The sequence below is a fragment of the Neobacillus sp. S1115 genome (assembly GCF_055385565.1).
In genome coordinates this window covers 5,946,045-6,003,715 of record NZ_AP038275.1, presented here as the reverse complement: position 1 = coordinate 6,003,715, position 57,671 = coordinate 5,946,045, and the positions used below count along the sequence as shown (strand labels likewise).

The window sequence follows — 57,671 nt, the reverse complement described above, 5'->3', positions numbered from 1 at the left end:
CCCCTGGACAAAGTTCAACCGCGGCATCCGGAACTTCGGGGGCAGCGGTCCAGTCCCAAGCTGCTGCACCCGGGCCAGCCCCAACAGCTGAATCGATTGCTGCATCATTACCATTTTAAGAGATGGAAAAAAGGAGGGGCTCTACCTTGGGTGCTCATGAAGAAGAATACGTCCATAACCTCGAGCAGTTACTCGAAACGTTAATCAAAATGGTTGGAAAGGCCAATCAAAAGGTCGACAGCCTGCAGCTACGGGTCAGCCAGTTGGAATGGCTGATCAAGGAACAGCAGCAGGAAAAAAGGGAGCGCAGCCCGATTCGGATTTACTCGTAGGTGGGCTCATATTGCGACCCTGGATTGGCGGAGATTTTGGTAAAAGTAAATGCAGGCAGCGGCGCCGCTGCCTGTTTTCAAGGAAAGTCTGTCGGTCACGATTCTCAACCAATTTCCCCGAACTGCCTCCGTTGAAAAAGAGAATCAAACATCTCTCCTGAACCAGCCTCATTTTTGGGAATTCCGGCAGTTTTTTGCCGGGATTTTTTTTGTATGAAGGGATTGGTATAAAAACCCACGATTTGACCATACTAATAGCAAAACCCCCTGTTTTTTAAAAAGAAGCCGCTGACCTCGTGTCAGCGGCTTCTTCGATTTTGTTAAAACCTCACGCTAAATCTTATCCCTATGCCGCTTAATAGCCCTAACGAGGCTCGCGATCATATCCGCATAAAACGCCCGGCGCTTAGGTGCCATTAAGTGGAGCTCCACCAGGGCCCTCTTTAACTCAGGCTCTTTTTGAAGCAATTCATAAATAATCGCCAAATCGGGATTCTCCAGGGTTTCCTTGGTAAGAAAGCCTGGCTCCACCTGTGGGAAATCGCCCTGATTCAACTCCCCGAGCAAATAATCCTCGTCTATTTTAAAAATTTCCGCAAACTACAGCAATGTTTGATAAGTGGGTACGCTGCGGCCGTTCTCAAATCGGCTGATTGTCGAGCGATGCAAATTCATCATGCTGGCCAGCGTGTCCTGGGACCAGTTTTGCCGATCACGAAGCTTCTTCAATTTTTCCGCTAGAGACATCCTTTTCACCGCCATCATAAAAACAAGTCCTAACTTTACCTTAACGGAAAAAATGGCCCATAGTCCAAATGTGCGTATCCTTCACATCGAGTGTCGTGAGAAGGGTGCACGTTGATTAAAAAATATGATCTCCCCAATTTTATTGAAAAGGAATATTAAAATTATTGTCGAATAATATGAAATGGTGTAGATAAATGTCAAAACAGGAGGTCTTTCATGGAAAAAACTTTTTTAGTAATAGTGGGTGAACAAATTAGCAGCGAGGAATGGCGATTAAAAAGAAAACCTAGTTTTATTGACATATTTATACTTTCATTGCAGTTATCTCACACAACTATGAACCCCTCATACCAATATATCCCCCTTGAAAACGGTGGGAAAATGCCCATTAATTTCTGTGATCAAGACTTCCAAATAATATACAACGAAAATAAAATACAGATTCTAGTAGGTGAAAAAGATCTCCCGGAGGAGGTAATCTATGAGATTCTGAGTCACTTTGTTCTGGTTGAAGGAAGCAAAGTGACAGCCCTTCGACATTTCCCTTTTGAAAAAACAAGTCTATTAATAAGGAAAAAACGGCGTACCGTGTCAGCGGAAAAGAAACTTAAAGATACTAGTGATTGTTTTAAACTAGAAGGAGGAATACTTCGGAAATTGTAGTTTATAGCGGGAACAACCCAAAAAGGTCATTGAAAAGTACCTGAGCCAGGCAGGACGCCTGGCTTTTTTGGATGGATACCCTCTGAAAATCAAATTGGAAAGTAAATCAGGTTTTTCGGTAAGTATTTGGCCAGAAGGCGGAAGAAAAATGATGAAAGTGGAAAGTATTTATCCCCATTTGGAAAGTAAACTCATTAAATCGGAAAGTATATCCAAATAAATGGAAATAATCCCAAAAAGGTCATTGGAAAAATACACGAGCCAGGCTGGACGCCTGGCTTTTTTGGATGGATACCCTCTGAAAATCAAATTGGAAAGTAAATCAGGTTTTTCGGTAAGTATTTGGCCAGAAGGCGGAAGAAAAATGATGAAAGTGGAAAGTATTTATCTCCATTTGAAAAGTAAACTCACCAAATCGGAAAGTATATCCAAATAAATGGAAATAATCCCAAAAAGGTCATTGGAAAAATACACGAGCCAGGCTGGACGCCTGGCTTTTTTGGATGGATTTCCTCTGAAAATCAAGTTGGAAAGTAAATCAGGTTTTTCGGTAAGTATTTGGCCAGAAGGCGGAAGAAAAATGATAAAAGTGGAAAGTAATTACCCCCATTTGGAAAGTAAACTCACCAAATCGGAAAGTATATCCAAATAAATGGTAATAATCCCAAGAAGGTAATTGAAAAAATACCTGAGCCTGGCTTTTTAGGTAGTTGGGGTCCGCTTGAGAAGGGGGTTGGCGAGTAAATCCTCATTTTTGACGAGTAAACTCACGAAATCGACGAGTAAATTTTAATAAAAGGTAAATTTCAGCCCCAATACTGGGCTCTCACCTCAATGGAAGTGTCCACCCCACACAGACAAATGTCCACGAACGGTGCCTGACACCTTTACCCACCATTTTCCAAAATGGCCCCGTTTTTTTGATTTATGACACCTTTTTGCCATAAAACAGCCATTTTTATCCAGTTTAAGTCGATTTGTGATATTCTTTTAATATTTTTGTAACATAACTGGTAAGTTTGTCTGTTATAAATAGATTAATAGGAGGGGAGTATATGCAATCCACGATCAAGCGTATTTTACTAGTAGTACTTACAATTGCTACATACGCATCAGGCACCATGGTTACATATGCACAAACAAGCAGTGAAGCACTTCGCAATGCTCAACAGCAGCTCCAGGAAAAACAGCAAATTGTTAATCAGCAGAAACAAGAACAGCAAGCTGTTAATCAAGAAATACAAGGAATTCAGAAAGAACTAGATTCAATATATGCATATATTACAAAGAACCAAGAAGAAATGGCCCAAACTCAGGCCAAAATCGACGAAGTGAACCAGCTGATTGAACAAAAGAAAGAAGAGATTGTTGCGCTTGAGGACAAGATCCTCGGCCGTAGCGAAATCATGAAAAAGCGGGCCGTGGCCATGCAGCAAAGCGACAATTTCAATATCATCATGAACGTATTCTTAGAATCTGAAAGCATTTCCGATCTCATTAAGCGTGCAAGCGCTGTCTCGACATTAATGGATGCTGACAAGGACATTTTGAATGCCCAAAAGGCAGACCTTCAGAAAATTGAAGACGACAAAAAGGAAATCGATAAGCAGGAACAGGTTTTACTGGAGCAGCAAAACGTTCTTGCCGCAAAGCAAGCTGAACTTGATCAAAACCTGCAAAAGCGTCAGGAAGTCCTAACGGCCATGCAGGATAAATATAATCAAATTACGCAACAATTGGCTCTAGCCGAGCAGGACAAAGCGAAAATCCAGTCACAAATGGCCGGTATTCAAGCGGCAATTGCCCAGCAGCAGGCAAGCGCACGCCCAGCTTCCGCACCAGCGCAGGATACCTCTAGCGCTAGTCTTAGCGGAAAGGAAATGTACGTAACCGCAACCGCGTACAGCCATGAAGATTCAGGCTCGATAACGGCAATGGGTTATAACATCGAGGCCAATCCAAATATGAAATTGATTGCAGTCGATCCGTCTGTTATCCCGCTTGGTTCGCGTGTATGGGTCGAAGGCTACGGCGAAGCGATTGCCGGAGACACTGGCGGCGCCATCAAAGGCCACCGCATCGACATCCTCAAGCCAAACAGTGCAGAAGCAAGAGCATGGGGAAGAAGAACCGTTAAGCTGATTATTTTAAATTAATTTTTGAAAAATAAAGTTCATGTGAAGCGGAGACCCGGTACTGGAGCGTGCCGGGTCTTTTTATATAGGCTCGAATAATTTGGTTGGTCACACAATGAAAAATGACTTCGAATCAAGCAGGAACCATTTCATATATTCAATATCGGTTCTTGCAGGAAATTTGTCCAAGTTTGTCGAACTATACTTAATGTGGAATTTTGACTTTCATAACCATAGATGAAGTGATCGTTTTTGTGTTTAGTATCGCTGGGCGATATGACTTGCGTATATATCGTTACGCGATACGGATAACCCCCTTGACGATACAGCTAAAGGCTTCGCGCATTAACAAAAAGAAAAATTATTGGAGATCTATTTTGGCGATATGCATTTAAACTTGAAGGAGGCTAAAAAGGGCGTTGTGGCGGTTGAGAAACTCAATCAAAAACAAGCGTCATCCTTAATAGAGTTCCTCCAGAAAGGAGCTTTGTATCGCTGGGCGATATAGCTTGAAATAAATCGAAAATACTTTCATAATGTAATAGAATAGGAGGTCCGATATGAGACGTGATATACAACCGAATGAGCGAGCTTTCTCTTCCAAAGAAGTGGCGGAAGAAGTGGGGATTGCAACACCTACTGTCCGAAAGTATGGCCAAATCTTAGAACGAAATGGATATGAGTTTTTAAAAGATGGCGATCGGCGTATCTTTGTTCAATCCGACCTCGAAGCACTTATATCGTTGCGCGATACAGACAAGCCTCTAGACGATACAGCTAAAGAACTTGTATATCAACAAAAAGAAAGACTAGAAAGATTCAATGAAACAGAGATAGCGGTATCCGATACATATGAAAATTTACCTGAAGACCCCAATCAATTAAAAGAGGTATTAAGGTTTTTAGTCAATGAGCTCGCAGCCACACGTGAAATGAATGTCCAACTGACAAACGATATGTCACAGCTTAGAACCGCGGTTTCTCGGTTACAACAAGATCATCACAGCATAAGTTCTAATATTGCAAATTCGGCGCAAAAAACTCAGGTTAAAATTGAAAAATTATCTGAACAACAAATGACCCAATATGAAACATTACTTCAACAAGAAAAACAAATGAACGAATTCTTACAAGCAGAAATACAAAATATGCGTGACGAACAGAAAAAAGAATGGTATTCACAAAATGATTTTAATAAACGCTTAGAGGAAGCGATACAAAAACCTAAAGGGATATGGGAGACGCTTTTTTTGTTATTCCGAAAATAAGAGGACTATTTAAGTTTTTTTGTTTCGTATCGCTATGCGATATAGGTACAATTAACTTCTTTTTCAATCTGAAATCGGAGCGTTATATCGATACCCGATACAGACAAGCCCCTAGACGATATTACAATCAAATCAAAACGAATATTCCTTTGTTTCAAATAGTTGGATTCATTATTCTTCAAATTTCAACAAATTCCCGGGAAATACCTAAAATTTTGCTAATGATTACGCCAAATAACGCTCAGAAAAATCTGAGCGTTTTTACTTGTCATTCATATTGCTAATTTACTGTTAAAACATATGTTAATTAGTTTGTTATTTACATTGTTTTTAGCGTCTTTCTCCTCATCATTCGAACCCGTTAACTTAACTTAGATCGACATTTTTTCTGCGGAATCAACCGTATGTTTCAACAAAGTCGCAATGGTGATAGGTCCGATGCCGCCAGGAACAGGAGTGATGGCACTTGCTGCTTCGTAACATGTGTCATAATCAATATCCCCGACATTGCCTTTATTGTAACCTGCATCTAATACAACGGAACCCTGCTTTAACCAGCTGCCCTGAATAAATTTAGGCCGTCCCACCGCTGCCACAACAATATCTGCCTGCTTTAAGATTTCAGGTAAATTGGCTGTTTTTGAATGGCATGTCGTAATGGTCGCATTGGCATTAAGAAGTAACGCGGAAACAGGTTTCCCTAAGATCGGGCTTCTGCCCACTACGACAGCATGTTTACCCTCAATTGGAATCTGGTAATAGTCTAACATTTTCATAATGGCCGCTGGTGTGCAGGAAGGATATTCGCCAAACCCTAGTGCTGTCTGTCCGTAGCCTGCACTTGTGACACCATCCACATCTTTTCGAATATCAATGGCTTCAAAGGCAGCACGTTCATCAATATGCGATGGAACCGGATGCTGCAAAAGAATGCCATGAACCGCTGGATCGTTATTTAACTCTTTAATTTTTTCAATCAGCTCTAAAGTCCCTGTTTCTGCGGATAATTGCACGCGAATAGACTCCATGCCAAGTCTTTTGCAGGCATTTCCTTTCATTCTTACATAGGTCTCTGAAGCGGGATTATCGCCAACTAAAATCGTTGCGAGGCATGGCGTGATGCCTTTATTTTTTAAAACTTCAATTCGTGCTTTCAAGCCTTCCTTAATTTCTGTCGCAACGACATTTCCATCCAAAATGATTTTTTCCATAACAAGCCCTCCTGAAAAAATGTAATAAAAAAGAGATAAGGATATAATCCTTATCTCTGCCCAGACGACCCGACACTATATAAAACACAGCTTCCTTGTGGTCGTTTCCACATTTGTCGTCAGTAACTGTGTCCGTTTCAATGTTATAAGTAAAAGATAACATATAAGCACAAAATGTCAATGGAATAAATCCTTAATTGATATTGTACTATTGTTTTAGTAATCTGTTTAAGGAAATTAGAAATGGGAGAGAAACTCATTTGGAAATAAAGAAAAAGAAGTATACAAAATGGTCTTTTAAAATTATTTTGATATTAATAGGTTTGCTGTTTATAAAAGTTTCAGAAGCAGTTGTATTGCAACGAATCATTCATTGGATTTGGAAGATACCGTTGGATGGAATGGAAGAAATCATTGACATCATTGTTACGGTTTTAATTTTTATGCCTTTCCTCTTTATTGTGATGAAGCAACGGATTACGTTAGAGAGAGCGGAAGAAAAGTACAAAGAGCTGGCCTATTATGACCCCGTGACAGGGCTCTCGAATCGTCGTTACTTTGATATGCAATTAAGCCATTCTCTTATGCGAAAAAGCAATACTGGGGCTGTCTTGTTACTTGATATTGATGGGTTTAAACAGGTAAATGATACGTATGGGCATGATGTTGGCGATCTTTTATTGAAGGAAATAGGAATTCGACTTATGGGATGTATAGGTAAAGAAAATACGGTCTCACGTTTTGCGGGAGATGAATTTATCATTTACCTTCCAAACACAGATAAACCTTTAGTATTAGAGTATGTGGAAAGAATCATCAGTGAAATTAACAAGCCTGTCACCATCAATGAAAATCCAATTTGTACTTCGACCAGTGTCGGGATTGCCTTTTTCCCAGAACACGGAATAGAGGCAAAGACGTTAATAAAAAATGCGGATATCGCCATGTATAAAGCTAAATTACGCGGGAAAAACACGTTTGTTATATTTGAGCTGCCGCCCGAATTGATCTTAAAAGACGGGAAGGGATAGACTAGGCGGCTTAGGAAGGAAGAACAGTCATTATAATGTATAAGGGCTGTTTTTCTTTTCAGACTTTGAGTATGTTTAGTTCTCCTTAGATTTTGCTATGCTTCTAACTTCATCAACAGTAAGTCCAGTACGTTTAGCGAAAGGAGATCGGGCATTGGGCCGATAAAGATAAAGAAATTTATCCATTAGGGACAATTGCACAGACTCATTAAAAAAAATCCAGTAGAATATCAAGGACTATAATTTTAAGGAGTTGAAGAGTAGTGTCTTTACCCGGCATACCGAATATAACGCCTACCATTTCGCTTAGTGTGGGGCAAACTGTTCCATTGTTACTGGCTTCTGTTGCTCTTGAGGAGTTGGCTCTTGCTCACCTTTTGAATGCAGAAGCTGAAAAACTTCAACTTGTTCTTGGTACATTAACCCCAACAAGAACTACATTTTCCCCTGCAACCGTTTCATTGACTAATCTTCTTGATACTGATACAAGTGTTCAAAGGACCCTTCGTGACGTCATCAAGAAAGAAATGCTGTTGGAGTTCAAGTTTGAAAATATCCTAGATTTAATCCCAACTATCACCACAACTCCAACGGGGGTTGGTACCCTGACAATGACGAAAGCGGCAGCGCCAAATCCTGTGCAGGTAGGGCAACTGCTTACCTACACAATTGTGGTGTCAAATACGGGAACCGGACCCCTAACCAATTTACTGATATCCGAGCCGATACCAGCAAGTACCAACCTTGTGTCAACGAATGCCCCAGTAGGATTTACCACTACTGAAACACCAGCCGGAAACCCAACATTGGTAACCTTCACAACACCTTCACTTGCTCCTTCAAGTTCTGCCACTATAACGGTTGTAGTAAGGGTGCTAGGTTCTGCAGGACCTTCTGTTACAAATATCGCCACTGCGATTGCAGATGGAGTAGCTCCTGTAAGTGCAACAACTACTGTAACAGTGCAGAGGGGGGGATAACTCCTGTAACTAGATCGACAACTACAACGGTAGGTTGACCACTTGCATTAACACAAGAAGGGGAGATTGTTTTTGGTGTCCCTGCTGACGCAAAAGGTTTGTCCTTAAAGTACGTGGAGGATTTACAGGAAAAGAAATGACACTTAAAGTGGAATAGGAGCACATGATTTTATGGAATCCTGACAAAAACAGACCAAGGATGGGATCACAATGATTCCATCCTTTCATTCTGTATTCATCATTTAACTACTCCTACTATTTATTCAATCATTTTCAATTATGACATTTTTTATAATTAGAATTAGTTTCTTTATAATGGTTTATAAAAAAACAGCGGCCTCTAAAGCCGCTGTCCTCCCCATGCGTCCAAATGTCCACGCGCGGTCCCTGACACCATTATCCAAGATGCACCAAATCCCTAAGCTCATCCGTAGAAAGCTCCGTAATCCAGTTCTCACTCTGAATAATCTGGTCATTTAAAAATTGCTTCTTCTCCAGCATGGCGTCGATTTTTTCTTCGAGTGTGCCGGTGCAGATGAGTTTGTGCACGTGCACGAAGCGTGATTGGCCAATCCGGTAGGCCCGGTCGGTCGCTTGGTTTTCAACGGCAGGGTTCCACCAGCGGTCGTAGTGGATGACGTGGTTTGCCGCCGTCAAGTTCAACCCGGTACCGCCAGCCTTTAACGACAGCAGGAACACTGGGAACTCCCCGTTCTGGAAACGCTCAATCATTGTATCACGCTGCGTCTTCGGCACACTTCCGTTCAAAAATGGTACCTCGATGCCAAATTTCTTCTTCAGGGCACTCCGTATCATTTCGCCCATTTCGATATATTGGGTGAAAATCAGACAGCTTTCGCCCTGGTCCAAAACCGAATCGACCAGCTCGACAAGCTTTTCCAACTTGTTCGATCGCTCGAGAAGTTCCCGGCTCGCTGACTTTTCCTTCAAGTAGAGGGCAGGGTGGTTACACAGCTGCTTCAAGCGGCCCAGCATTTGCAACACTAACCCTTTACGTTCAAAGCCAGTCAATTTTTCAATCTGTTCAAATGTATCGTGAATGAGCTGCTCATAAAGCGATGCTTGCTCAGCCGTAAGTGGGCAGTATTCCTTTTGCTCCAACTTGTCAGGCAGGTTCAGCGCTACTTCCTCATCCTTTTTCGTCCGCCGCAGCAGGAACGGCCGAATCAACGACTGCAGCTGCTGGATTTTATCTTTCTTTTCATCCTTTTCAATCGGGATGATATACCGTTTCTGGAACTGGCCTAAGCTGCCAAGATAGCCATGATTGGTAAAATCAAAGATCGACCACAGTTCGGATAGGCGGTTTTCCATCGGCGTCCCGGTCAGGGCCACATGATGGCGTCCGCGCAATCTTCGTACCGCTTTGGATTGCTTTGTTTGGGCATTCTTAATGTTCTGCGCTTCATCGATGGCAATCGTGCTCCATTGAACGGACTCGAATTCCTCGGAATCTAGATGACTCAGGCCGTAGGAGGTGAGGACCACATCCACATCCTGAGCTTTTTCTGAAAAGTTAGCCTCTTTAAGTCGGTTCGAGCCGTAGTGGAGGTACACGTTCATCTCCGGAGCAAACCGCTCAATTTCCTTTTGCCAGTTGCCGAGCACGGAGGTAGGGCAGATGATTAAGGCTGCGTTCGTCGGTAACTTGGCAGGGGCGGCATCCTCTTTTTTCTTGCGGCGCGGTTTTGCAACCGCAGGTGTAATAGGGGTTTCCGTTTCAGCAGCCGTGGTTAGACTTTCCACGGTAGAAACAGTGTCAACGTCGGCATCGGTTTCAGGCGCCGTAGCCTGGCTATCCAGCGTATCAGCCACAACTGGCGCCTCCACAACCTCTCCCGGAACCACCTTCACAACCTCCCCAGCGTCATCCTTTACCTTCAACAAATAAGCAATCAACTGAATTGTCTTCCCGAGCCCCATATCATCAGCTAACACAGCACCAAACCCGTACTGCCGCAAAAACCATAGCCAGCTCATCCCAAGCTGCTGATACGGTCTCAATTCTCCGTTCAATCCCTCAGGCACATCCACAAGCGGAATTTCATTTGCCTCCGACAACTGCTTCACCATCTGCTTCCACTGCCGGTTCAGCTCAATTTGAATCTTTGCGAACACCTTGGGATTCTCTAGTTCCTCTTCGCTGCCATCACCTGAATTAACTAGCTCCTGCTCAATCAAATCCCGAACCTGCAGTCCCTCTTTTTCGGCACGTTTCATCAAATCCTGAATTTGTCGAATGAACTGCGGGTCGAGCTTCACCCAACGGCCACGAATATAGACGAGCCTCCGCTTTTCCTCGACAAGCTGATGGAACTCATCCTCGGACAAATCGACACCATTCATTGAAAAGCGCCAGTTGAAATCGAGCATCGCATCCAGACCGACAAACGACGGCCGGTGGCTCGACGTTCCCTTAAGTGACGCCTTCACGCGCAAATTGGCATTTTTCATCGCCTGCCACCAGGAAGGGAGGAGGATTTCGACATCCAGCGCCAACAGCGTTTCGCTCGCGTCCGTCAAAAACATCCACGCTTCTTCCTCGGTGAGCTCTGTTTTCAACGCAGCAGGGCTGCTCCCGTCATCCGCATCCGTCGAAGCCCCATCGCCAAGCCATGGAAACAGCCGTACCCAGCGGGCCTGCTCACGGTCAACCTTATCCAGAAACGGGCGCCACTTCGCCGGAATCCGCTTCACATCTTCGACATCGACAATCTCATCGACATTTTTCTTCCCGCGCAAAAACACATCCAGGCTCCAGTCGCCTTCGCCGTCTTCAGGCTCATCCAGCCGCAAGCCAATCGTAAACGGAGCCTCGCTCTCCTTGATTCCGACCCACTCGAGCCAGCTTTCCTCATCAAAGTAACGCGCCAGCTCCAAGCCTGACAAATTCTGTTTCTTCAATAAATCAAGCTTCGGCCCAAACAGCTCCTTCGCCGCATTATTCCTAGTCAAAAAAGAATCCAGCGCACTGTTATACAAATCTGAAATATAGCTGAGAGCGGTAGGTGAGGCAGGGGGACGGTTCTCATGCCTCACTTCATCTGCCTCTGATGATGCGCGAGAATCGTCCCCATGCACCATTTCATCCGTCTGCGATGATGCAGAAGAACCGTCCCCGTGCACCATTTGTTCCCAAAACTCGGGATGGAATTCATCCATCACGCGCTCGGGCAGCTTCCAGCGGAATTCGCCGTCCGGGCCCCATACGGAAAAGTCCGGGTGCCAGTCTTTTTCAACAATGCCCTCGTACATGGAGTCGGCGGCCGCCAAGCAAATTTCGGACTCTTCATTCCAGTCCCACTCGATAAAGCGGTTGAACGATTCCTTGGCAAAGAGCGACACGAGCTGCCAACCGTTCACAACCACGCCTTCGACACCATCCACGGTCATCTCATCCAGGACTGTCCCGAAAAAACTCTCCTCGTGGCTGCTGAAGACAAGATTCTTCCACCTGAAAGGACTCATGGACCTGCCGTGCTCATCTTGGGCCGTCAGCAGAAACCGGTCATCACCTAATTTAGTTGTCAGCAATTTCAAAAACCTGGTTTTAAGCATGGAAAACGTGCTCCTTTATAGGAGGGCCGCTTAAAGTTAGACCCTCGAATACCTTTTTCTTTAAAAAAGGTAATTTAAAAATAAATGTATGTAGTAAATCTATAATTGCCTGCAAAAAAGTTTTATAAGTTACCTGTTTTCAGCAAAAAAGTCTTCAGTCCTTTAAAAAATTCAGCCTATTAGCGGATTTTGGCACTCTATTAGCGAATTGACGGGTTCTATTAGCGAATATCAGCATTCTATTAGCGAATTTTCATGTTTTATTAGCGAATCGAAAAATTACTCGACTCTGAACCCAAAAATCGTAACAAAATATAGTTGGAGCCATTCGGCCCCAATACTATATCAACTTACTCCGCTGACACTCCTCATGAAAAGCCCGCAGCCTCTTCGTACGCTCCAGCAGCCCTTCGATAAAGTACTCCCAGTCATCAACGCGCTTCAACTTCTTGTACAGTGTCCGCAGTTTCTTCAAGTGCCTTACTGCCGCCCGGTAACTCGAACGGTTTTTCTGGTCAATCTCCCGCTGCGCCGTTTGATGCAGCATTCCCAGCAGTACCTCGGGCCGTTCCTTCTCAACGACCTTAACCCGATCCTTCGGCAATTCATAATAATCGAACCCGACAAACGCCTGAAGCTCACCCCAGCGGTCATAATCGCCGCGCTCGAACAACAAATACTCATAATCCGCAAAGCTGTAGGGGAGTGATACCAATAAAGCCCGCTCATACAAATCTAATCGGCCATTCTCCGAACAATACGGCGCAATTGCCCGCATCACACTTCGTACAAATACTGAACAGCTTTGATATGACACAAGCCCATCCAAATACTCCTTCAGCTTTCCCAAAAACATCTCAATCACAGGCTCCACGCGGCGCCACAATTTCGGACCCGTAAAATATTCAATCCAAAACACCATATACGGCACAAACCGGACATCCGTTACACCGCCGGCCAGCTTCAACGCCAAATCATCATTTCCGAGCAAGAAATACAGATGAATCATCGTCACCTGAAAAGGGAGCGGGTTCTCTGACTCCTCAAGCGCCTTCAACCTAGAACCAATCCGGAGCGCTTCCTCCTGCCGCCACTCCTTCTTCCTGAACAGCTCAGTCCACAACTGGCGGTGCATATATACCCGTTCAATTTCATACCCCGCAACACACGTCAGGACCTCAAACGACTCATCCCGCAGCCGCTCAATAAACTCATCGAACGCAAATGGCATCGTCTGTACGACCAACCGTTCCACCAAATCCGCCGTATCCTCGAGCAAATTTTCAAAACAATGCCCATAAGCCTTCCTTACGACATGTTCCTCAAAACCAAGCTCTTCGCTCAACACCAGCAGCTTCCGAAACGATACGATCGACGCGACCAGCTCATACAGCAGGCGCCATTCCTTCTCCACCGGCGCACTCGCCCCGACCCGCTTCATATGAATCCCGAACAGCTCTGAGACCACATACGGGTTCGAATGCTTTTTAGAGGCAACCAACGCATCAAAACTCGACTCAAACGACTGCACCCAGCGGTCATAGTCCGGCTTCATAAGCCCAGCCGCCTTCACCAAATCCTTCGCGGCCTGCAGACCCCAGCTCGCCACCGACTTCGTCTCCCGCACCGGCTCACGCCACTCCGCAAGCCAATCCGAAACACTCGCTTCCTTTGCATACGCTGCAAAAAACACGGCCAACTGATGCCGGCAAAGCTCTTCACCAGGGCACGAGCAATCACTCATCCCCAAAAACTCCGGGTCCAACCGCACCTTCGCCGGCGACACATCCTGCACCACCGCCGTATACTCCCCGTTCTCAAAGCGAAGCTGCGTCACCAGACCCTGCCGGTACAGCATCATCCCCTTCTGAACCAGCCGTGCATCATCCGCCGCATTCGCATTCAGTATATCCTTCAATTCATCCGCAAGCCCCTGTAACACCTCGTTCACAGGCATCGCTCCCTTTACCCAAAAAATCCATATTCCTCTATTATACCCAAAAATCCGCAACACGAGGAGCAAATGCTCAAGCCTCTACGAAAAACGGTATCATTTCACCAAAAAGCCCTAAAAATTGGTGTCAGGCACCGCCCGTGAACAATCCGAGCTCACAGCTCAAATTCTGCTTTCATTGTCCGATGACTGACAAATTCTTTACACCTTAGGTACTACTGCCTAAGTAGTAGAAAGTTGTATGTCAAAATTCCCAAAATTTGTGAATTTAGAAGGAGATTTCCACTTCTGCGCTGAAATTATATAAATATACTTCTTTTGGGAGGAAGACTGAATGAGAACTACCCACCAATATAGATCTCCTTATGCCGCGATGTTGTGGTCGACGGTACTGCCGGGGTTCGGACAATTTTACAACCGCGATTATATAATGGGATTTACGTTGCTGATATTGGAATTCGTCATCAATGTGAAAGCGAAATTAAATCTTGCCCTCATCTTCTCATTTGATGGGAACCTGCCGGGGGCCAAGCCGCCGATCGATTACAGCTGGGGATTGTTTTATCCGTCACTTTATGGCTTCGCCATTTGGCACGCCTACAATACGGCCAAGACGAATAATCAGAAACTGGAAGGAAATGTGGAGAACAGGACTTATCTGTCGGGCTTTTTTCTCGGAATCGTCCTCGGGATGGATTTTGGCCTGTTCTGGCATGACGGTCCCATATTGAAAAATTTGCCGCTTTTCGACGCCCCCGTGTTCAACGGAATCTTCTTCGGCCTGGTGATGGGATTAATCGGGCAGCTTATGGAAAACAATGTTTATCGAAAAAATAAAAGGAAGAAGATGAGAGCAACTTAATATGGAATATTACCAGAGCCAGGCTGCCCGCCTGGCTTTTTAGCTGTTTGGTTATAGCGGAAAAATAGGGTAGGCGAGTAAAATGCAAATTTCGAGGATTAAATCCCGAAATTAGGCGAGTAAAAAACAAAATCAGGCGAGTATATTCAGAATATAGAACAATAAACCCGACAAAGTGACGAGTAAATGTAAAAAGAGTATTTTAATAGGGGGGAAGACATATATAATGATTCAACACAAAAAGCCAGTCCATTCAATTTGAGATGGACTGGCCTTTTTCATTTTCTGTTAGCCTATATATTGGTGCTTTTTCGTTGAAGTCTTAGAACCATGAATCCTGCTGCAACTAAAGCTAGTCCAATAACCATGTAGGTATACATAGATGTAGCCGTATTTGGCAGTGCATGGCCAGTGGTAGCTGCAGCTGTTGCTGTAGCTGCCTTTACAGGTGTGGTAGTTGTTGTCGTATTTGTATTCCCTTGTGGTGCTGGATTCTGAGTATCCGTGCCACCAGGGTTTGGTGTTGGATCCACGACAACTGGTTTTTCGATGTTCTTAATTTCAATGGTTCCTACTGCTTCTCTGTCACATTCATCTTTTACATAAACAGTATAAACACCATTTTCTGTTACTTGGAAGGCAGCGTCTTTAATGTCGGTGCCTGCAGCTTGGAAGTCCTGAGCGGCCTTTGTACCTGGAAGCCATTTCAGAGCTTGTACGGTGTCAGCGTTGGTTTGAACCTTAATGGTTACTGGGTCCTTAGTCGCTTCAACCGTTGATGGAGTCAATTGAATCGTAAGCACTTTTTCAGGGAAAAGCGGTGCTAAGATCTTGTCTGCCAAATTTGCAAGCGCCTGATGGCCTGCAGCAGTTGGGTGAACCCCAATTCCTAATTGAGGAACTTCATTAGTTAAAACATATTGAGCTTGTTTTCCGTTAAAAGCTTTAAATGCATCCGCCAAATAGACTCCTTTATCAGGATTGGCAACAGGTTCGATTAAGCTTTTGTTAACCAAAGAAATTAACTGATCTCCAAGTTGATGGAAGATAGCAAGTTGTTGGTTATCCGGAACTGGATTATAAAGATTGTAAAGAACGATCGGAGCAGAGCTGTTTAGTGCTCTAATTTTTCCGACAATCTTAACTAGATTATCACCTAACTGAGGTACACCGGCAGCTGCTTCTGCCACAAGGGCTGCAAGTTGTTCCTCTGTCATGGATCCAAGAATTTCTGGATTTTCTAGTAGGTTCTGAATACCGGTAGTCTGCAAAAGATCATTGCCGCCTATGTACAATGTAATGGCATCTGCATTTTTAACAGCATCTGAAGTTTTCGCATTGCCAAAGTTTGCTAGCAATTGTGTTGATGTTTGGCCAGAGACTCCGAGATTAGTAACGTTGTTTTCTTTCGCGCCTAATTTTCCAATTAAACTAGGAAAAGGCTTTTGGCCTGCTGCAAGACCAGTCCCTGCAGTGATAGAATCCCCTAATGCGACGATACTGCACTGACATTTGTTTTCGTCATTGTTTGCAAAAGCAAATGCCGAAAAGAAGGTGTTCAGCGCGAGCATAAGGATGAAAAGAATAGAAATGCGTCTCAACTTCACTTTCATACCCCCAATATTTTTTATAACGAACAATTTAATTATAATTGTCATTTTTTCTCAATCCCACAAATACAATTCTTCAAATATCGGAAAAATGTTCGCTATTTCGTTATTATTTTGCAGAATTTAACATATTTTGCTAAAATTAGCTAATATTTTTTTCCTATTAAACTTTTGAATGATTGAGCCAATAGAACTAATGCTAGCGATCATGAGAAAAGCGAGGGGGGATGAGGCAATGGCAAAACGTTTGAATAAATGGCAGATGAAAGAGTGTGAGGTACCAAAAAAGATGGAGAAAATACGTTTAAACGAACCACTATAATGGCAGCAAGCTAAATGGTTGTGCCCGTAACTCTTTAATTTTTTAAATAAACCTTACAATCGAAAAATAAAAAACCAGCCCACAAAAGAGGCTGGCTGAAAAAAATTTAATAGAATCGTTTAAATGCTTCAAAGTGCGAAGCGTAGTACGCGTTGCTTAAATTGGAAATCTTCACGCCGCCGTCGTTAGCGTCGATGAATTGGTTATTGCCCATGTAAATGCCCACATGGGAGATTCCTGGCTTATAGGTGTTAGAGAAAAACACCAGGTCGCCCGCCTTAGGCTGGTCGACATAATACGAACGGTCGTAGTAGCCGGCAGCGGAAGTGCGGCTGATTTTCTTTCCAGCCTGATTGGCCACGTAATAAACGAAGCCGCTGCAGTCGAAGCCGGACGGGCTGCTGCCGCCCCAAACATACGGCACACCGATTAAGCTCTTGGCAACAGAAATCATCTGCGTACTAACATCACCAGTTGGCGCCGGAACCGGCGTCTGCCCTAGCACCTTAATTGTCTGGCCGGCATAAATCATATCATAAGTTAAATTGTTTAGCGCCTTCAGGTTATCGACAGTGGTATTATACCTAGTGGCAATGGAACCGAGTGTATCGCCGCTTTTGATCACATAATCGGAAACGTCCGCTGCTGCTGGAGGCGGAGTTACCGGTGCCGGTGCTGCAGGGGCAGGAGCTTGAGCGGTACCATTTTGCCCAGGCACCTTCAGAGTTTGTCCAGCATAAATTCGATCCGAACTAAGACCATTTAATGATTTCAATTGCTGCACGGTGGTGCCGAACTTTAGTGCAATCTTGCTCAGGCTGTCGCCTGAGACAATTGTATAATCCTGAGTCCCGTTCACAGACGGGGAAGGGGCTGGAGCGGGAGCTGAGGTAGCAGGCGGTAGAACCACCACAGGCGCTGGCGCAGCTGCAACAGCATTCGGGTTCGATACCTTCAATACCTGTCCTGGAAAAATCAACGTGCCGCTAAGGCTGTTCCACTGTTGAAGCTCGCCGACTGTCACGCTGAAGCGGTTGGCAATCTTGATCAGGGCGTCACCCTTCATAACCGTATAGGTATCCCCTGGCTGAGCAGATGGAGAAGGAGCAGGAGCTGCACTAGCCCCAGGACCGGGAATCTGTAACGTTTGTCCCGCATAAATGAGATCCGAGCTTAACCCGTTTAACGACTTAATATCATTAATAGTTGTTTTATATGTATTGGCGATTTTTGATAAAGTGTCGCCTTTTTGTACCTTATATGTATCCGCATGGGCCGCGCCCGCATAGGCGATAGAGAGAAGGGCGGTTGTCGACAGAGCCCGAACGACGGTTTTACTCACGAATCAGTCACCTCTTTTATTCTATTTTTCTATGTATTTTACCATAGATTGCTAATTTATTGTTCGAAAGTCGAAAAATTTGTGAGAAATTAACAAAAGAACACGACTGTTACAGAAAATTCTACAAAATTCATAAATTTGTTACAAAATTCAACTGGAAATCTATTTACATTCCACTACTTTTCTATTATTATGAAAAACAATGAGATGATGGAGGGACAGGTCGGAGTGGAGAAGAATGTAGAGAACGTCAGCATGAAGGCTGACTTTTCAGAGATTGTCAAAAAAACATATGACAAGGCCATGCAAGAAAAAGAAATTTCCCTGAATCAATTAATCGAGGATTTAAAAGAAGACCTTAGACATTTGGTAGCACTTTAATAATATATGGAAGACTGCTGGGCTAAAAAGCTGGCAGTTTTTTTGTGCCCTTTTTTCAGGGAGGGCCAGCCTGGTTCTGGTTAGCACCGCCTTTTTGAGGCAGAAGAACCGTCCCTGTGCATCAAAAAAAGCGAACCTCTCGGTCCGCGCTTCCCATAGTCACTATTGCTAATTATGATGCACGAGAACCGTCCCCATGCATCACTTACTGATCAAATACGCAGCCAATGCTTCGCTCCATAGTTGTGCGCCTTTGTCGCTTGGCCCGGTCTGGTCCGGCGATAAGTACTCTTTAATCGCTTCGGTATTTGCATCTGGCCATGCTGTCCAGTGGTCCAGATAGGCAATTCCGTTCTTCTTTGCATAGTCCTTCAACTGCGCTACTTGAACTGGGTAATTCTTTGCTTTATATAGCGGAACGGACGGCTGCAGGATAAAGGCGACGCCAGGTTTCTCTGCCTTCACAGCCTCCATCACGGCCGTTAAATCCGCTAATGATTTATCTATCCCGACAGCACCGTTATTCTGCAAAATAAACGGTTCATAAATAACCAAATCAGCTCCGAGTCTAGCAACGTCTTTCTCTTTATTCTCCTTCAAAAATTGGCTAGAGTTTGAGCCATATGTATACAAATCTACCTCGACATGTTTCGTGCCGAACGCATCCTCAAGCTGCTTCTTCACAAGCGGATAAGTCCCGTCACCTTCAGAGCCAATCGCCCCCGACCCAACAAACAAGATCTTAAACTTAGCCCCATCAGCAAGCGTCTTCTTAAACCGCTCCACAGCGCCGGAAGGCCAATTTTTCGTAAGCGAGAGCACATCCTCCTGCCCCTTAGCAGCAGCCGAACCAGCAGCCCCGCCACGCGACTTCTTATAGTCCTTCTGAAGCGTCGTATAATAATCGGTCTTCATATTCGCGGATGTGTCCTTAATTTGCTGTTTCCAGTGCGACTGCCCAAAATATAAAACTATAATAAAAATAATTCCTAATAATACTACCATCACTTTTTGCATCTCTACATATAACCCCCAATCCACGTTGCTCCCCTATTATAACAGAAAAAATCTGAAAATAATTCCAATTTCCTCCTTAATCAAACAAAAATCTCCAAAAACTTGTGACTAAAGACAGCGAAAAAAGAAATTGCTTCCAAATCCACATATCCTCTTCTAATTTCTTACAAAAAGGTGTTTAATAGAGTGAGTGAGTTTTATTTGACAATTTTCGCATAAACATGACAAATTATGCTATAATACTCTATTGTAACTAGTTATTCAGGAGGACGAAATGGAAGAGACTATTAGTTTAAAAGAGCTGCTCGAAACGTTGAAAAAGCGTTTAGCGTTAATTGTATCCATCACCCTCATTGCTGCAATCATCAGCGGTGTGGTCAGTTTCTTTTTCTTAACCCCGATTTACCAAGCTTCAACGCAAATCCTTGTTAACCAAACGAAAAATGACCAAACGGCGTACAGCCCAAGCGAAGTACAAACAAACCTGCAATTAATCAACACCTACAATGTCATCATCAAAAGCCCGGCTATTTTAGATATCGTGGCGGACGATCTCAAATTAGGCTTGAACGCGACCCAATTAAATCAAAAAATCACTGTCGGCAGTGAAAAGGATTCTCAGGTTGTCAACGTATCCGTACAGGATTCAAACCCGGACACGGCAGCCTTGATTGCCAACAAAACCGCTGAAGTGTTCCAATCGGAAATCGTCAAGATCATGAATGTCGACAACGTCAGCATCCTGGCAAAAGCACAAACTGTTGAAAATCCATCACCGATAAAGCCAAAACCATTATTAAATGTGGCAATCGCCTTAGTGGTCGGCTTAATGGCAGGTGTCGGTCTGGCCTTCCTATTAGAATATTTCGATAACACCATCAAAAACGAACAAGATGTCGAAAAAGAGCTAGGCCTGCCGATCCTTGGCGTCATTGCCCAAATCGATGATCAAAAAATCGAAGAGTTAAAACAGCGCAGAGCCGCGAAAAAAACAGGAGTAAGAGGTGAGACTTATGGCTCTTAGACGAAAAAAGAAACAGATAACGAAGGACCCAAGCCGTAAGTTAATTACATCGATTGCACCAAAATCGCCGATTTCTGAGCAATATCGGACAGTCCGTACCAATATTCAATTTTCATCGGTCGATAAAGAAATTCGAGTGATCATGGTAACCTCTTCCGGTCCCGCCGAAGGAAAGTCGACAACAGCAGCCAATCTGGCGGTGACCTTCGCCCAGCTTGGTAAAAAAGTACTTTTAGTCGATGCAGACCTGCGTAAGCCAACCGTTCATCATACATTCGGCGTCACCAATCTTTTTGGCTTTACAACTGTCCTAACAAAACAAAGAACGCTTGAAAACACGATCAACGAGACGGAAGAGCCGGATCTTTATGTGTTAACAAGCGGACCGATTCCACCAAACCCTGCGGAACTCTTAAGCTCCAAATCGATGGAGCAGTTTATCGAAGAGGCTAAAAGCGTATTCGATTATGTGATTTTCGACACACCGCCATTACTAGCGGTAGCAGACCCGCAAATTCTGGCGAATCAATGCGACGGCTCGATTTTGGTTGTCTATAGTGAAAAAACAGAAATCGACCTGGCGAAGAAAGCAAAAGAATTGTTACAAACCGCCCAAAGTAAGCTGTTAGGTGTGGTATTAAATCACAAAGAAGTTCAGAAGAGCGACTACTACTATTATTATGGGGCATATGGCACAAAAAATTAACATCATTCGACACAATTCGTCAGACTTCATCCCTATATATGTGGTAATATAGTGGAAAGTGTTATAAATGAGGAAATTATCAGAAAAGAGTGTTAGCGATGATTGACCTACATTGTCACATTTTGCCTGGAATTGATGATGGGGCGAGGAATTTGTCAGAAAGTATCGAGATGGCAAGAACGGCAGTCAAGCAAGGGATTCGAACTATCGTGGCGACACCTCATCATCTAAATAATCAGTACGAAAACCCAAAACAAATCATTTTGGAAAAAACAGCTGAGTTAAACCGCCAATTACAACAAGAAAATATAGATATAAAGATACTCCCAGGTCAGGAGGTCCGCCTTCACGGCGAACTGCTCGATGGTCATAAAAAGGGCGAAATCCAGCCGATTCACAACACGAATTATGTGTTGGTGGAATTCCCCTCCAATCACGTCCCGCGTTATGCCAACCAGTTGTTTTATGATATGCAGCTGGAAGGGCTGATACCGATTATTGTCCATCCAGAACGAAACCAGCAAATCATCGAACAGCCGGACATCCTGTATCGAATGGTTGAAAAAGGGGCGTTAACCCAAGTAACGGCCGCCAGCATCTGCGGTGATTTTGGGAAAAAAATCAAACGCATCACGATGCAATTAATCGAAGCAAACTTAACGCACTTTATCGCTTCCGATGCCCACAATGTGAAGAATCGCACGTTCAGGATACGTGAAGCCTACGACATCATTCAAAGAACGTACGGAAATGAAATGGTTTACCTTTTTCAAGAAAATGCAGCCAATGTCGTGAACGGGTATCATGTGTACAAAGAAGTACCCGAGAAGATTAAAAAGAAGAAGCTTTTTGGTATCTTTTAACCGATTAAGCCGATAAGAAAAGGCTGGAAAATTAAACATTCATTTCAGGGCATGATGCATGCCTTGAACGGTGAGGCTTCCCTGTCCGTTATCAAAGGGAGCACTCGGTCATGCTGTGGGGCTTCTCTTCGGCAAAGAGTAGGTCCTTAGACGCATGTCGTCAGGAGCGTGATGTGAGGGCGGGTTAGATGCCCGGTTTAAAAAATAAACAAAAAAACAATAAATATCTAATGAAAGGATAGGTGTAAAGGCACCTGCATTTCCATTAGGTATTTATTTTTTTGTCCAAACGATATTCAAATATACATAGAAAAAAAGGGGGAAAATATCGGTGACATATGGGAAGAGACTGACCACACTGGCGCTATTGGATTCGGCAATCATCCTGACAGCAATCTACATAAGCTACTGGACGCTTAATCCGATGATTCAAATTCTCGAGAGCCCGATTGTGCTCGTGACCGCGCTGACATTATTAATTTGCCATCATCTATTTGCTTTTTATTACAAGCTTTATAACAAAGCGTGGCAATACGCGAGTGTGGGCGAATTAATCGCGATTGTAAAAGCCGTGACATTGACGATTGCGGCAGCGGCCGTTATGCAACAGGTCGTGTTTGACAATATTTATGTCCGGGCTTTGATGATCACCTGGATGATCCATGTCCTGTTTATCGGCGGTTCACGCTTTTCATGGAGAATGTTCCGCGATAACATCATGAACAAACAGAAAGATATCAAAAAAATGCTCATCATCGGGGCTGGTTCAGGCGGAACGATGGTTGCGCGTCAGCTGCTTCATAATCATGACATTGATTTAAAGCCGGTGGCGTTTATCGATGATGATCCAAGAAAGTATAAATTGGATATCCTAGGCATTCCGGTGGTTGGGAATTCCAGCGATATCGTAAAGACCGTTGAAAAATACAAAATTGATAACATTATCATCGCGATTCCTTCTTTAAGCAAAAAGGAAATCAATCGCATTTTTGATGAATGTGCTAAAACAAAGGCCAAAACACAGATCATTCCAAAGTTGGAAGACCTAATGACCGGTAAACTATCCGTAAATGAATTCCGCGATGTCCAGGTGGAGGATTTACTAGGCAGGGAACCGGTAGAGTTAGATATTAATAGTATTTCAGAATATGTGTCGGGAAAAACAGTTCTGGTAACTGGAGCAGGTGGTTCGATTGGTTCAGAAATCTGCCGGCAGATTTGCAAATTCAATCCTCAAAAAATTGTCCTAGTAGGGCATGGCGAGAACAGCATCTATTTGATTGATATGGAGCTGCGCCGTCAATACGAAGGACAAATTGAGATTGTTCCTGTAATCGGTGATATTCAGGATCGGAACCGGATCTTTGAAGTGATGGAAGAACACAAACCGTTTGTCGTTTACCATGCGGCTGCACACAAACATGTTCCATTAATGGAATACAATCCGAGAGAAGCGGTAAAGAATAATATCTTCGGGACAAGGAATGTGGCAGAAGCTGCGGATACATTTGGTGTTCATGCATTTGTGTTGATTTCTTCAGATAAGGCGGTTAATCCTCCAAATGTTATGGGGGCAACAAAACGGTTTGCGGAGCTGATTATTCAAAGTCTGGCGCAGCAAAGCTCGACAAAATTTGTTGCCGTTCGGTTTGGAAACGTACTTGGCAGCCGCGGCAGTGTCATTCCGTTATTTAAAAAGCAGATTCAAGCAGGCGGACCGGTTACTGTTACACACCAAGACATGACACGATACTTTATGACGATCCCTGAAGCTTCACGACTTGTTATTCAGGCAGGCACCCTTGCTCGTGGGGGAGAAGTATTTGTCCTAGATATGGGTGAGCCCGTAAAGATTGTCGATCTAGCTAAAAACCTTATTAAATTATCAGGATTTTCAATAGAAGAAATCGGGATTCGATTTACAGGTCTTCGTCCTGGAGAGAAAATGTACGAAGAGCTCCTCAATGCCAATGAAATTCATCAAAAGCAGGTTTTCCCTAAGATTCATATCGGCAAGGCTAATGTTATTAATGCCGACGTTTTAAATCGTTTAATAAACGAATTATTAAAAATGTCTGAGCTAGAAATGCACGATACGTTAATAGCTGTTGCTAACAATAAGTATGATACTTCTTCGTTAATAGCTGTTGCCTATTAATCGTTTCTTGATAGAGTTTTCGATCGTTTCGATAAATTTCTGACCGTAAAAATAGTTGAAGGTGACATAAAAATGAAAAAAGTACGTAAAGCGATTATTCCAGCAGCAGGCTTAGGAACGCGGTTCCTGCCTGCTACAAAAGCAATGCCAAAAGAAATGCTGCCCATTGTTGATAAACCCACGATTCAATATATCGCTGAGGAAGCGGTAGCTTCTGGTATCGAAGATATTATTATTGTTACTGGTAAAACAAAGCGGGCGATTGAAGACCATTTCGATTACGCTCCTGAACTTGAACAAAACTTAATTGAAAAAGGAAAAACCGACTTACTCGACAAAGTCCGTTACTCCACAAATTTAGCTAATATACATTATATACGGCAGAAAGAGCCAAAAGGTTTAGGGCATGCGGTATAGTATGCAAGAAATTTTATTGGGGATGAACCGCTTGTGTTTTTGCTTGGTGATGATATCGTGCAAAGTGAAACACCTTGCTTGAGACAGCTAATTAATATATGAAGAAACTCAGTCATCTGTTATTGGGATTCAGATAGTTCCGGATAATGAGACACATCGATATGAGATTGTTGAGCCTTCAGTTCAAGAAGGAAGAAAATATCAGGTTCATAATTTTGTTGAGAAACCCGCACCGGGAACGGTGCCTTCTAATTTAGCGATTATGGGTCGGTATATTCTTACTCCGGAAATCTTTATGTTGTTGGAGCGGCAGGAGACTGGTGCTGGTGGAGAAATTCAGTTGACGGATGCAATTCAGAAGTTGATTCAGATACAGCATGTGTTTGCTTAGATTTTGAGGGTAATCGGTATGATGTTGGGAAGAAGATTGGGTTTGTGAAGACGACTATTGAGTTTGCTTTACAGGATTGTAATTTAAGATTAGAACTGCTTCCTTATCTTGAAGAGCATATGGATGAGATGAAAGTGAAATAAAAGAGGAATAAGGCCTGTGTGCATTTGAATGAACATGGGCTAATATTCTGAAACTTTTAGTGGGTTAGTAGTTAGTTGAAAAACCTGATACTCGCTTAAGTACTAATTTACTAAAAAACAAAGGGGAGTTCTTCAATGTATTTAATTATTAAAAGATTGATAGATATCATTCTTTCTTTAATAGGATTAATTATTTTATCACCCATTTTTTTGATTTTGATAATAGCAATAAAAGTTGATTCCAAAGGTCCGGTGCTGTTTAAACAAAAACGTGTTGGGATTAATAAAACCCATTTTAATATATTAAAGTTCCGAACAATGCGAATCGATACTCCGAAGGACACGCCGACTCATTTACTAAACAATCCAGAACAATACATTACGAAGATGGGTAAATTTCTAAGAAAGACATCGCTTGATGAACTACCGCAAATCTGGAATATCTTTGTGGGACAGATGAGTATCATTGGTCCAAGACCGGCTTTGTGGAACCAATATGACTTGATAGCAGAACGTGATAAGTATGGGGCTAATGACGTTCGACCTGGTTTGACTGGATGGGCTCAGATTAATGGCAGGGATGAAATTCCTATTGTCATTAAGGCAAAGTTAGATGGCGAGTATGTTATGAACATTAGTTTTTGGATAGACGTTAAATGTTTTTTTCTGACAATCATTAGTGTATTGAAAAGTGATGGGGTAATTGAAGGCGGAACTGGAGCTAAGAAGGAAGTTGCGAGTACTAAAATGACCGGTACTTCAGGAAAGTAAACTAGTTCAATAGATTTTGGAGGCTAAAAATTCACTATGAAAATATTAGTTGTCTGTCAATATTACTACCCAGAACCTTTTCGAATTACAGATATCTGTGAATCTCTGGTAAAAAAGGGGCATCAAGTGACAGTTTTAACTGGCCTCCCTAATTACCCTGAGGGTAAGATTCTTAGCGAATATCGAAATGGGAAAAAAAGAGATGAAATAATTAACGGTGTAAGAGTAATAAGAAGTTATGAAATTGGTCGAGGAAACAAAAAAATTAAGCTTTTCTTGAATTATTTCAGTTTTGCCTTATCAGCATCATTTAAAGCATTGTTTATGAAAGAAAAGTTTGATGTAATCATGGTCAACCAACTTTCACCCGTTATGATGGGAATACCGGCAATCACATATAAGAAGAAGCATAAAAGGAAGGTTCTTCTATATTGCTTAGATTTATGGCCAGATAGTTTAGCTGCTGGCGGAATCAAGGAAAGTTCGTTAGTATACAAACTTTTCTTAGGAATTTCTAGATGGATCTATAATTCAGCAGATTCCATAGCGGTTACTTCTAGTATGTTTAAGGATTATTTTAAAGACACTTTAAAAGTGAATAAGGAAGAAATACACCATTTACCTCAATATGCTGAAGATTTATTCACTAGAACACCCGAGGTTTCTAAACAGAGTAAATACAATTTTGTTTTTGCGGGAAATATAGGTGACATGCAAAGTGTTGAAACCATAATTAAAGCGGCAGATTTATTGCGTGAAGATAAAGACATTACTTTTCACATTGTTGGGGACGGGTCTAAATTAGAAGAGTGTAAAATGCTTAGCAGCAAGCTTTCGTTAGACAACATTATATACTATGGAAGACAACCGTTAAGTGAAATGCCAAAATATTATAGTTTAGCAGATGCCATGTTAATTACTTTAAAAAATAATAAAACCATTTCATACACGCTACCAGGTAAAGTGCAATCTTACATGGCAGCTAGCAAACCTATAATTGGCGCAATTAATGGTGAGGCACGACGTGTAATAGAAGAAGCTGAATGTGGTTTTTGTTGTGATGCTGAAAATTATAATGAATTAGCAGATTTAATCGTAAAGTTTTGCAGTAGTGATAGTAAAGAGAATATGGCGAATAACTCATCAGATTATTACATTAACAATTACAGCAAAGATAAATTTATATCGGTGTTAGAAAATACTCTATTAAACTTGAGGGGATAAGGATGTTTAAAGATAAAACTTTACTAATTACAGGTGGTACTGGCTCTTTTGGAAATGCGGTAATGGAAAGATTCCTAGATACAGATATTAAGGAAATCCGTATTTTTTCTCGTGATGAGAAAAAGCAAGATGATATGAGAAAGCTTTATAAAAATGATAAATTAAAGTTTTATATAGGTGATGTGCGGGATTTGGCAAGTGTCAAAAATGCCATGCATGGTGTGGACTATATTTTCCATGCGGCAGCTTTAAAACAAGTTCCTTCATGCGAATTTTTCCCTCTTGAAGCAGTAAAAACAAATATTATTGGGACAGATAATGTTTTAACAGCGGCTATTGAGTATGGAGTTAAAAAGGTGATTTGCCTTTCAACCGATAAAGCAGCTTATCCAATTAATGCGATGGGTATTTCAAAAGCAATGATGGAAAAAGTATATGTTGCTAAATCTAAAACTGTTGATCCGGAAATGACACTTATTTGTGGAACTCGATATGGTAATGTAATGGCGTCTCGTGGCTCGGTTATACCGTTATTTATTGAGCAGATTAAAAATGGACAGCCTTTAACAGTGACTGATCCCAATATGACAAGATTTCTTATGAGTTTAGAAGAGGCGGTTGAGCTAGTTGTGTTTGCTTTTCGTAATGCTGAGGCAGGAGATATTATGGTTCAAAAATCTCCAGCAAGTACAATTGGTGACCTCGCTCAAGCTGTAAAGGAATTGTTTAATGCAGATAATGAAATAAAAATCATTGGCACACGTCATGGTGAAAAGCGTTATGAAACATTGCTTACTAAAGAGGAATATGTTGTTGCAGAGGATTTAGGCGGTTTTTATAGAGTTCCTGCTGATCAAAGAGACCTTAACTATGGTAAGTATTTTGATGAAGGTAACAAAAAGCTAACCACAGTCGCAGAATATAACTCTGATAATACTGAAATTCTTACCGTTGAGCAGATTAAAGAAAAGCTGCTTCAATTGGAGTATGTTCGAACCGAATTAAAGGAATGGAATAAACGGGCTCACGTATTGAACTAAAGGGTGGAAATTAATAATGAATATTCTAGTTACAGGTGCGAAAGGTTTTGTGGGTCAAAACCTAGTTTCAGAACTTAAAAATAGAGGATATAACAATATATTTGAATTTACTAGAGAAAGTAACGTTTCATTACTTGAATCATATACAAAGGAATGTGATTTTGTCTTTCATTTAGCTGGGGTAAACAGGCCAAAAGCTGAAGAGGAGTTCATGGAGGGTAACTATGGATTAACCTCTCAATTGATAGAACTTCTAAAAAAGCATAATAATAAGGTTCCGATACTTATTACTTCATCCATTCAGGCAGATAAGGATAATCCATATGGAAGAAGTAAAAAAGCCGGGGAAGAAATATTATTTAATTACAGTATAGAAACAGATGCAAAAGTGTATGTCTATAGATTGCCTAATTTATTCGGTAAGTGGAGCAGACCTAACTATAATACAGTAGTAGCTACTTACTGCCACAATATTGCAAGAAACTTAGATATCCAAGTAAATAACCCGGATGCAAAGCTTACTTTATCTTATATAGATGATGTATTAGATGAGTTTTTAAGAGCTTTAAATGGTAATCCAACTTTTCAAGGGGATCATTGTGTTGTTCCTGTAACACATACAATAAAACTTGGAGAATTAGCAGACTTAATAAAAAGCTTTAAGGATAGTAGAACTAATTTAAGTGTTCCTAATATGGAAGATGCTTTAACAAAGAAGTTATATAGTACCTATTTAAGCTTTTTACCTGAAGACAGATTCTCTTATGATCTTAAAATGAATTGTGACAATAGAGGATCCTTTACTGAATTTATTAAGACTTCAGAAAGAGGTCAAGTATCTATAAACGTTTCAAAACCAGGAATCACAAAAGGGCAGCATTGGCATCATACTAAAAATGAAAAGTTCTTAGTAGTAAGTGGTGAAGGGTTAATTCGATTTAGAAAGATTGGTTCTGAAGAGATTATTGAATATAGAGTTAGTGGCGAAAAGTTGCAAGTAGTGGATATTCCAACTGGATATACTCACTCAATTGTTAATGTTGGGGAAAGCGATTTAGTAACAGTAATGTGGGCAAATGAGCTTTTTAATCCTGAAAAGCCAGACACTTACTTTTTGGAGGTTTAGTTATGAAGAGATTAAAAGTCATGACAGTTGTTGGTACAAGACCAGAGATAATCAGACTGTCGGCTGTTATAAATAAATTAGAAGAATCTAGAGCAATTGAACATATTTTGGTGCACACAGGCCAGAATTATGATTATGAGTTAAATGAAGTATTTTTCAATGATTTTCATTTGAAAAAGCCAGATTATTTTCTTAATGCTGCGACTGGAACAGCGGTTGAAACTATTGGGAACATATTGGTGAAAATTGATCCTATTATGGAAGAGGTAAAACCTGATGCATTATTAGTGCTAGGGGACACAAATAGCTGTTTATGTGCAATTGCAGCAAAGAGAAGACACATTCCTATATTCCATATGGAAGCAGGGAATAGATGTTTTGATCAAAGGGTACCAGAAGAAACCAACAGAAAAATTGTCGATCATACATCTGATATTAACTTAACTTACAGCGACATTGCTAGAGAATATCTGCTTAAAGAGGGATTTCCATCTGATAGAATCATTAAAACAGGAAGCCCGATGTTTGAAGTTCTTACCACAAGAAAAGATGATATTGAGAAATCAAATGTATTAGAGAGACTTAGTCTAGAAGAAGGAAATTACTTCGTCTTATCAGCTCATAGGGAAGAGAATATTAACTCTGAAACGAATTTTATGGACTTAATCGATAGTTTAAATGCAATTGCTGAAAAATATCATTTACCTGTAATTGTTAGTACACATCCTAGAACTAGAAACATGATTAATGCTAAAGGGGTAGAGTTTAATCCATTAGTTAAAACAATGAAACCTTTAGGGTTTAATGATTATATTAAGCTTCAAATCAAAGCTAAAGCAGTTCTTAGTGATAGTGGTACTATTAGTGAAGAATCCTCGATTCTTGGTTTTAAGGCCCTTAATATAAGACAAGCTCATGAAAGACCTGAGGCAATGGAAGAAGCTTCTGTCATGATGGTGGGCTTAAAGAAAGAAAGAATAATGCAAGGTCTAGAAATATTAGAATCCCAAGATAATAGTACATTGAGAATTGTTGAAGATTATAGTATGCCTAATGTATCAGATAAGGTTCTTAGAATTATAATATCATATACAGACTATATCAATAGGGTTGTTTGGGAGAAAAATAATTAACCATATATAAATTGAACTAGAGGCTTTCAAATACTCTATTAATTTCTATCTAAGGGATGGAAAATAACTATTTTACTTTTTTGAGCGATAATATTCATTAGGGAGAAACAATTCTACGTTAAGAAATGTTTCTTCTTAAATCGGTAAATCTAATTCAGCAAACTCTCATTGCATTAATATATTAGAAATTGCCATTGTTTTAGTGGTTTGGTATTGCTTATTTTAAAATGATACAATTTTTGTTATTCCATATAGAAAGTAGATTTTACGTTTAATGTAAGATCTAATGTTTACTATAGTTAAAATGATATAAATCCTTACTCACTACTCTGAAAACGAATTGATAATGACCTTAATTCAATCGTCCTTGTTGCTGTATAAAACGTCGTTATATTCATATAAAACTTAATTGGTAATACCATGTAACTAATGATTAGTATACTGTTTTAATAGTTTGTTTGAGTAGAGTTGTGGAGATTTGTTTCATAAATTTCTCTTTGTTTACCTAAGTAAAAGCATTGATGTAAATGTATATACCCTTAATTGATTCCGGTTATATATCTATTAACATTTTATGTTCAAATAAATTTGTAGCCCTTATATAAAAGAAGTCGATAATATTTTAGTTTTAAATTAAAAGAGGTTAAAATTATGAATAATAATAAAGTAAAAAGGATAGTTATTATCGCACCGCTTCCCAATTTAAAAGAACGGGTAAGACTAAGGAAATTAACAGATATCTTGTTAGAATCACCGAATATATTAATTGATTTTTGGGGATGGGACAGGAGTGTTAATAAAGGAAATGAAGACTTTGAAGCGGTTAATAAAAGAATGTTATTAACTGGTGGTGGAGAAGGAAAGAGAAGTTTAGTATTGTTTTATATTGTATGGATAATAAAAGTATTTTTTAATGTTCTTTTTAGAGGTAATAAGAATGACTACTTTTATTGTTTAGGATTTGATACTGCTTTTCCAACTGCAGTTATAAACTTATTTGTTACTAGAAATTTTATTTTTGATAATCCTGATAATATTTCTAAAAGTTATAGATGGTCAAGATTTTTAGAAAGAGTAATTAATAAATTGGAGAATTTTTGTTCTAAACAGGCATCATACCATCTTGTTCCTGGTTTTTCACGGATTAATATAATGGAAGTAAACACCAGAATCATTCCTAATACCCCCACAAGTTCTATTCATAAAAAAGCGATTGAAATAGCATCAGAAAAAGGGTACCAAAGGGGAGAAATATTTACTATATATATTAATGGCTATTTAACAAAAGCTAGGGGAATTGAACAAATATATCAGTCAGTAAAAAAATGCAATAATAAAATAAATATTATAGTAGCCGGTTATCCCAGATGTGAAGCTGCGAATAAGCTATTAAAGTTACCTAATGTTCAATATTATGGAAATGTAAGCAATGAGGAAGCATTGGCGTTATATTATAATTCTCATTTAGCATTTACCTATTATGATCCAGTAACAGAGGTAAACCAACTAGCTGAGCCAAATAAATGGGGAGATTGTTTAGCTACAAATACGCCATTTTTGGCTAATATAGAAATTATAACTGCAGAAAAATTTCTTAAAAATAAAACGTGTTTTGGATTGCCTTACCATGATACTGAAGGATTAACGAGATTACTCGATGAGTTATCTGCCAATTTAGATAAGTGGCACAATATAGTTGCTAACTTAAAAAAGTGTGATTTTAAATATTGGGATGAAGGAATGAGAAGTTTATTAAATGAATTTTTAGAAGTGAAGTAAGAATGAATTTAATATAAGTTGTAGACTTACTAAAGTAGTGTAGGCTTTATAATAAGCATAGATATTTAAAATTAATTATGCGTATTATATCAATTTATATATTATAAGGGAGGAATTATTACATTAATTAATCACGTTAGGTAAAATAAATAGTCTCTAATTTCGTAAATGAAGGAAATTTTAAAAAGGTGTGAAAATGAAAAAAAAAGCTATTAAAGTAATTTTTTTATATGGGTTAATATTAATAAGCTTAATTTGTGTATATTTGTCGAATCAGATAAACACAAATTATAAATATTTATGTCTATGGCCAATAACTTATACCATTATATATGCATTTATTTTTCTTAACTTGAAGATAAAAAAAACACATTTTATCGTACTTAATTTAATAATATATTTTGTACTTCCTATGAGATATGTAGTTTATCCCATTCTAGTTTCTTTCACAACAAGTAACTTTGTAGGAATACAGCATTATCATGTCAATAATAGTACTATTGAAAAGGTAATGTTTTTTGGAATATTTGAATTATTATCAACTGGTTTCTTTATTTATTTATTAGAAAAAGTATCAATAAGGAGTGTTAAGTTTCAAAAAAGGGATTTATATGATTCTTATTTTCAGTTAAGCGGGAATAAGTATATCTATTTTATATATATAATTTTTGCTTTTATTTTGTATATTTTAATTGGGCGTAATTACAACATATTGAATTTTATTACAATTTCGGAATCAGTTTCAATTGACAGTGCTTATATTACTTTAATTAAGTATATTATAATAATAGCAATTTGTATGACAGTGCTTCTAATATTTAATTATTGTAAACAAAAGTATGATTATACTAACAAACGCATTTACGTTATATTTTCATTATTTATAGCCTTATTGTTTGTTTGTGTAATACAGGGAGAAAGCAGAACTTCACAAGTTTATGTAGCTCTTATTATGATTTTGATTTTAAATGATATGTTTCCTAAATATAAAAAAGCAATGGGAAGTTCTATAGTTACCGTATTGATAATCATTATAATTATGATTACTAATTATCGGGAAGGTGATTATTCTAAATGGATCAACACTTTCGAATCAATGGCAGCATGGACCCAAATATATTATGGGGGACCAATTTCTCTCGCACAGCCAGTTGAAATATTTACCCAGTTTATTGACGTGGATATTACTAATCTAATATTTGACTTTTTAAGATCAATATTTGGACTTAATATGATCTTTGAAAATCATGGATATACTACTAGTCAATTATATAACTTATATTTATACTCTGGTCAGTATTTAAATGGACACGTAATATTTAGTATCAGTTATGGATATATATTTTTTGGTTTACTAGGAATTCCGTTTACTCTATGTTTAAATATTTGGTTAGCTACTTTTTTTAACAAAAAGTTTATTCATGCAAAGTCATTTGAAACTAAATATTTGTTTGGGTATTGTATGTTAAGAATGGTAAGTGGAGCATTGGTAAATACGCCTTCTTTATTAGGTGGAATAACACAGTATTTAGGAACATTTGGTTTGGTTATATTGTTTTCAAAGCTAATTAATAGGAAAAGTAATTAAGGAGATATTTTAATGAAAGTTATAGATAAATTGAAATTATATTATTGGAAATTACCACTATCGATGGAATTGAAAAATAAAATAAGAGACTTATTCCCGAGGAACAAAGATGTAACTGAAATTAATGAAAAGGCAATAATTACAGGTCAAAACGAAAATCAATATGTAAATTATATAGAACATGTTCTTAATACTCCTATTTATCGTAATGAAGGTTATATTGAATACGAGGAACATACACACAATAAAAAGCAAAGATCTAAGATTATAGCTTATTATTTGACCCAATATCATCCAACCGAAAAAAATAACCTTTGGTGGGGAAAAGGAACCACTGAGTGGACCAACGTTACTAAAACAGTACCGCAATTTACAGGCCATATTCAGCCAAAACTACCAGGAGAATTAGGGTTTTATGATTTAAGGTTACCAGAGAATATGCTGGCTCAAATTAAACTAGCTAAAAACTATGGAGTGGATGTTTTTTCCTTTTATTTTTACTGGTTTAATGGAGAGCGGGCACTAGAAACACCTCTTGATATTTTTATGTCAAATAAGGAAATGGACATTGAGTATTGTATCTGTTGGTGTAATGAAAATTGGACAAAAAGGTATTCAGGGATAAGTAGTGAAGTGTTATTAGAAATCGATTCAACTGAAGAAAGTTATAGAAGGTTCATTGATGATGCGATACCATATATGGATGATGATAGATATTTAAAAATTGATAATAAATTAGTATTAGTTATATATAGACCATCTCAAGTTCCAAACCATAAGGAAACATTACAATATTGGAGAAAAAGAGTAAAAGAAAAACTAGGAAAAGATTTATATATAATTGCTTCACTTGAAGCAAAAATTGAAACAAATTGGTTAAATTATGGTTTTGATGCAGCTTCACAGTTTCAACCTGGTTCTGTTGCTAATAAGCTAACAGATATAACTTCATCGATTAAAACAATGAGAGATGATTTTAAAGGTGTAATTTACGATTATTCTGAAATTATCAAAAAGAAACCTTATAAAATCGAAAATCAAAAAAACAAAGTATATCCAGCTGTTATGCCAGCTTGGGATAACACACCACGTAGAAATCAACATGGTATCATATATTATGGCAGCAACCCGGAATTATATAAGCAATGGTTAAATGATGCTATTAACTATGTAAATAGGAACGATTATTTAGAAGATAATATTGTATTTATTAATGCATGGAATGAATGGGGAGAAGGTGCCTATTTAGAACCAGATAGGGAATATGGCTATGCCTATTTAGAGGCAACTTATCAGTGTAATATTGCTGAAAGTGAGGAAGAATTAGATGATCGGTAATCTAATACGATATTATTTAAAACCCGTAAAAAGCTATTGCAATCTAGCTAACTTTAGGTACAAATGGAGAAAACATAACTCACATAATGATACTTTACCCAATAATTTATTTCCAATCGATAAAGTGAAAGTTGGAAAGGGGACATATGCTACACTTAATATTTATTCATATAGAAATAAGGAGGAAATGTTGATTATTGGTAATTACTGTTCAATTGCCAGTGATGTAATATTTTTATTAAGTGGTGAACATGATTTCGAAAGAATTACTAGTTTCCCTTTCCCAGAAAAAGAGTTTGGTATAGAAGCTGATGCGTTGTCTAACGGGCCAATTATTGTTGAAGATGACGTTTGGATAGGGGTAGGTTCAATTATATTGTCTGGAGTAAGAATAGGGAAAGGTAGTGTAATTGGTGCGGGTAGTATAGTAACAAAAGATATACCTCCTTATTCAATTTATGCAGGAGGGAGAATTATAAGAAGAAGATTTACAGAAGATATTATTGAGAAATTAATGAGTATTGATTTTGAAAAGATAGACAGAAACGTATTAAATAAATATAAGTATTATTGTACTACAAAAATTGATAGAACAAATATAGATGTAGTCCTGGAGTGCTTTCATAAAGTTTCTAATAAAAAGGCTGATTATTAAGTTATAATATCCAGTTTTTGAGAGGAATCTTTGCAAATATATTAGAAACTAGAGGAGAATAAATTGAACCGAAAATTCAAATTAATTCTAACAAATTTCTCATATACTTTAACATCAAACCTTGTTTCAATGGTTATATCTACTATAATAATTTTAATAGTTCCAAAGTTAATAGGGGTTACAGATTATGGGTATTGGCAAATATATTTATTTTATACTGCATATTTAGGCTTTTTTGGTATTGGCTGGATAGACGGGATTTATCTTAGATATGGTGGTCTTGAGTATAGTAACTTAAATAAGAATCTTTTTTCTTCTCAGTTTTGGTCCTTTACAATATATATTCTAATAGTTGGTAGTTTAATAGCACTTTATTCTTTTCTTTATATAACGGATTACAATGAACAGTTTATATTTTTGATGGTAGCATTTTGTCTCATTTCATTAGTACCACGAAATTTTTTGCTTTATGTCTTACAATCCACTAACAGAATAAAGGAATTTTCTAAAACCACGCTTCTTGAAAGGGTAATATACTGTATATTTGTTGTAGTAATTCTTCTAATTGGAATAAGAGATTATAAGTTATTGATAATAGCCGACATGGTAGGCAAAATTATCACTCTTATTTCTACTGTTTATATGTGCAGAGAAATTGTTTTCAGTAAGTTTGTCTCAATTAAATATAACCTTTTTGAGGCTAAAGCAAACATTACTACAGGAATAAAACTTATGTTTGCAAATATTGCAAGTATGTTAATAATAGGAGTAGTCAGATTTGGTATAGAACGTTCATGGAATCCTGATGTATTTGGAAAGATTTCACTTACATTTAGTATTTCTAATTTTTTTATGATTTTCATTAATGCTATTGGATTAGTAATGTTTCCAATATTACGAAGAACTAATGAAAGTAAATTGCCGAGAATTTATAGTTCAATTAGAGATTTATTGATGGTTGGATTATTTGGCCTTTTAATAATATACTATCCATTCAAATATACATTATCACTTTGGTTGCCCAATTATTCAGAAGGTCTTAAATATATGGCAATTTTATTCCCAATGTGCATTTATGAGGGGAAAATGTCATTATTAATTAATACGTATTTAAAAACTCTTAGGAAGGAAAAGCTAATGTTGTGGGTTAATCTACTAACTTTATGTGTTAGTATTGTTATAACATTTGTTACAACAATTATTATCAAAAGCGTAGATTTAGCAGTATTGTCTATTGTTATTTTGTTGGCTATTAGATGTATTTTATCAGAAACCTATTTATCAAAAATTCTAGATATATCAATATCAAAAGATAGTGTTTTGGAGTTTCTTATGACAGTAGTGTTTATTATTTGTAGTTGGTATATCACTTCTGTGTTCACGTTGTTAATATATGGTTTCGCGTATGTTTCATATATTTTTATTAAGAGAAAAGACCTTGACATTATGTTAAAAAATATAAAAATTTTAGTAAAAGGTAATGATTATTAAATTTGAAGATAATCGACGATTTGAAGCTTTTTAAATACAATTTAGTATATAAATTTATTAGAAAAGTTTAATGGGGGCTGGAGGGATTATCTCAGGCCTTTTTAATGTTTAGGCGGTTCTTATAAAAACCGCTTAAAATTAACAGTTTAGTATTATGCAATAAAATCTAAGGAGCAATTTTGAAATGAAAAGACTTTAACTAATAAATATTATAAAACCAAATATTTCTAAATGTATTAGAGTAAAATGTGATTATACTATTATTATAGGCAAATATTTTTTTGTAGCTTAATATTTTAATGTTTGGAGGAAAAAAAACAAATGAAAAAGATTTGTATAATTGGACTAGGGTATATAGGATTACCTACAGCAGCAATGTTTGCAAAATCAGGGTTTGAAGTGGTAGGTGTAGATATAAATAATCGAGCAGTCGATCTTCTCAATAAAGGGGAGATTCATATTGAAGAGGTTGGCTTAGGCGTATTAGTTAAAAAGGTAGTACAAGAAGGTCGTTTAAGAGCAACGCTTTCTCCAGAGAATGCTGATATCTTTATCATTGCTGTTCCAACTCCAAATTATCCAGATCATACCGCCAATTTAGAGTATGTTAAGGCAGCAACTGAAAATATATTGCCTTATCTCAAAGAGGGGAATTTAGTAATCGTAGAATCAACAATACCACCTAGAACAATTGATGATTTTGTTGCTCCAATTATTAAAGCTGAAGGTTGGAAGGTTGGGGAAGAAGTTTATTTAGCACACTGCCCTGAAAGAGTTTTACCAGGGAGGATTTTAATAGAGTTAGTTGAAAACACACGTATAGTTGGTGGAATTAACGAAATATCTGCAATTAAGGCTGCAGAAGTCTATGGTTCATTTGTAACAGGAGATATTATTAAAACTAGTGCAGTTACTGCAGAAATGTCGAAGTTAATGGAAAATACTTATCGTGATGTCAATATCGCATTAGCCAACGAACTTGCTAAAATTTCGGATAAACTTGGTATCAACGCACTTGAAGTTATTAACTTGGCTAATAGACACCCACGGGTTAATTTACATCAACCTGGTCCTGGAGTGGGTGGACATTGCTTGGCTGTCGATCCTTATTTTATTATTGAAAAAGCTCCAGATGAATCACCATTAATTTTTAATGCAAGAAGCATTAATAACTCAATGCCTAAGTTTGTAGTAGAACATATCGAAAAAATTGTAGGACAGAACGGGAAAGTTGCAGTTTTTGGTTTAACATATAAAGGTAATATTGATGATGTTCGTGAAAGTCCAGCATTAGAAGTGGTAGAATTGTTACAAGAAAAAGGATTTGAACTATCAATATATGAACCTCACGCTAAACAAGAGCAAGTACATTTCCCTCTCTCAACATTTGATGAGGCTATTAATCAGGCTGATTTAATTTTAATTTTAACTGACCACAATGAATTTAAAGGTTTAGATGAAGTCAAAATTCACACAAAAATGAGAAACCCAGTGGTATTTGATACAAAAAATTGTGTGAAAATTAATAGTGAATCTATAAAATATTACAATTATGGGAATTTATATACAATGGGTCAAAAGCAGGAATCCTTGGTTTAATAAAGTTGATATGTTATTTATATTAGGTACTTTTCCGCCTACATTATGGGGAGGGTACCTTTTTTCTATCCTTATCTATAAATTTGTTAAATTTAATTTTCTCTACAAGAACAATGGGTGACAGGCACCATCCAGGGATTTTCCAGTTTGTTGATTTCATGTTAAATAGTTCCGGTTATTTCTTTGTTGTTTACATTTAGTGGAGTATAATATAGATGTAATTTTTAATAGATTATGAGTTTTGAAGGAGGTTAGGGGTTTGGCGTCTTCTGTGATGACGGTTGGTTTGAATGGCATGGATGGTTACAAGGTGAAGGTTGAAGCGAATGCGCGGACGGATAAGGAGTCTTTTGTGATTGTAGGCTTGCCTGATGCTTCGGTGAAGGAATCGAAGGAGCGGGTTTGGAGTGCATTGTATGAACAGAATGCAGATATACATACGAAGAAGATTACTGTGAATTTATCTCCTCCAGAATATAAAAAGACAGGCCCAGGTTATGATGCTGCGATGGTGATTGCTGTATTGAAAGCTGTTGGTGAGCTGGATGGAGTGAATTTGGAAGATACATGCATCATCGGTGCCATATCTTTAGAATGTGATATTGAACCGTTTGAAGGAATTATTCCAGTTGTGACGAATGCCATCAAGCTTGGTTTCAAGAAAATTTTTATTCCTCCCATTAATACCCGCATATTTCCTCAATCAGCAGGAATAGAATTAATTCAAGTTTCCTCAATATCCGGACTCATTTCGCATTTACGCGGACAAACTACAGCAGAGCATTTATTTACTTTTCCAAATACAAATACTGAGCCAGTATCTTCTATAGAAGTACATGAAGAACCGCAAATTGATTTTCAATCGGTGATTGGACATACCCACGCGAAAAGGGCATTGGAAATTGCAGCTGCGGGCGGGCATCATGTTTTGTTAAGCGGCCCTCCGGGTTGTGGAAAAAGTATGCTGGCTGAAGCATTTCCTTCGAACAATGGGTGACAGGCACCATCCAGGGAATTTCCAGTTTGTTGATTTCATGTTAAATAGTTCCGGTTATTTCTTTGTTGTTTACATTTAGTGGAGTATAATATAGATGTAATTTTTAATAGATTATGAGTTTTGAAGGAGGTTAGGGGTTTGGCGTCTTCTGTGATGACGGTTGGTTTGAATGGCATGGATGGTTACAAGGTGAAGGTTGAAGCGAATGCGCGGACGGATAAGGAGTCTTTTGTGATTGTAGGCTTGCCTGATGCTTCGGTGAAGGAGTCGAAGGAGCGGGTTTGGAGTGCATTGTATGAACAGAATGCAGATATACATACGAAGAAGATTACTGTGAATTTATCTCCTCCAGAATATAAAAAAACAGGCCCGGGTTATGATGCTGCGATGGTGATTGCTGTATTGAAAGCTGTTGGTGAGCTGGATGGAGTAAATTTGGAAGATACATGCATCATCGGTGCCATATCTTTAGAATGTGATATTGAACCGTTTGAAGGAATTATTCCAGTTGTGACGAATGCCATCAAGCTTGGTTTCAAGAAAATTTTTATTCCTCCCATTAATACCCGCATATTTCCTCAATCAGCAGGAATAGAATTAATTCAAGTTTCCTCCATATCCGGACTCATTTCGCATTTACGCGGACAAACTACAGCAGAGCATTTATTTACTTTTCCAAATACAAATACTGAGCCAGTATCTTCTATAGAAATACATGAAGAACCGCAAATTGATTTTCAATCGGTGATTGGACATACCCACGCGAAAAGGGCATTGGAAATTGCAGCTGCGGGCGGGCATCATGTTTTGTTAAGCGGCCCTCCGGGTTGTGGAAAAAGTATGCTGGCTGAAGCATTTCCTTCGATTTTCCCAGACCTAACTCCAGAAGAAGTGCTGGATTTATATGGGATCTATCAGTTGGGTAGAGAGGAACTGCCTTCTGTGAAGCAGCCGCCAATTAGACATCCGCATCATTCTGCTTCTGCTGCCTCACTCCTTGGGGGAGGAACGTATCCGAGGCCTGGTGAAGTTTCATTGGCTCATCACGGCATTTTATTTCTTGATGAAATGGGGGAATTTTCGAAGAAGACAATCGATATGCTGCGGCAGCCAATGGAAAGCGGACGTATTACTATCAATCGGGCAAAACTATCTGTCACCTATCCAGCTGACTTTGTCCTAATTGCTGCAACAAACCCATGTCCTTGTGGCTACCAGGGCTCCTCCCATCATTACTGCGTATGTACTCCTAAACAGATTGCCTCTTACAAACAGCGGATTTCAGGACCAATTATGGATCGGATTGATTTTCACCTGACATTACGTAATGTTTCCCTTAAGCAGCAAAATAGAATGGTAGAGAGTTCCCTTTCTATAAAAGAGAGAGTGACAAAGGCGCGAGAAAGCCAATATGAGCGCTATGGGGAAAGAATCTTAAATAATCGTGTCCCGTTTCAATTAATCCAAAGCAAAAGCCCAATCACCAGTGACCAATTGGATTACTTACATCAAGTTTGCTGAGAAAATAAGTGGAGTAACCGTACTCAGGTCAAAATCATCCGCGTAGCCCGCACTATTAGCGACCTTCAACTTGAAACCAAAATATCAGATCACTCTTTAAAAGAGGCAGTACAATGGAAGATACAATCCCAAACTGAAGCAGTGCAGCCAGCCGGAGTTTGATAAGGGGAATCGCCATGGGAAGAAAAAGACGAGAGTGGATTCCGCATGCCTATCACCATATATATTCAAGAGGAAATAATCGGCAAAACATCTTTTGTGATGAGACTGATATGCAAGAGGCTTTCCGGCTATTAACGATGATTCATAATGAAACACCGATTTCAATTTGTGCTTTTTGCTTTATGACAAATCACTATCACCTACTTTTGAAAACGGAAGAGGTATCTATTTCTAAAATCATGGGGATCTTTAATAAACGCTATACTGATTATTTTAATGGACGATACCGTCGTGTAGGACATGTTTTTCAACAGCGATTTAACAGTTCCCCTGTTCCATATCCGCAGGATCTTCTCCAAGTAAGTAAATATATCCATTGAAACCCAATCAGCACCAAGAAGCCAATGGTAGTCCGGATGGAATACTATCCTTACAGCAGCTACAAATTTTACAAAAATGCTAATCTATTACCCTTCCCATTCCTGAACCTCCATGACCTGCCAGAGAGCTTTATCCTGCAAAATCAGAAAACGATTGAATATTATTGCGAATTTGTTGAGGAGGAATAATTTTAATAAACAAGCTGTTAATTGGAATTTTATGGGTGGTGCCTGTTGCTCGATGTCCTAACTAAAATACATCCGGATCCCAATGATCATTAAAAGGATGGAAAGCATCTGGATAATCATTTTTCCCGGTATGCGCTGTGATAGGGCCACACCAACCTGAGAACCAATGATGACTCCAATGCCTCCCCACAGGACGGTCACCCAATCAATGCTGCTATAAAAAATTTGTGATACGACACCCACTGTGGAATAGAGGGCAAGTGAAAAAATCGATGTCGCAGTTGCATGATGGGTCGGAACCTTGTAAAGGTAAATTAAAATCGGAACGAGCAGCCATCCTCCACCAATCCCTAGATAGCTGGATAAAACCCCCATAAAAAAACCAAGTGGAAGCAGCCGTGTGACAGTGAGCTTTGATGGATCCGCGGCTGTGGAATCGGTATTTCCCACTTCAACAATAGAAAGGCGGCCATTTTCTCTTCGAAAGCTAACATAGGAGTTCTTTGCAAATAAAAAAATGCCCAAAGCTACTAAAACCGTTGCAAAAATAACATAGAAGTAACTGGATGAATACATTTGCAGTAGCTTGACGCCAAGTAAAGAACCAGGAAATGCCCCCAAACTTAAAATAATTCCCGTACGATAGTGAATCATATTCCTTTTGGCATATCCAGCCACACCTGATAATGAATTGATTAATACAATTACAATTCCGCATCCTGCTGCGATGGCAGGATCCATATGAAAAACAATGAGAAGTGCTGGCACAAATATGAATCCCCCGCCGGCTCCAACGATTGTACCGTAGCCTCCGGCAATCATTCCCACGGCTAAAATCAGCAAACCAGTTGAGATTTCCATGACAAAACCCCCCCTTACACGATATATTTAAATTAACAAATAAAGAGGTCATTGTATAATCGAATTTTTTTATAGGGTATAAATAAATGTTATAACTATTAATCTAAATGTATTAATCAATTAAAGAAATACCTCGTTGCTTTTATGATCTATTCTTGAAACTAATACGGAATAAGGGGGGATGGAGTGTTGAATATTGATAGTTTAAAGATGTTTTGTACGGTGGTGGACGAAGGAAGTATCAGTAAGGCGGCGCGAATAAGCTTTGTCTCACAGCCGGCTGTCACCAGGCAAATTCATCAGCTTGAAGAAAATTATGGGGCGCTGTTATTTGAACGGGTTGATGGAAAGCTGCTGCCTACTGATGCAGGAAAGGTACTCTATCCCTATGCAAAGGAAATAATAGAATATACCAAACGGTCATTTGAAGCCGTTCAGGAGCTTATGGGAAAGCAGGATACCGTTCTGAATATGGGGGCAAGCTTGACCATCGGCGAATATTTATTACCAGGCTTACTGGGAAGTTTTCAAAAGAACTTTCCACAGTTAAAATTCAGCTTATCGATTGCCAACACCCCATCGATCCTTTCGAAGTTGGACAATCATGAAATTGATATTGCGTTAGTGGAAGGGGCTGTAAAAAACGATATCTTTGAAATTGAAAAGTTTGCAGAAGATGAGATTGTTCTCGTTGTGGCATCGCAGCACCGCTGGAGCAAACGAAAAACAATTGATATCACGGAACTGCCTGAAGAGAAGATGATTTGGAGAGAAGTGGAGTCAGGTACGCGGTTGATCGTGGAAGAAGCCCTTGAAAAGCATGGAATCATCGGTAAAATTGAAAGTAAAATGGAACTCGGCAGCTACCAATCGATAAAAAATGCAGTGGAGGCTGAGCTAGGGATCAGCCTTCTTCCTAAGTTGACAGTATTAAAAGAATTAAAATACGGTATGTTATGTGAAATCAAAATAGTTAATTTTCATTTAACAAGGGACCTATGGATGGTGCGGAAAAATCATCGCTTTCAAAAAACAGGTTTAAGCCAGTTTATCCATTTTATCCGCAATGAATAAATAAAACGATCCTGCAAAGGAGTATCACATGAAAAACCAGAAACGATTAGCCAAGTACAAGATTATAGAAAATGAGCTGTTAAGTAAGATTAACAGCGGTTTTTATACCAAAGGGCAATTAATCCCGACTGAACAGGAGTTGGCGAAAGAGCATAATGTAAGCCGGGTTACTGTCAGACAGGCGACGAATAACTTAGTGGCCAAAGGCTACCTGATCCGTAATCCGGGGAGCGGGACGTTTGTAGCAGAGCCCACTCTGATCGGCAGAACAACGAATGTTAAAAGCTTTACAGATGAGATGAACGCCTTGAATAAAACCGTTACCTCGGAAGTGCTCGAGTTTAAAATTATTCCTGCTTCCAAGTACATTAGTACCAAATTAAATGTACCAGCGGAAACACCAGTCTATTATATAGAACGTCTACGTAGGGCGGATGGTGAACCGATTATGCATGAGACTTCTCACATGAGTGTATCCGAGTATCCTGATTTATCCTATGAAAAATTGCTACACTCCCGCTATAAATATGTAGAGGAATCAAAAAAGGTCCAGATTAGTTATGTCCATCAAGCGGTTGTGCCCATTTTTCCTTCAGAAGAAATCGTAAAGCATTTTCAATGTGATCCGGAACAGCCAATTTTAAAAGTGTTAAATACGACCTATTTGGAAACGGGAGAGATTGCTGATCATTCCGTATTAGTATTAAATTCCCCTAAATATCAATATCAGGCGATAAAAGTAAAATGAGCAGTAAATCCGTGTGATTTACTGTTTTTTTTAAAAATATATTTACATTTAATGAAATGTATTAACAAATGTATTGATTAATTCAAAAGCTGCAATTATAATAGCATCAAGAAAGCGAATACATTTTGTAAGGGGAATAGAAAGGCGGAAATTCGGAATGATATTTTTTTATATTATTGAGTCTGAATAATTCCACTATTCGCAAAATGAAAATGACTATTTGGGGGGTTTTTGCATGACTGTAAGACAAAGATTACTGGACTTTGGTCAAAGACTGGGGAAGGCCATCTTGCTGCCTATCGCCATCTTGCCGGTAGCCGGGTTATTACTCGGTATTTCCTCCGCTTTATCAGGTGCTGCTGTTATTCAGGCGTATCCAATCCTGAACAATACGGTTCTTCAGGCGATTTTACAGATTATGAATGCTGCCGGATCCGGTGTTTTCTCGGCACTGCCGCTTATTTTCGCGGTTGGTATCGCAGTTGGCCTCGTAAAGGCAGAAAAAGGGACAGCTGGTTTGGCTGCTGTCGTCGGTTATTTCGTATTAATTATCACCATTAATGCTTTATTAAAGGTTACCGGCGGTCTTCCTCCGGAGGGTGCTGATCCCCGTGCATACGGTCAAGGACTTCAATTTGGGATTATGACTTTGCAAATGGGGGTATTTGGCGGGATCTTAGCCGGGATTGGAACAGCTTTCGTTCATGACCGCTATTACAAAAAGAGTTTGCCGGAATTTCTAGCTTTCTTTGGCGGCTCACGTTTTGTGCCGATTGTTAATACCTTTGTGTTTCTCGTAATTGGAGCGATCATGTTCTTAGTTTGGCCATTCGTCGGTCACGGAATTGCTGCTTTTGGCGAATTTGCCACAGGCTTAGGTGTTGTAGGTTCATTCCTATATGGTCTTTTATTACGTACTCTTTATTTATTGGGATTGCACCACGTATTCTACCTTCCATTCTGGACAACCTCTGCAGGCGGTACGCTTGAAGTAGGTGGAAAAGTCGTTGAAGGATTCCAAAATATCTTCTTGGCGCAATTATCTGATCCACATACCACTAAGTTCTTTGAAAACCTTGCATTATTTAATAGTGGCCGTTACTTCCATATGATGTTTGGTATGCCGGCAGTAGCCTTTGCCATGTACAAAGCCATTCCTGCTGGACCGAAGCGTAAAGCAACGGCAGGTTTCTTATTATCCATCGGTTTAACTTCGTTAATTACCGGTGTTACAGAACCAATCTCATTCGCCTTGCTTTTTGCTTCTCCAATCTTATTCGTTCTTGAAGCTCTTTTGTTTGCTTCTGTGTTTGTCGTTGCTGCCCTAACGCATATTACGATTGGATCGACATTCTCAGCAGGGGCCATCGAGTTCTTATTATTCGGTGTCTTCCAAGGCAATGACAAGACAGGCTATCTCTGGGTACTTGCACTGGGTATTCCTGTTGCGATTGTTTATTATTTTGTTTTCAAAACAGCCATTCTAAAATTAAATGCGAAAACACCTGGACGGGATGACACATCTGATACAGAGGAAGAAAGTAAACTCAATAGTTCTTTCCAAACGCAAGCCGGACAATCCGAAGTTATCATCGCTGCTTTAGGCGGAATGAGCAATATTACGGATATTGATAACTGTGCTACACGTCTTCGGGTTAGTGTGGTAAAACCGGACGTGATTGATGCTGCAGCATTAAAATCAGTGGGGGCTTACAATACTATTGTCCGTGGTAAATCGGTTCAGGTTATTTTTGGACCAAAAGTAAATCTCGTTCGAGCAGAAATTGATGAATATTTAGAATCCATTTCATAGAAGAACAGGAGAGAAATACTAGATAAAAAGTATTCTAGTATTTCTCCTTTCCCTTTTACATGAGCACAACAGAAGAACAAAACAGGATGATGGAATAGGTGATTAAATTGAAAAAAAATATTATCTACATTCATACCCATGATAGCGGCAGAATGCTAAGTCCGTATGGGTATGACGTTCCAACCCCGAACTTGAAAAAGTTTACCGAGGATGCAACACTGTTTCGACAAGCCTACTGTGTTGGGCCAACCTGTTCTCCGAGCAGAGCAGGCTTATTGACCGGGATGTATCCGCATAGTAACGGCATGCTCGGCTTGGCGCAACGTGGATTTGGCTTACAGGACTATTCACAGCATCTGGTACAATTTCTGAAAAAACAAGATTATTATACCGTTTTATGTGGGATTCAGCATGAAGTAGGCAGTTATTTGAACCCAGAAGAAGGGGCCAAAACAATCGGCTATGATGAAAATATTTCAGCTGACAATGACAACTATCCTGAAGAAGAGCTGGTGAAATGGGATTACTTGAATGCTCAGCGTGTCAGCGAGTGGTTACAAGGGGCAGACAAAGAGCAGCCATTCTTTTTATCCTATGGGCTATTTGCCACCCACCGGAAGTTCCCGACTGGCGAAAAGAATGGAATTGATTCGAAATATGTCATGCCGCCGTATCCAATCCCAGATAATGAAGTCACTAGGGAAGATTATGCAGGCTATTTAAAATCCAGCTCCTGGTTCGATGATTCTTTTAAAATCGTCATCGATACGTTAAAGCGTGAAGGCTTATATGATGAATCTATTATCATATTTACAACGGACCACGGCATTGCTTTCCCGTTCAGCAAGTGTAATCTGACAGATACGGGAATTGGTGTTTCCTTCATTATGCGTGTTCCCGAAAGCAACACAAAAGGCCAAGTAGTCGAAAGTCTAGTTTCGCAGGTAGATTTATTCCCAACTATTTGTGATTTATTAAACATAGAAAAACCAGAAAACCTGCAGGGGGTATCTTTTGCAGAAATATTTGAGGACCCAAAAGTGGAAGTCAGGGAGGAAGTCTTTGCAGAAGTGAATTTCCACACCTCCTACGAACCAACGAGATGCATACGGACAAGTAAGTATAAATACATTCGCTATTATGATGAAAAGTATTTAAAGGTGAACATGTCCAATATCGATAACTCTCCTTCAAAAAGCTATTATTTAGAAAATGGTTTAGACCAGGTTGTGAAGTATAAAGAAGCGCTTTATGATTTGTTATACGATCCAGGTGAACGAAATAATGTGGCCGATGAGCCGCGTTATGCCGATGTGCTCAAAGAGATGCGGCAAAAATTAGTGGAGTATCAAGAGAAAACAAATGATCCATTGTTAAATGGAAATATTGTAGTCAAAGAGGGTTGGAAGGTTAATAAGCAAGAATGTATTAATCCTAGCTCCAAGGACCCAAATGACTATGTAAAAGCGAGGGAATACAGTTGTTAAAGCTATTTAAGAAGAAAGCCGGTTTTGTCAGTCCAGTGGTAGGAATACTTAAAGAGCTAGCTGATGTTCCGGATGAGGCTTTTGCCTCTAAGGCAATGGGAGATGGGTTCGCTATTGAACCTTTGGAATCCAACATCTGTTCACCTGTCAGCGGAAAAGTGGAATTTACCTTTCCAACCAAGCATGCAGTGGGGATCAAATCAGACGATGGAACGGAAATCTTGATTCATGTGGGAATTGATACCGTATCGCTTAATGGGGAAGGATTTTCCCTTCATGTTCAAGAAGGCCAATCGGTAAAGCAGGGAGACCTGTTAATCACTGCTGATTTTGGAAGAATAAAAGATAAAGTCCCTGCCACTGATGTGATTGTGGTGTTTACGAATGGGAAACAGTGTCAGTTATTAAAGACAGGACAACAAGTATCGAGCATGGAAAAAGACATTATTAAGTTCGATTAAGAACATGTATGAGACATCCTTTCAACAAAAAGGGTGTCTTTCTCTAGAATAATCGTCGTTAGATTTTCTAAAAAGGTGGAATAGACATGGATAAAAAACTGCAGGTAGTAAACCAGTTAAAAGACGGACTAATCGTTTCGTGCCAGGCAAAGAAGGATGATCCCATTTACGTTCCTGGCATCATTGAAGCGATGGCCAGCTCTGCCATTTGGGGCGGGGCTGCAGGATTGCGGTTAAATACACCGGAGGATATAAAAGCAGTAAGGAAAAACACTGATTTACCGATTATTGGGTTGTGGAAGATTCATAGTGAAACCAGCCCTGTTTTTATTACTCCTACCATGGAGGCTGTAAGAGAGGTCATAGAGGCTGGCGCCGATATTGTGGCAGTGGATGCAACGGACCGTTTGACGGAAGAAGGAAGAAAAGCCTTTGATATTATTCCTTGTATAAAAAAAGAATTTCCTGATATCGTGATTTTGGCAGATATTCGAAATTCCAAGGAAGCTCTCCATGCGCTGCAACTTGGGGCGGATCTGGTGGCTCCAACTCTTTATCGTTTTAATGACAACCCTAAATCGATTGACAGTCCTGATTTTGAGATGCTTGCTGAAATCATTCGAGTCAGTGAGGGTCTGGGATATGTGCTGATGGAAGGCAAAATCAATACACCGGAAGAAGCCATTCAAAGCCTCTATTTAGGTGCACATGCCGTTGTGGTCGGAAGTGCGATTACGAGACCGCATCTAACAACGTTACGATTCACGGTTAAAATGAATAAGTACGAACGAAAAATGCCGCTTTTGTATTAGGTTGAGGAGTGTGTGTGCAGCATGCAGACATTAACCATATTAATGAAACCAGTTTCATCCAGTTGCAACTTGGATTGCAGTTATTGTTTTTACCATGATGTTGCGAATCATCGGACCACTTCAAGTTACGGAATGATGAAGGAGAATGTTCAATTATCGTTAATTGAAAAAGCTTTTGAGAGTGGAGCCAGCCTCATTTCCTTTGCCTTTCAGGGAGGGGAGCCTACTCTTGCCGGATTGGAGTTCTACCAAAGCTTTGTAGAGAAGGCCAAATTTTATAATACGAAAAATGCCGCTGTCAGTTATTCGATCCAGACGAATGGATATAATTTGGATGAAGAATGGGTCAAGTTTTTTAAGGAAAATAATTTTTTAGTAGGTGTGTCTGTTGATGGACCGAGCCATATCCATGATGAAATGCGAAAAACAAATCATCAAAAGCCCACTCATCAACGGATCATGGGAAATATTCGACTACTACAAGAATATGATGTACCGTTTAATATATTATGTGTTTTATCGAAGGACGTAGCTGAACATATTCATGAAGTCTATGAGTTTTTTATGAAAGAAGGATTCCACTATATTCAGTTCATTCCGTGCCTTAATCAAATGGACGAGCCGAACGCCGCGGATTCATTCGCACTAAGTATTGAGCAATATAAGGATACATTGAATACGCTGTTTGACTATTACAAAGAAAACTTTGATAACGGGCACTATATTAGTGATCGGTTGTTTGATAATTATGTTCGGATGGGCCAGGGGTTTGCACCAGAAAGCTGCTCGATGGCAGGTTCATGTTCAACTTATTTTGTTATCGAGGCTAATGGAGATGTATTTCCCTGTGATTTCTATGCGTTGGATGCCTATAAAATGGGGAATATCACTGAAAATGCTTATTTGGAGATGTATAACGGGGCGGTGGCTTCTCAATTTCGAAAAGAATCGGTGCCCTTAAGCGACAAGTGTAAATCTTGTAAACACCTGGCGCTATGCAGAGGTGGATGCAAGAGGTATAAAGTCCCAAATAAGCAAACTAATGAATTTGAGCTTTATTATTGCGATGCCTATTATGACTTTTTCGAAAGAAATACTGTTTCGATTCTTGAGATGGGAAGAAAAGTTTTACAGGGACACTTAGTCTAAGTAAAAACATCGATTGGGGATGAGTTTATGAGTAAAACATCATGCTGCAGTATCAACCGAGATTACTTGGAAAGCCAGGAGAAAAAACCTCTTCTGACTTCCGCTATAAACCATACTTCAATGAAGCATAGAGAGAATTTAGTTCCTTTGCCTGGTGGAGAATTTACCATGGGAACGGATGATGCGGTAGGCTTTGATACGGATGGTGAAGGTCCTGCGAGAAAGGTCGTGCTCAAGCCTTTTGCCATTGATCGCTATGCTGTAACGAACCAGCAATTTAGTGAATTTGTTGCCGAAACTAATTATGTGACGGAAGCGGAAAGGTATGGATGGTCGTTTGTGTTTCATATGCTTGTATCGGATTCCGTGAAAAAGTCAGTGAAGCAAAGTGTCATGGGGACACCATGGTGGTTAGTGGTGGAAGGGGCGAGCTGGAAGCACCCAGAAGGGCCGGATTCTTCCATTAACGATAGGATGGATCACCCTGTCATCCATGTTTCTTGGAATGATGCGCTTGCATATTGCCAATGGTCCGGCAAAAGGCTGCCAACAGAAGCCGAATGGGAATACGCCGCCCGCGGAGGATTAGAAGGGAGGATTTATCCTTGGGGTGATGAACTGCTCATCTCCGGGGAGCATCAATGCAATATTTGGCAAGGTGATTTTCCAATTGAAAACAGCCTGGAAGATGGGTATTTATCTACTGCACCTGTCCATTCCTTCCGTCCCAACGGCTTTGGTTTATACAATGTTGTCGGAAATGTGTGGGAGTGGTGTTCAGACTGGTTTTCTGCTAAGCATACCACCGAGAAAACGGAGAATCCAACAGGACCAAGTGAGGGAACAGCCAAGGTTATGAAAGGCGGCTCCTACCTTTGCCATCAATCCTACTGCAACAGATACCGCGCAGCTGCCCGAACCCAAAACACACCCGACAGCTCTACCGGAAACATCGGCTTCCGATGCGCTGTGGACCTGCCGTGAGACATAGGGATGTTCTGTGGGTAGGACCATGAATCCCGCAAGGAATGGAAATGCGGGACACAAAAACCCTCTTTTTCTGCAGGAATCATGACTCGTGCGGCTGTCCTGATTTTTTGGTGTACAATAGGTCATGAATGCCATACTATGTACAGGACTAGTCAGGTTCAGCCGCCGGCCTGAGTTCCTTTTATGCGATGTGGAGGCGTTTTTTTTGATTTATTGTTACTGACGTTCTATTCAGCAAACAAGGAATTAAAAGAAAGTATCACTTGAATGGCTATAGAAACATTATTTATAAAAATGATATAAATAATAACTAAGCAAAAATGCTTGGTTATTTTTTCTGTTTCTAAATATATAACAGAGAAATTTTATGTATTCTATTCCCGAACTTTGTTAAAAAACTCTTACGTGGTCAAAAAAGCCTGTTTATTGGCATAATTTTTACGTGTGAACTTTTGATTGAAAAGATGTGATATATTGGGGGAAATATGAACAGAAATTCCTAGATATGTTATTCTTAGGATATATTAGAGATAAAAATTAAGGGGGAAATTTGCATGGATAATTTAGAGATTAATAATGAGCAAAAAGCTAAAGTAACCTTCTTTAAATCAAAAAAATTCCTTATTATTTTAGCAATATTTGTAATAGGAGTGGGGATTGGTGGTTATTTTGTAAGAGAACACAATTTAGAAGTTAAGGCGAAAGAGCAGGCAAAAAAGGAAAAGGAATATATTAATCTTTTGAAAGAAACAACAGAAAATATTAATACTATGTATAAGGCACAGCAAATTTTATCTAAACTTAATGTGGAGGTTTGGAATGCTACAATTGAAAATGATTTATTTTTAAAAACACTAGCAAAGTATTTAAGCATGGATGAAGCTACAGTATTAGAAAACTCCCCAAAAGATAGGATAAGAACAAATTCTTTTAGGGGGGATTATATTAGAAAAGGAGATTTTAATACGGGTTTAGCTATTATACGGAACTTAGCTGAATCACAAGGTAATATAAAGAAAATCGAAGAAAAAAATGAATTAATAATAGCACAATTAGGTAAGTTAAAGAATCGACCAGATAAATATAAAGATATTTATAATGAATTACTAGATTTCTATGGTATCTATGAAAAGTATTCAAATTTAGCATTAACCCCAAAAGGTTCATACCTAACCTACACAAGGGATATAAATAGCCTTTCAACTGAACTTGAATCCCAATATAACAAGATAAAAGTTAGCATGCCAGAATAATATGATTTAAGATAAGATGGATAAGTGGTTATTCATCTTTTTTTGTTTATAAAGGTATACCTTTTAGGAAATCTAAAATAAGATTGTTTTAACTTCCGGTGCCTGTCACCACCCTATTCTATTGTATCAGTAAATAGAAAAAAGATGGTGCCTGTCACCACCCGAAACCACTCGAATTTTGTCGAAGAATGATAGGGTTTTATAGGGTTTTATTCTGCTTCTGCTGCCTCACTCCTTGGGGGAGGAACGTAGGGATGGTGCCTGTCACCACCCGAAATTGCCCGAATTTTGTCGAAGATTGATAGGATTTTAGGAGTTTACAAAATGGTATAATAGAGTCGCAGCTGAATATTGTGAGGGTGGCCAGGTTGTCTTACTTCTTTTCCTTCATTATTAAGGGAAAGGAGGTGATATTCCTGGAAACTTTTCTTGAAATTTTACGAGAAATTCTAAAAGGAGTTGTGCGTGAAATAAGCGCATATTTCTTTCGGAAAAACGTTCTTGAAGACAAGAAAACCACCCTACGCCGTCGCAAGCTAAAGGGTGGTTCTCATAAACATTAATCTTTGACAACCACCACCCTGACGGTAGCAGCTGCATGGGAGAGAGGTGGTTCAACACTTCTCTCTTTTTTATTATACGCCTATTATACACCAAAATATTCCTGATGGGAAGTTGTTATCGTGCACTGTCACCACCCGAAATCACCCGAATTTTGTCGAAGATTGGTTGGTTTTTATATTGGGAGAAAGTGATAGAATATTGGTGAAGGCTAATGTTGATAGATTTTGTTGTTCTCCGTTTGTATTTCTTGAGCCCATCTACACTCCCCTGGACGTTCAGAATGTTTTTTTTTATTTGTCAGATTCCACAAGTAATTTTACATTTTCCTCAATTGTTTTATATTCCTAGGCTGAAATAATGTTTTTTTAATAATTGGTTGTTAGGAGGTTTTTCTATATGACTGTAAAAGTATCGAGCATAGGTTTAAAAGGGCTCGAGGGCTATCTTGTTCAAGTGGAGGTGCGGATAACACCTGGTACTGAATCTATGGTGATTGTTGGTCTTCCTGATGCTTCAGTGAAGGAATCGAGGGAACGAGTTATTGCTGCCCTAAGCCACTTCGATATGGATGTTACCGATCAGAAGGTAGTGGTTAATCTTTCACCGGCTGAACAGAAGAAGAATGGACCACTGTTTGATTTGGCTATTGCCATTGCTGCTTTAAAGGAGCTGAATGTCATAAAAGGAGTAATACCGTTTGAAACGGCCTTTATCGGTGCTTTATCGTTGGATGGAACCATTGTAAAAGCGGAGGGGATGTTGCCGGCTTTGATATCGGCGAAAGCATTAGGGCTAAAACGGGTATATTTTCCCTACGACCCTTCAATACCAGTTCATATGCTCCAGGGTTTGGAATGTATTGTTGTTCAGCATATTGAAGAAGTCGTAAATCACCTAGAAGGGCAAGAAAGTTTTTCTCTCCTTCCAAAACTAGCACCGCATAGCCAAGAACCACTTTTTCCAAATTCGCCACAGAAAGATTTTTGTCATGTCATTGGCCACGAGCAAGCAAAACGGGCGTTAGAAATAGCTGCTGCCGGCGAACATAATGTGCTGATGAGCGGTCCTCCCGGCTGTGGAAAAAGCTTGCTGGCTGAATCTTTCCCTTCTATTCTTCCTACCCTTACCAATCAAGCCCAGCTGGAAGTCCTCAGCCTTTATCAGCTTGCAGGAGAGAGAAAGATATTTCATCAAACAGTCCCATTTAGACATCCACACCATTCTGCCTCATCAGTTGCCATTATTGGCGGCGGTTCGACTCCCCGACCCGGAGAAATTTCCCTTGCCCATCATGGAGTTTTGTTTTTAGATGAGATGGCAGAGTTCCCCAAAAAGACACTTGATATGTTAAGACAGCCGCTTGAGACAGGAAAGGTGACAATCAGCAGAGCCCATTCCACCGTTACCTATCCGTCTTCCTTTCTATTAATTGGTGCTATGAATCCCTGTCCTTGTGGGTATCTGGGTTCCAACTTCCATTACTGCACCTGTACTGATAAACAAATACAAAGCTACCGAAATCGCCTATCAGGGCCGGTCTATGACCGGATTGATATACTATTGACTTTGCAGTCTGTAAATCTAGATCAGAAGGCAGGATTCCAGGAAACATCTGAGAAAATTCGAATGCGGGTCGAACAAGCCCGTACACTTCAATATAATCGCTATAAAATGGAAATGTCGAATGCAAAAGTCCCATTTGAAATTCTAATGGAAACAAGTCCGTTAACAAACGAGCGGCAAAAAATGCTGACAAACGTTGCTGTGAAGCAAAATTGGAGCAATCGAGTTCAAATCAAAATTATTCGTTTGGCCCGTACAATATCAGACCTAAAAGGGGAGGATGTTATTAGTGATTCAGCTATTTGGGAAGCGATGACTTTAAGACGATGGGGTTTGCACAAATCATATGCAATTGCGAGGGAAACGTAAATGTCACGGGAGAAAAGAATTTGGATACCAAACCACTTTTACCACATTGTCTGTAGAGGCAACCGTCGCGATCCGTTGTTCCGTAATGCCTCCGATTTTGAAGCCTTTTTCCACATCCTCGGGCAACTCCATGAAAAGATTCCCTTCGAAATCGCCTCATATTGTTTGATGACCAACCATTATCATTTACAAATACGCTCACAAGAAATTCCGTTTTCAAGATTGATGGCACTCATTAATAAGAGGTACGCCAATTACTATAATACAAAATATCACTTAACTGGCCATGTTTATGAAAAACGATATTTTGATCAAATTATTGACGATAAGGAAGGGATGTTGGAGGTCAGCCGATACATTCATTTAAATCCGGTAGAAGCCAGGATGGTCAGAAGGCCGGAATTTTATCCGTGGAGTAGCTTTCATTTATTTAAGTACCAGAACTCCCAACCGCCAAGTTTTTTAAATATAGATATTTTATTAAACTATTACGAAGGAACAAAGGAGCAAAGGAGGGAGAAGTATTGTCTTAGTTTGTTTGCCAGACAGTGACGGGGCTAGTGGGATCAGACCCCCGCTCAGCTAAAGTTTAAAGCGTTAAAGTGTGAGGGTTATGCATAGGGCATGGCCCTATTTTTTTGTTCGTGAATTTGTCAAATTTGGTGGTTAGATTAGGAGGGGATTGGGGGATTTTGTTGAATTATGAAGCGGCGGTTTTCCGATTAAGCAAAGCAAAATTACTCATTTTCACGTTTTTCGGGTTATTAGTCGGAATCTTTCCGTCTAATTAAGCTATTTTCTCCCTCAGTTTAATACGATTTTCTCTCGAATACTCGCTTATTCGCAGGATTTCATAACCCTTGATTTAGCGTTAACGATAAAATGAAATAAGTTTAAATCATTATGGCTTCGTGAAGGCATAGTCAAATAGAGGAGCGAATTAGTTCCCCATATTTTACCATATAATGTACATCTCCACGCCTCCCCTGGAGGCTTTCCCTCCCATGTCTCAACGGGTCGTCTGCCCTATCATTCCTTCGTCATGCCTATCCAAGGGGTGGAGGCCAGTTTTGCTAATTAAATGGGTCTGTGCCCTTACGAAAATAGAATCTGGTACTCCGTACATATTTGAAATCCTGCGAATATGCCAACATTCGATTAATATGAGTGTCCAATATTATTTATTTCAGGGCGATAAATAATCTTTATTTCTGAAATTTCATTAAGCTGCCAACGGTGATAATGGTTTGATTTTATCAGGACAATATGATTCGTTTCGTCTAGATATACTTACAAAGATCCTGGCCAACTTGCCAATTAACTTCATAATTGATTTTATTTTCTTCATTTTTTTTACTTTGACATTTTGAGAATGTAATGCCCGAAATTCTGGGTTATTCACTACAAGACTAATTGTAGCTAAGTAAAGGAATCGCCTTAGTCTGGAGCGTCCTCGCTTGGAAATGACAATTTGACCTTTCCATTTCCCTGAACTTGCTTCGACTAAATGCAATCCAGCATGGCGAAGAAGGGAATTACCGTGAGTAAAACGACTTAAGTCCCCCGCTTCACCCAATATCCCAGCTAAAGAAATTTCACTTATCCCCTTTATGGCAAGTAACATCTTAGCGAAAGGTATTTTATTTAGTGCAGCGGTAACTTGTTGTTCCACTCTTTCGAGTTGTTTTACGGCTAAGTCATATTCCTCTAATAGCTGCTCTAAATGAAATTTATAGGCATCAAGTGCCTGTCTAGTACCTACAGATTTCTTAGCCAACTGGAGGAGTAATAGGGCTTTCTTTAATCCAGGGTGCCTCTTCATCACAGATTTCCAACCTGTAATAACCTCGTGAGGCTGCATATTCTCTAAGTCCATAGGGGACGGGAATAAACGAAGGGTTGTGATTGCCCCTTTAGCCGTAATATCCTTAAATACCTGTCGGAATTCAGGAAAGACAATATCTACCCAACGGTTTAATTGATTAATAGAACTAACAAGGCGTTTAACTACTACATCACGGTTAGACATCAGGATCCTAAGTTTTTCGAATGTTTCCGATGTGTACCTAACTTCAGAATAATAACCGTTCTTTACCATATCAGCGATAACTAAGGCATCTTTTTTATCACTTTTTGATTGAGTATTATCACGATTTTCTTTATTCTTTTTTACTAAATGTGGGTTTACAGTTACTACTTCAATATCTTGATTAGAAAGCCATTTTGAAAGATTGATCCAGTAGTGTCCAGTTGGCTCCATCCCAACAATAGCTTCATCCAGGTTGTTTAATCTTTGAAGATTTTTAATCCATTTTAGAAAACTAGCAAATCCTTCTTCGGTATTTTTAAATGTAATTGGATCTCCGACTATAATTCCACGGAAATTTACAGCTCTAGC

The 57,671-nt window shown here is 39.5% G+C and carries 48 protein-coding genes, 2 pseudogenes and 1 riboswitch (2 of these 51 cut by a window edge); of the genes and pseudogenes, 40 read left to right on the top strand and 10 right to left on the bottom strand.

Translation table 11 applies throughout. The annotated features are described in order from the left end of the window. On the top strand, positions 1-119 hold the end of the coding sequence (locus ACZ5B7_RS29140; RefSeq protein WP_464492046.1) for a single-stranded DNA-binding protein. Its footprint begins 400 nt before the window's first position; the window shows 119 of its 519 coding nt (coding positions 401-519); the start codon falls outside the window, past its left edge; it ends in the stop codon at positions 117-119. A 27-nt stretch (positions 120-146) separates the two neighbouring features. After that, a complete protein-coding gene (locus ACZ5B7_RS29135) occupies positions 147-332 on the top strand; it encodes a hypothetical protein (protein WP_213118011.1) in 186 nt (61 codons plus the stop codon). Positions 333-665: 333 nt separating this feature from the next. Here the strand turns inward: ACZ5B7_RS29135 and ACZ5B7_RS29130 are convergent, their stop codons facing one another. Next, on the bottom strand, positions 666-818 hold the full coding sequence (locus tag ACZ5B7_RS29130; RefSeq protein WP_464492045.1) for a hypothetical protein: 153 nt from the start codon (positions 816-818) through the stop codon (positions 666-668). A 114-nt stretch (positions 819-932) separates the two neighbouring features. After that, a complete protein-coding gene (locus ACZ5B7_RS29125; protein WP_464492044.1) occupies positions 933-1,079 on the bottom strand; it encodes a helix-turn-helix domain-containing protein in 147 nt (48 codons plus the stop codon). A 216-nt stretch (positions 1,080-1,295) separates the two neighbouring features. Here ACZ5B7_RS29125 and ACZ5B7_RS29120 point away from each other — a divergent pair, with 216 nt between their 5' ends. The 3 genes from ACZ5B7_RS29120 (at position 1,296) to ACZ5B7_RS29110 (ending at position 5,145) form a co-directional block, all read left to right on the top strand. Beyond that, entirely contained in the window at positions 1,296-1,742 is a 447-nt protein-coding gene (locus ACZ5B7_RS29120; RefSeq protein WP_464492043.1) for a hypothetical protein, read from the top strand. 1,055 nt (positions 1,743-2,797) lie between these two features. Beyond that, entirely contained in the window at positions 2,798-3,898 is a 1,101-nt protein-coding gene (locus tag ACZ5B7_RS29115; RefSeq protein WP_464492042.1) for a PcsB-like coiled-coil domain-containing protein, read from the top strand. A 539-nt stretch (positions 3,899-4,437) separates the two neighbouring features. Beyond that, a complete protein-coding gene (locus ACZ5B7_RS29110) occupies positions 4,438-5,145 on the top strand; it encodes a hypothetical protein (protein ID WP_464492041.1) in 708 nt (235 codons plus the stop codon). Between the two features lie 371 nt (positions 5,146-5,516). On the opposite strand, the gene ACZ5B7_RS29105 is transcribed toward ACZ5B7_RS29110, so the two are convergent. After that, positions 5,517-6,356, bottom strand: coding sequence for a bifunctional 5,10-methylenetetrahydrofolate dehydrogenase/5,10-methenyltetrahydrofolate cyclohydrolase (locus tag ACZ5B7_RS29105; protein ID WP_464492040.1), 840 nt, complete (start codon positions 6,354-6,356; stop codon positions 5,517-5,519). 51 nt (positions 6,357-6,407) lie between these two features. Continuing rightward, positions 6,408-6,493, bottom strand: a riboswitch (ZMP/ZTP riboswitch). A gap of 123 nt (positions 6,494-6,616) precedes the next feature. Between ACZ5B7_RS29105 and ACZ5B7_RS29100 the strand changes: the two genes are divergently transcribed. Continuing rightward, positions 6,617-7,387 (top strand): diguanylate cyclase domain-containing protein, encoded by a 771-nt coding sequence (locus ACZ5B7_RS29100; RefSeq protein WP_464492039.1) that lies wholly within the window; start codon positions 6,617-6,619, stop codon positions 7,385-7,387. Positions 7,388-7,650: 263 nt separating this feature from the next. Further along, complete coding sequence (locus ACZ5B7_RS29095) at positions 7,651-8,367, top strand: hypothetical protein (protein ID WP_464492038.1); 717 nt, start codon at positions 7,651-7,653, stop codon at positions 8,365-8,367. A gap of 396 nt (positions 8,368-8,763) precedes the next feature. Here the strand turns inward: ACZ5B7_RS29095 and ACZ5B7_RS29090 are convergent, their stop codons facing one another. Both ACZ5B7_RS29090 and ACZ5B7_RS29085 read right to left on the bottom strand, forming a co-directional pair. Next, entirely contained in the window at positions 8,764-11,946 is a 3,183-nt protein-coding gene (locus tag ACZ5B7_RS29090) for a DEAD/DEAH box helicase (RefSeq protein WP_464492037.1), read from the bottom strand. Between the two features lie 340 nt (positions 11,947-12,286). Then, on the bottom strand, positions 12,287-13,903 hold the full coding sequence (locus tag ACZ5B7_RS29085) for an SWIM zinc finger family protein (protein WP_464492036.1): 1,617 nt from the start codon (positions 13,901-13,903) through the stop codon (positions 12,287-12,289). 331 nt (positions 13,904-14,234) lie between these two features. Here ACZ5B7_RS29085 and ACZ5B7_RS29080 point away from each other — a divergent pair, with 331 nt between their 5' ends. After that, positions 14,235-14,762, top strand: coding sequence for a hypothetical protein (locus ACZ5B7_RS29080; RefSeq protein ID WP_464492035.1), 528 nt, complete (start codon positions 14,235-14,237; stop codon positions 14,760-14,762). Positions 14,763-15,055: 293 nt separating this feature from the next. Here ACZ5B7_RS29080 and ACZ5B7_RS29075 read toward each other — a convergent pair whose 3' ends face one another. Then, the gene (locus ACZ5B7_RS29075; protein WP_464492034.1) at positions 15,056-16,369 is read right to left on the bottom strand and encodes a GDSL-type esterase/lipase family protein; all 1,314 of its coding nucleotides are present in this window, start codon (positions 16,367-16,369) and stop codon (positions 15,056-15,058) included. Positions 16,370-16,800: 431 nt separating this feature from the next. Continuing rightward, a complete protein-coding gene (locus ACZ5B7_RS29070) occupies positions 16,801-18,036 on the bottom strand; it encodes a C40 family peptidase (protein WP_464492033.1) in 1,236 nt (411 codons plus the stop codon). A 228-nt stretch (positions 18,037-18,264) separates the two neighbouring features. Here ACZ5B7_RS29070 and ACZ5B7_RS29065 point away from each other — a divergent pair, with 228 nt between their 5' ends. Continuing rightward, positions 18,265-18,417 carry a hypothetical protein gene (locus tag ACZ5B7_RS29065; protein ID WP_464492032.1) on the top strand — a complete coding sequence of 51 codons (153 nt, stop codon included), beginning with the start codon at positions 18,265-18,267 and terminating at the stop codon, positions 18,415-18,417. Positions 18,418-18,618: 201 nt separating this feature from the next. On the opposite strand, the gene ACZ5B7_RS29060 is transcribed toward ACZ5B7_RS29065, so the two are convergent. Beyond that, complete coding sequence (locus tag ACZ5B7_RS29060) at positions 18,619-19,458, bottom strand: SGNH/GDSL hydrolase family protein (RefSeq protein WP_464492031.1); 840 nt, start codon at positions 19,456-19,458, stop codon at positions 18,619-18,621. 250 nt (positions 19,459-19,708) lie between these two features. On the opposite strand from ACZ5B7_RS29060, the gene ACZ5B7_RS29055 reads away from it, so the two are divergent. From ACZ5B7_RS29055 to ACZ5B7_RS28960, 20 genes and pseudogenes are all read left to right on the top strand, one after another. Next, positions 19,709-20,458: a YveK family protein gene (locus ACZ5B7_RS29055; RefSeq protein WP_464492030.1), complete on the top strand. Its 750-nt coding sequence runs from the start codon at positions 19,709-19,711 to the stop codon at positions 20,456-20,458. Next, entirely contained in the window at positions 20,448-21,164 is a 717-nt protein-coding gene (locus ACZ5B7_RS29050; RefSeq protein WP_464492029.1) for a CpsD/CapB family tyrosine-protein kinase, read from the top strand. Before ACZ5B7_RS29055 ends, ACZ5B7_RS29050 begins: the two co-directional genes overlap by 11 nt. 98 nt (positions 21,165-21,262) lie before the next feature. Next, the gene (locus tag ACZ5B7_RS29045; protein WP_464492028.1) at positions 21,263-22,027 is read left to right on the top strand and encodes a tyrosine-protein phosphatase; all 765 of its coding nucleotides are present in this window, start codon (positions 21,263-21,265) and stop codon (positions 22,025-22,027) included. A 331-nt stretch (positions 22,028-22,358) separates the two neighbouring features. Beyond that, the gene (locus ACZ5B7_RS29040) at positions 22,359-24,185 is read left to right on the top strand and encodes a polysaccharide biosynthesis protein (protein WP_464492027.1); all 1,827 of its coding nucleotides are present in this window, start codon (positions 22,359-22,361) and stop codon (positions 24,183-24,185) included. 72 nt (positions 24,186-24,257) lie between these two features. Then, positions 24,258-25,136 (top strand): annotated as a pseudogene (gene galU / locus ACZ5B7_RS29035) (UTP--glucose-1-phosphate uridylyltransferase GalU). A 135-nt stretch (positions 25,137-25,271) separates the two neighbouring features. Continuing rightward, positions 25,272-25,907 (top strand): sugar transferase, encoded by a 636-nt coding sequence (locus ACZ5B7_RS29030; protein WP_464492026.1) that lies wholly within the window; start codon positions 25,272-25,274, stop codon positions 25,905-25,907. A gap of 36 nt (positions 25,908-25,943) precedes the next feature. Beyond that, positions 25,944-27,131: a glycosyltransferase family 4 protein gene (locus ACZ5B7_RS29025; RefSeq protein ID WP_464492025.1), complete on the top strand. Its 1,188-nt coding sequence runs from the start codon at positions 25,944-25,946 to the stop codon at positions 27,129-27,131. A gap of 2 nt (positions 27,132-27,133) precedes the next feature. After that, complete coding sequence (locus ACZ5B7_RS29020; RefSeq protein WP_464492024.1) at positions 27,134-28,171, top strand: polysaccharide biosynthesis protein; 1,038 nt, start codon at positions 27,134-27,136, stop codon at positions 28,169-28,171. 16 nt (positions 28,172-28,187) lie between these two features. Beyond that, positions 28,188-29,297 carry a capsular polysaccharide biosynthesis protein CapF gene (locus tag ACZ5B7_RS29015; protein WP_464492023.1) on the top strand — a complete coding sequence of 370 codons (1,110 nt, stop codon included), beginning with the start codon at positions 28,188-28,190 and terminating at the stop codon, positions 29,295-29,297. Between the two features lie 2 nt (positions 29,298-29,299). After that, positions 29,300-30,430, top strand: a complete 1,131-nt coding sequence (wecB, locus tag ACZ5B7_RS29010) for a non-hydrolyzing UDP-N-acetylglucosamine 2-epimerase (protein ID WP_464492022.1) — start codon at positions 29,300-29,302, stop codon at positions 30,428-30,430. A gap of 651 nt (positions 30,431-31,081) precedes the next feature. Next, positions 31,082-32,209 carry a glycosyltransferase family protein gene (locus ACZ5B7_RS29005; protein ID WP_464492021.1) on the top strand — a complete coding sequence of 376 codons (1,128 nt, stop codon included), beginning with the start codon at positions 31,082-31,084 and terminating at the stop codon, positions 32,207-32,209. 196 nt (positions 32,210-32,405) lie between these two features. After that, the gene (locus tag ACZ5B7_RS29000) at positions 32,406-33,797 is read left to right on the top strand and encodes a hypothetical protein (protein WP_464492020.1); all 1,392 of its coding nucleotides are present in this window, start codon (positions 32,406-32,408) and stop codon (positions 33,795-33,797) included. Between the two features lie 12 nt (positions 33,798-33,809). Beyond that, positions 33,810-35,135, top strand: a complete 1,326-nt coding sequence (locus ACZ5B7_RS28995) for a glycosyltransferase WbsX family protein (protein ID WP_464492019.1) — start codon at positions 33,810-33,812, stop codon at positions 35,133-35,135. Then, positions 35,125-35,790 (top strand): CatB-related O-acetyltransferase, encoded by a 666-nt coding sequence (locus ACZ5B7_RS28990; protein ID WP_464492018.1) that lies wholly within the window; start codon positions 35,125-35,127, stop codon positions 35,788-35,790. Before ACZ5B7_RS28995 ends, ACZ5B7_RS28990 begins: the two co-directional genes overlap by 11 nt. Positions 35,791-35,853: 63 nt before the next feature. Continuing rightward, positions 35,854-37,281: a lipopolysaccharide biosynthesis protein gene (locus tag ACZ5B7_RS28985; protein WP_464492017.1), complete on the top strand. Its 1,428-nt coding sequence runs from the start codon at positions 35,854-35,856 to the stop codon at positions 37,279-37,281. Between the two features lie 321 nt (positions 37,282-37,602). Next, a complete protein-coding gene (locus tag ACZ5B7_RS28980) occupies positions 37,603-38,880 on the top strand; it encodes a nucleotide sugar dehydrogenase (RefSeq protein ID WP_464492016.1) in 1,278 nt (425 codons plus the stop codon). Between the two features lie 259 nt (positions 38,881-39,139). Then, positions 39,140-39,877, top strand: coding sequence for a magnesium chelatase domain-containing protein (locus tag ACZ5B7_RS28975; protein ID WP_464492015.1), 738 nt, complete (start codon positions 39,140-39,142; stop codon positions 39,875-39,877). 138 nt (positions 39,878-40,015) lie between these two features. Then, the gene (locus tag ACZ5B7_RS28970) at positions 40,016-41,398 is read left to right on the top strand and encodes a YifB family Mg chelatase-like AAA ATPase (RefSeq protein WP_464492014.1); all 1,383 of its coding nucleotides are present in this window, start codon (positions 40,016-40,018) and stop codon (positions 41,396-41,398) included. A gap of 18 nt (positions 41,399-41,416) precedes the next feature. Beyond that, a pseudogene (locus tag ACZ5B7_RS28965) lies at positions 41,417-41,560 on the top strand (magnesium chelatase subunit ChlI family protein); the annotation flags it as partial. 14 nt (positions 41,561-41,574) lie between these two features. Then, positions 41,575-41,940: a transposase gene (locus tag ACZ5B7_RS28960; protein ID WP_464492013.1), complete on the top strand. Its 366-nt coding sequence runs from the start codon at positions 41,575-41,577 to the stop codon at positions 41,938-41,940. A 246-nt stretch (positions 41,941-42,186) separates the two neighbouring features. On the opposite strand, the gene ACZ5B7_RS28955 is transcribed toward ACZ5B7_RS28960, so the two are convergent. Next, a complete protein-coding gene (locus ACZ5B7_RS28955) occupies positions 42,187-42,990 on the bottom strand; it encodes a sulfite exporter TauE/SafE family protein (protein WP_464492012.1) in 804 nt (267 codons plus the stop codon). A 186-nt stretch (positions 42,991-43,176) separates the two neighbouring features. Between ACZ5B7_RS28955 and ACZ5B7_RS28950 the strand changes: the two genes are divergently transcribed. The 11 genes from ACZ5B7_RS28950 (at position 43,177) to ACZ5B7_RS28900 (ending at position 55,825) form a co-directional block, all read left to right on the top strand. Then, the gene (locus tag ACZ5B7_RS28950; protein WP_464492011.1) at positions 43,177-44,064 is read left to right on the top strand and encodes a LysR family transcriptional regulator; all 888 of its coding nucleotides are present in this window, start codon (positions 43,177-43,179) and stop codon (positions 44,062-44,064) included. 28 nt (positions 44,065-44,092) lie between these two features. After that, a complete protein-coding gene (locus ACZ5B7_RS28945) occupies positions 44,093-44,812 on the top strand; it encodes a GntR family transcriptional regulator (protein ID WP_464492010.1) in 720 nt (239 codons plus the stop codon). A gap of 235 nt (positions 44,813-45,047) precedes the next feature. Further along, the gene (locus ACZ5B7_RS28940; RefSeq protein ID WP_464492009.1) at positions 45,048-46,625 is read left to right on the top strand and encodes a PTS transporter subunit EIIC; all 1,578 of its coding nucleotides are present in this window, start codon (positions 45,048-45,050) and stop codon (positions 46,623-46,625) included. A 98-nt stretch (positions 46,626-46,723) separates the two neighbouring features. Next, positions 46,724-48,112, top strand: a complete 1,389-nt coding sequence (locus ACZ5B7_RS28935) for a sulfatase family protein (protein ID WP_464492008.1) — start codon at positions 46,724-46,726, stop codon at positions 48,110-48,112. Continuing rightward, positions 48,106-48,573 (top strand): PTS sugar transporter subunit IIA, encoded by a 468-nt coding sequence (locus ACZ5B7_RS28930; protein WP_464492007.1) that lies wholly within the window; start codon positions 48,106-48,108, stop codon positions 48,571-48,573. Before ACZ5B7_RS28935 ends, ACZ5B7_RS28930 begins: the two co-directional genes overlap by 7 nt. An 86-nt stretch (positions 48,574-48,659) precedes the next feature. Then, positions 48,660-49,385 (top strand): N-acetylmannosamine-6-phosphate 2-epimerase, encoded by a 726-nt coding sequence (locus ACZ5B7_RS28925; RefSeq protein ID WP_464492006.1) that lies wholly within the window; start codon positions 48,660-48,662, stop codon positions 49,383-49,385. 21 nt (positions 49,386-49,406) lie between these two features. Then, positions 49,407-50,534 carry an anaerobic sulfatase maturase gene (locus ACZ5B7_RS28920; protein ID WP_464492005.1) on the top strand — a complete coding sequence of 376 codons (1,128 nt, stop codon included), beginning with the start codon at positions 49,407-49,409 and terminating at the stop codon, positions 50,532-50,534. A 27-nt stretch (positions 50,535-50,561) separates the two neighbouring features. Further along, positions 50,562-51,518, top strand: coding sequence for a formylglycine-generating enzyme family protein (locus ACZ5B7_RS28915; protein WP_464492004.1), 957 nt, complete (start codon positions 50,562-50,564; stop codon positions 51,516-51,518). A gap of 560 nt (positions 51,519-52,078) precedes the next feature. Then, positions 52,079-52,777: a hypothetical protein gene (locus ACZ5B7_RS28910; protein WP_464492003.1), complete on the top strand. Its 699-nt coding sequence runs from the start codon at positions 52,079-52,081 to the stop codon at positions 52,775-52,777. A 960-nt stretch (positions 52,778-53,737) separates the two neighbouring features. Next, positions 53,738-55,273 (top strand): YifB family Mg chelatase-like AAA ATPase, encoded by a 1,536-nt coding sequence (locus ACZ5B7_RS28905; protein WP_464492002.1) that lies wholly within the window; start codon positions 53,738-53,740, stop codon positions 55,271-55,273. After that, positions 55,274-55,825 carry a transposase gene (locus tag ACZ5B7_RS28900; protein WP_464492001.1) on the top strand — a complete coding sequence of 184 codons (552 nt, stop codon included), beginning with the start codon at positions 55,274-55,276 and terminating at the stop codon, positions 55,823-55,825. It begins immediately after the preceding gene. A 670-nt stretch (positions 55,826-56,495) separates the two neighbouring features. Here the strand turns inward: ACZ5B7_RS28900 and ACZ5B7_RS28895 are convergent. Further along, positions 56,496-57,671, bottom strand: partial view of an IS110 family RNA-guided transposase gene (locus ACZ5B7_RS28895; protein ID WP_464490083.1) — the 3' portion only. 99 nt of this gene lie beyond the right edge of the window; 1,176 of the gene's 1,275 nt are visible here — the last part of the coding sequence; its start codon lies beyond the right edge, outside the window; the stop codon is at positions 56,496-56,498.

Excerpts from the sequence above, each read along its gene's own strand:
- ACZ5B7_RS29015 (WP_464492023.1), top strand. The coding sequence starts at position 28,188 with ATGAATATTCTAGTTACAGGTGCGAAAGGTTTTGTGGGTCAAAACCTA.
- ACZ5B7_RS28945 (WP_464492010.1), top strand. The coding sequence starts at position 44,093 with ATGAAAAACCAGAAACGATTAGCCAAGTACAAGATTATAGAAAATGAG.
- ACZ5B7_RS29020 (WP_464492024.1), top strand. The coding sequence starts at position 27,134 with ATGTTTAAAGATAAAACTTTACTAATTACAGGTGGTACTGGCTCTTTT.
- ACZ5B7_RS29120 (WP_464492043.1), top strand. The coding sequence starts at position 1,296 with ATGGAAAAAACTTTTTTAGTAATAGTGGGTGAACAAATTAGCAGCGAG.
- ACZ5B7_RS28990 (WP_464492018.1), top strand. The coding sequence starts at position 35,125 with ATGATCGGTAATCTAATACGATATTATTTAAAACCCGTAAAAAGCTAT.
- ACZ5B7_RS28900 (WP_464492001.1), top strand. The coding sequence starts at position 55,274 with ATGTCACGGGAGAAAAGAATTTGGATACCAAACCACTTTTACCACATT.
- wecB (WP_464492022.1), top strand. The coding sequence starts at position 29,300 with ATGAAGAGATTAAAAGTCATGACAGTTGTTGGTACAAGACCAGAGATA.
- ACZ5B7_RS28905 (WP_464492002.1), top strand. The coding sequence starts at position 53,738 with ATGACTGTAAAAGTATCGAGCATAGGTTTAAAAGGGCTCGAGGGCTAT.
- ACZ5B7_RS28980 (WP_464492016.1), top strand. The coding sequence starts at position 37,603 with ATGAAAAAGATTTGTATAATTGGACTAGGGTATATAGGATTACCTACA.
- ACZ5B7_RS29115 (WP_464492042.1), top strand. The coding sequence starts at position 2,798 with ATGCAATCCACGATCAAGCGTATTTTACTAGTAGTACTTACAATTGCT.
- ACZ5B7_RS29055 (WP_464492030.1), top strand. The coding sequence starts at position 19,709 with ATGGAAGAGACTATTAGTTTAAAAGAGCTGCTCGAAACGTTGAAAAAG.
- ACZ5B7_RS28910 (WP_464492003.1), top strand. The coding sequence starts at position 52,079 with ATGGATAATTTAGAGATTAATAATGAGCAAAAAGCTAAAGTAACCTTC.
- ACZ5B7_RS28915 (WP_464492004.1), top strand. The coding sequence starts at position 50,562 with ATGAGTAAAACATCATGCTGCAGTATCAACCGAGATTACTTGGAAAGC.
- ACZ5B7_RS29090 (WP_464492037.1), bottom strand. The coding sequence starts at position 11,946 with ATGCTTAAAACCAGGTTTTTGAAATTGCTGACAACTAAATTAGGTGAT.
- ACZ5B7_RS28995 (WP_464492019.1), top strand. The coding sequence starts at position 33,810 with ATGAAAGTTATAGATAAATTGAAATTATATTATTGGAAATTACCACTA.
- ACZ5B7_RS29105 (WP_464492040.1), bottom strand. The coding sequence starts at position 6,356 with ATGGAAAAAATCATTTTGGATGGAAATGTCGTTGCGACAGAAATTAAG.
- ACZ5B7_RS29085 (WP_464492036.1), bottom strand. The coding sequence starts at position 13,903 with ATGCCTGTGAACGAGGTGTTACAGGGGCTTGCGGATGAATTGAAGGAT.
- ACZ5B7_RS29125 (WP_464492044.1), bottom strand. The coding sequence starts at position 1,079 with ATGTCTCTAGCGGAAAAATTGAAGAAGCTTCGTGATCGGCAAAACTGG.
- ACZ5B7_RS28960 (WP_464492013.1), top strand. The coding sequence starts at position 41,575 with ATGGGAAGAAAAAGACGAGAGTGGATTCCGCATGCCTATCACCATATA.
- ACZ5B7_RS28940 (WP_464492009.1), top strand. The coding sequence starts at position 45,048 with ATGACTGTAAGACAAAGATTACTGGACTTTGGTCAAAGACTGGGGAAG.
- ACZ5B7_RS28920 (WP_464492005.1), top strand. The coding sequence starts at position 49,407 with ATGCAGACATTAACCATATTAATGAAACCAGTTTCATCCAGTTGCAAC.
- ACZ5B7_RS29080 (WP_464492035.1), top strand. The coding sequence starts at position 14,235 with ATGAGAACTACCCACCAATATAGATCTCCTTATGCCGCGATGTTGTGG.
- ACZ5B7_RS28925 (WP_464492006.1), top strand. The coding sequence starts at position 48,660 with ATGGATAAAAAACTGCAGGTAGTAAACCAGTTAAAAGACGGACTAATC.
- ACZ5B7_RS29045 (WP_464492028.1), top strand. The coding sequence starts at position 21,263 with ATGATTGACCTACATTGTCACATTTTGCCTGGAATTGATGATGGGGCG.
- ACZ5B7_RS29050 (WP_464492029.1), top strand. The coding sequence starts at position 20,448 with ATGGCTCTTAGACGAAAAAAGAAACAGATAACGAAGGACCCAAGCCGT.
- ACZ5B7_RS29025 (WP_464492025.1), top strand. The coding sequence starts at position 25,944 with ATGAAAATATTAGTTGTCTGTCAATATTACTACCCAGAACCTTTTCGA.
- ACZ5B7_RS29110 (WP_464492041.1), top strand. The coding sequence starts at position 4,438 with ATGAGACGTGATATACAACCGAATGAGCGAGCTTTCTCTTCCAAAGAA.
- ACZ5B7_RS28955 (WP_464492012.1), bottom strand. The coding sequence starts at position 42,990 with ATGGAAATCTCAACTGGTTTGCTGATTTTAGCCGTGGGAATGATTGCC.
- ACZ5B7_RS29030 (WP_464492026.1), top strand. The coding sequence starts at position 25,272 with ATGTATTTAATTATTAAAAGATTGATAGATATCATTCTTTCTTTAATA.
- ACZ5B7_RS29005 (WP_464492021.1), top strand. The coding sequence starts at position 31,082 with ATGAATAATAATAAAGTAAAAAGGATAGTTATTATCGCACCGCTTCCC.
- ACZ5B7_RS29000 (WP_464492020.1), top strand. The coding sequence starts at position 32,406 with ATGAAAAAAAAAGCTATTAAAGTAATTTTTTTATATGGGTTAATATTA.